Origin of the sequence: Bryocella elongata, from assembly GCF_900108185.1 — a bacterium.
Taxonomy (GTDB): Bacteria; Acidobacteriota; Terriglobia; order Terriglobales; family Acidobacteriaceae; genus Granulicella; species Granulicella elongata.
This window is the reverse complement of record NZ_FNVA01000005.1, coordinates 56771-113807: the sequence shown is the minus strand read 5'-3', so window position 1 is coordinate 113807 and position 57037 is coordinate 56771. Positions and strand designations below refer to the sequence as shown.

The following is a 57037-nucleotide window of genomic DNA, read 5'->3' as shown; positions in this document are numbered from 1 at the left end:
CCAGGGCAAGCGCGTCAAGGTTTGCACCAGCTGCATCAAGGGCGGCAAGGTTACCAAGGCCGCGTAAGCGGCCTTTGGCCCGGATTCCTCCGGGCTGTTCGGTCCTCCGGATCTCTTCCAGAGGATTCCGATAAAGATCAGGCAAACAAAAGACAAAGCAAAAGACGGCCCACCGGCCGTCTTTTCGTGTTGCCGTTTTTGGCTTTCTGACTAGAAGATGATGCGGGCCCGGGCGCCAATCAAGGCCGTTGTGTATTCCTTCCTGGCATAGGTCGGATGAACATCGACCTCGAGGTCGGGGCCGAGTTCGAAGCTCTTCGTCAGCCGCGCACGGTAGAAGGTCTCGAAGAGCGCCTCATGGTGCAGGCCGCCCGCGCCGTAGCTGGGCTCGGTGAGGTCGACTGCCGCGCCGAACATATCGCCGCGGCGACCGAAGGGGCGGATATTCGCGCCCCCCAGGCTGATGACGCGGCGAATCGACGTGCCCTTGTCCGTCGCGAGGCCGAGGCGGCTGAAGGCGACCCAGCCGCTTGCAAACTCCCAGTCCTCAGCGAAGCCCACGCCATGCCCGCTGCCGCGTTTCGCAGTGTCATCACGCCATAGCGAGGCGCGGAAGACGTGATTCTGCTGCGTGGGCGCGCCTTCCTTCCACTCCACCTCAATCGCGTTCATGTACTTGCGATCGGCAAGGGTCTTGATTCCGGTCTGCTGCGAACCTTCGGTATCGACGGTGACTGCGTGCACGAAGAAATGCTCGGTCGCCTGGTACTCCAGCGCGGCTCCGCCGGCGTACGCTCCATCGGAGCTGATGGTGAGGTTGCCGTCGTTTTCGCCGTTGAGAAACTGCGTGCGCTCGTCGTTGTTGTACATGCTCAGGCTGACGAACTCGTTCGGATGGATCTTGCCGATGTAGAACGCCATCTTCTTCTGCCAGAAGTCCTGACGGTAGTAGAGGACGTTGAGCGAGATGGGCTGCTGCGCTCCGCCGCCAGGCAGGCAGTTGAGGTACAGAGCCGAACCAATCCTGTCGCTGAGGTTGAACTGTTCGCTGACGCCGAGGTTGGTACCGGAGCGTACCAGCAGGCTGAACGAACCCGCCGAGCCACCGTGGTCCCACGCCTTCCAGCCACCGTTGAGATCGAAGCGGCCCGTGCCCCAGTCGTGGCGCACACCTGCGGGCGTGGCGGTGGCGTACTGGTTCAGCAGCGTGTAGGTGGCGCTGAAGCTGAGCTTCTCGGCTTCATGCAAACGTGTGAGCTGGGCATCGAGCGGGGCGAGCACCGGCGATAGAGGATCGTGGTGGAAGAGAGGATCTGGCGGCACCCTGGCGAGCACGGCAGCGTCCCAGTCGAGCGCCTGTCCGGACTGCACGCGATGTTGTGCGGGCTCAGGAGCGTCGGGGATCTGAGGCTGTTGCGCTGCTGCCGAGGCTTGCGCTAAAGCGGAGGCTGTAAGCAGGACGGCCTTCACCGCAAAGGCGGCGAAGGCACGTACTGTTCCAGTGCGGATATTCTCCGCGGCAGGCTGATGAGACGTACAAGAGTCCACGAGCGTGTCCTTGCAACGGATGAGAACGTGCGGCTGCGAGCCCGGCGAATGGCCCAGCAAAGATCGGTCCCAAACCCTGCGGGCTTACTTCTTTTCGAAGCCCAGCGAAGCGGAGTTGATGCAGTAGCGCTCGCCGGTGGTCTCGCGGGGGCCGTCGGGGAAGACGTGGCCGAGGTGCGAGCCGCAGGTGGCGCAGGTGACCTCTACGCGGCGCATGCCGTGGCTGGTGTCTTCATGCAGCACCACTGCGGTGGGCGAGATGGGCTCCCAGAAGCTGGGCCAACCGGAGCCGGAGTCGTACTTGGTATCCGACTTGAAGAGCGGGGCATTGCAGGCGGCGCAATGGTAGATGCCGTCGTCGTGATTGCTGTAGAGCTTGCCGGTAAAGGCACGCTCGGTACCCTTCTCGCGAAGAACGTTGTATTGCTCAGGCGTGAGCTCCGCGCGCCATTCGGCCTCGGTCTTGAGGACCTTGGCGGGCGTCTGCGGGATGTTGCCGGAAGTCTCAGACATAATGGATCTCCTTACAGCTACAGATGCGGGAGACGAGAGTCGAGATGCGACTTCCGGCTACAGGCAAGCTACTTCTGCGCGATGCACTCGATCTCGACGAGGGCGTCCTTGGGAAGCCGAGCCACCTCCACCGTGGAGCGTGCAGGAGGAACGACGCCCTCCGGCGCAAAGGCCTTCGCATAGATCGCGTTCATCGCCGCGAAGTCGCCCATATCCTTCAGGAAGACGGTGGTCTTGATGACGTGCGAGAGGTCCAGGCCAGCGGCGGCGAGAACAGCGCTCAGGTTGGCGACGACGCGCTCGGTCTGCGCCTCGATGCCGCCTTCCACGATGGCTCCTGTGGCTGGGTCCAGCGCCACCTGGCCGGAGGTAAAGATCATTTCGCCCACGCGTACGGCCTGCGAGTAGGGGCCTATGGCGGCGGGCGCGCCGGAGGAGGAGATCACAGTCTTGCTCATGACGACATTCTAGTCGGGGCGGACGCCTATCGGCTGTCACGGTGCAATTTGGTCGCTGTCCTCTATCGCAGGTGGTAAGGTGTTGTGAACTCCGGGATCACGACCGATTGAGAGGCAAGATATGGGGCTTTTGGATTCCCTCGAAGGAATGGCTGCGCAGGCGATGACTGGCAGCGGAAACGACACGATGAAGGTGGCGGGCGGCCTGATGGAAGCGCTCAACAATCACCCGGGCGGCCTGGGTGCGGTGGTAGATAACTTTCGCAACAACGGCCTGGGCGATCACGTGGATGCCATGCAGAACGGCCAGACTCCGGCGCTGAGCCCCGACCAGGTGCAGGCCGGGCTGAGTGGCACGGGACTGCTGGAAGCCGCTGCCGCCAAGGCGGGCGTATCGCCCGAGGTCGCGCAGCAGGTGATGTCGACCGTGCTCCCGCTCGTAATGTCGCACTTCGTGCAGAACGGTACCGCTCCGGAGCAGGGCATGCTCGGGGGACTACTTTCCAAGCTCCTGTAACCGGGCCGGCCTGGTTGGCCGTCGGAGTTCCCGTAGCGATATAAATCCAAATCACAACGGCAGGAGCGCGTGACTCGCGGCTCACGCTGCAAGAAGCAAGACTAGCGATGACCGCTCCTGCCATTACTGTTGTAGTCCCCGTGTTCGATGGCGAAAACTATCTCGCCGCGACACTTCGAAGTGCGCTCGATCAGACTTACCCGATAGCCGAACTCATCGTAATCGACGATGGCTCCAGCGACTCTACCGCTGCGATCGCGGAGAGCTTCGGAGCAGCGGTGCACCTCCACCGCACCGCGAATCAAGGCGTGTCGGCGGCGCGGAACCTCGGTATTTCGCTCGCGAAGACCGAGTGGGTTGCGCTGCTGGATCACGACGACATCTGGGAGCCAAACCACCTGGAATGCCTGGCTGCGGCCATCCAGCGCCGGCCTGATGCCGATGCGGTCTATGGGCGGGTCAGACGCTACGTGATGGAGCGCAGAATGGACTCGGCGCAGGGACAGTTCGTCCTGGCGGATGCACTTCCCTTCCCGGACGAAACCAAGGTTGCCCGGCTGTTGATGGAGCGTTGCCCGATCCTGACGAGCGCCATGGCTCTGCGGCGTTCCCGCATCCTCGCGCTGGGAGGGTTCGACAGCTACTTCTCCAACGCGCAGGACTGGGATATGTGGGTTCGGCTTGCGAAGGCGAAGGCTGTGTTCGTGGGCTCGCCGGAGATCACCACGCTGTACCGGGTCCATTGCGAGTCACGCACCCATAATGCTCTGCGGGCGCTGGGCTATTACCTCGACGTGCTCGAGCGGGACATTCTCCCGGCCTTACCGGCGTGGAAGCGCCTGCCGCATCAACTCCGCGTCTCCAGCCGCCTGGAGTCAGAAGCTGCCATCATGATGCGCGAGCTGAAGCAGCCGGGCGCGCTGCGCATGATGCTTCGCTCGGTTGCACGGTGGCCGATTGAGGAGTCTCGCCGCTACATGATTCTGGCCAGCATGCTGCTGCGGGTACGGTCGCGCCGCAACCAGTTTCGGTCCAACCGTCGTACCGCCTGATGCCGTATTAAAAAAGATCAGCCGCGAGAACCTGATGCGTGAGCATCGCGGTTCCCGCGGCCGAAACGTTCTTCCAGTGCTTACGAGCGACGGCGGCGACGACCGCCACCGTTGCCGGAGCGGCTGGAGCTGCCGTGAGCGCGTCCGCCCGGACGGCCCGAATGAGCACGGCCGTGCGTTGCATCGGAGCCACGCGGGTGCTGCTCACTGTGCGTGTGGGGAACGGACTCGCCCGAACGCCACGAGCGCGACTCGAGCTTCAGCAGGTCATCCATACCCGCCTTGCCCGCTGCAGTGCCGAGGTCGATGGGGCTGTTACGCTCTTCCTTCGCGAGGTTCTTGTCGGCTTCGATCCACTGGAACTTGATCTTCAGCTCGCGCTCCAGCTTCAGCGTGTCCTTCTTCTCAAGCGGAGTGACGAAGGTCGACGCAACACCCTTCTTGCCGGCGCGGCCCGTGCGGCCGATGCGGTGCACGAAGTCGTCGGAGGCATTCGGCAGGTCGTAGTTCACGACGTGCGCGATGTCCTGGATGTCGATGCCACGCGCGGCCACATCGGTCGCGACGAGCACCCGGCTGCGGCCGGTCGAGAAGGACTTCAGCGCTGCCGAGCGCTGCGACTGCGAGCGATCGCCATGAATGATCGCCACCTGGTGGCCGAGCTTTTCCAGCTTGCGGCCGATACGATCTGCGCCGTGCTTGGTGCGCGAGAAGACGAGGTACGTCCCCTCTTCCTCACCCAGCATCTTGTCGAGCTGCGAGAGCTTCTGGTCCTGCATGACCGTGTACACGCGGAGTTCGACGCGATCGGAGGGCTTTGAGGTCTGACCGATCTCGATGCGGACCGGCTTGCTGACGTAGTCCTTGACGATCTGCTTGATGTTCTCGTCCAGCGTGGCCGAGTAGCACATCGTCTGGCGGTCCTTGGGGAGCGCGCCCACGATGCGACGGATCGCGGGAAGGAAGCCCATATCGAGCATGCGATCCACTTCGTCGAGGACGAGCATGTCGACGTCACCGAGCTTGACGGCGCGGCGGCGAAGGTAGTCTTCCAGACGGCCGGGGGTCGCGACGATAACGCGCGGGCCGCGAGCGATCTGCTCCAGCTGCGTGTTCTCGCTGAGACCGCCGCAGACGAGCACAGCGTCGTTCTTCAGGTTCGGGCAAAGCTTGTGGTACTGGTCCAGCACCTGCATGGCGAGCTCGCGCGTCGGCAGCAGGATGAGCGCGAGGATGGGGGTCTTGTTGGCGCGGTTGGAAGGGTCAGAGATGTCCTCGAGCCGCTCAATCATCGGGATGAGGAAGCTGAGGGTCTTGCCGGTGCCGGTGGAGGCCGTGGCGAGGATGTCTTCGCCTTCGAGGGCGGGAGGAATGGCTCCTGCCTGGACAGGGGTCGGCGTCTTGTAGCCGGCAGCGGTCAGGCGCTGTTTCAGGGAGTCGGAGATCTTGAAATCCGTGAACTGGAGCCCGGGGTTTTCCGTCGCAGTGACGGTACGGGTGGGCTCAAGAGGGGCAGGGTTCAGGATTGAATCGAGGGTAAGCGTGGACAAGGATTTCCTTTAGAAGAAGTAAACGAACAAGAAGGAATGCAGCCGGTCGCATCGTCGGCACTGAGTGCCTGACGGGGCTTGGATTCGGTGTTCAGCATTGCCTGTGGGTCGTTAGCCCGGGTCATGAAAAGCAAACGCTGCTGCACGGCGAGGCCATCTTCCGGTGAAGGGCCATCTAGCCAGAGCAACCCGCCTCGCAAACTACATGAGCCGGGAAGTTGACAGTCGCGGTCTCTGGCCAGACTCGAATCCACTCGGGAGTCATCTGCCCGCGACGTCCAGCGTCTACACTTGACGCTGGACCTAGTATACCACGCACTTCCGTGTGAGGTCATCAACCTTCCGGGTTAAGCTATTTCCATGCCGGAATGGACCAAGCAGCTTCGGGAGACGAGGCACTTTCACGCCCACGAGACGGCGCGCTTTGATGCACTCAGCGGCCTGCAGCTGGCCAGCTTCAAGCAGCGGTTCTGGGCGATCGCCATCGACTTCGCCGTCATCTACGTCGCCAAGCGCTTCCTCGGCATCCACGGCAAGCACCACGGGGCAGAAGGTCCGATCAACTTCTGGTCGCTCTGCGTGGAGTTCGTCCACGAGATCGAAGAGCTTATCGAGGCGACGCTCTACTTTGCCATCGCGCTGAAGGTGGGCAACGGGCAGACGATCGGCAAGAAGTTCATGAAGATCCGCGTTCTCTCGCTGACTCATCACGAGGTCGGCTGGTGGCAGTCCACCGAGCGCGCCCTGGGCTACGGAGCCTCGTTCCTCGAAGGCGGTTTCGGCTTCGTCCAGTACTTCATCAACCGCAACCGCCAGACCGTCCATGACCGCATCGCCGAGACCATCGTGGTAGACGAGAGCGTTGCGGCCAAACGGCTGGTGAACGAGGACTGCGAAGTGGTGCCGGAGAGTTAGCGAGCCTCTCGTTCCTCACCGATAGCCCTGCCAGACATACTCCAGCGCCTCGGCTAGCGTCTGCTCCTTGGTCGCATGATCGGTGTGCCCCGCGTTGCGCGCAAAGACGAACTGGTAGTGATACCCCTTCGCCTTGAGAACCTTCGCCATGCGCTCGTTCGCATCGACCCAGTCGTGGAAGCCATCGCGCATGGCGTTGGGGTTCAGCAGATCTCTGTCGCCCACCTCCATCCAGATACGAATCGGCCTGGCGGGCGAAGACGGAATGAGCTTCTCATGGAACTCCCACGCGCCGTGCGGCAGTGCGGGGTTCCATGGCCATTGCTGGTTCACGAACGTTCCCGAGTAGCTGAGCACGCGGTGGTACCACTCAGGGTGATACCACGCCATGATGAGCGAGACCGCCGCGCCGGAGCTTCCGCCCATGGCAGCGCGGCCGTCGGGGTTGTGCGTGAGCTTGACGAGGCATTGCGTCTCCACGCGCGGCAGGACCTCGTGCTCCACCCACTCGGCGTATTTGCCGCTCATGGTGTCGTACTCGAGCCCACGCTCCGAGCCCTGCGCATCGCCACCGCCGTTCTGGATGGAGATGGCAATCATCGCCGGCACCTTGTGCTCCGCGATGAGGTTGTCGAGCACGGTGAAGAGCAGCTTGTCCGGTCCATCGGCGCCTACGAGGATCGGCGCCTCGGTACCTGACACATACTGCTGCGGCACGTATACCGTCACCGTTCGCGTCCAGGGAGCAGGATGGCTCGTCGCGACGATCATGCGCGACGGCTCGCTCGGATCCGGCTTGCCGAAGGTATACGGCTCGCGAGCGATGCCGGGATAGTAGCGGCTATCGGCAGACGTCATCGTGAAGGTGGTGATGGTACCGTGCGGTACCGCCGGAGAGACCTTCGCCTCCGCTGCAGGCTCATGCGTGGGGCCGATGATGAAGTCGCCGTCCAATGTTGGCGAAGGCAGAGTGCCATCAGGAAGCTCTGTCGCGGTGACGAAGCCCGGCCCATGAGGATCACGCACAGGAAACGACGGCCGGGGCGGATGATCCGCGGTGCCGGGCTGCGGTGCGGTCCCCTGCACAGGATTGGGTGAGGCAGAGGGCGCCTGTGCGAACAGTAATGCTGCCGGAGACACTGCTGCTGCAAGAAGGATGAGCCGGGAGCGTGCGCGAACCATGCGTAGAGTCCTCGCGAACAATTTACATCGCGCGCGGGAGAGCTCGCTCTACATATAGTCCACGCCATAGCGAACAGGAATCTGCGTGAACGCAATCCGCGTCGGCGCCGACTCCCGTGCGGGCAGCATTCCGGCGAAGTGCAGCGTGGTGTGGCCGTACTTGAGATTGAGCTTGTCCATCGTCGCGGAGAGCTCGGTGCGATGCCCCGGCTCTGCGAAGAGGCGTTGCGGGACATCCTCATCGTTCAAGAGGTTGCGCAGGGTCACGCCGACGAAGAACGGCTTCTGATGCTCTGCTCCGTTGGGCCGCTGCGCCCACAAACCGCGCAGGACCTCGAGCAGCGTCAGGGTGTCGTTGGAGTGACGGAAGCGAGCCTCCATGCCCCAGCCGGTCTGCGTGATGCCGGAGCTGTGCTTCTTCACCCGGGCACGCGCCGGTGATACCGCCGGGCCCTCGTCTTCACTGTAGCCGCCGCGCGACGACACCGCCTGCGCCTGCTCGCGCGTGAGCGAGTACTTGATCGTCAACGCCATCGACGCCGCGTGAAAGTGCTCCATGCGCAGCCGCATTGCTGCCTTGTGCAGCAACTTGTGCGCGACGGCCCAGGCTCCATCCTGCGAGCGATGCTCCGGCCCCAGCACATGCGAATGTCCCAGCGACTTCTGCAGGTCGCTGGCGACAGGCGCGCCATCGTCTCCGGTGTCATGCCCGCGCAGCCAGTGATACAGCCGGTCGCCCCAGACGGAGTCCCAAAGCGTATGCATGCCGTTGCGATCGAGCGCGAGGAGCTCCGGCATCGTGCGGATGCCCTTTGCGTTGAGCCGCTCTTCCGTGCGCGCGCCCACGCCGGGCAGGTCGCGCAGCTCGAGGTGCGCGATGGCTCGCGGCAGCTGCGAAGGCAGCAGGCCGATGAGGCCATCGGGCTTCTGCATGTCGCTTGCGATCTTGGCGAGGTAGCGATTCGGCGCCATACCGATGGAGCAGTTCAGCGTCTCGCCGACGTCCTCCTTGATCGCCTGCTTGATCGCAAGCGCGATCTTCCTTGCTGCGGGAGGCTGCCGCTCGCGGCCCATCAGTTCGCACACCATCTCGTCGATCGAAGGCGTGTGCGCGACCGGGCACACGCGCTCCACCGCCGCGGAGATCTTGTGCGAATACTCCGCATAGACGCTGTGATTGCCATTGACGAGGATGATCTCCGGGATCTTCGTGCGCGCCTCGCCCACCTTGGTGCCGGTCTTCACCCCAACGGCCTTGCACTCATAGCTGGCGGCGATGAGCGTGGCGGTGTCCGCAATGGGGCCACCGACAACAGCCGTCGGCCTGCCGCGGTACTCGGGGTGCAGCTGCTGCTCGACCGAAGCGAAGAAGCTGTTCAGGTCGATGTGCAGGTGCGTGAAGAGATCGGTAGTTGGGAGGGCGTCGGCCATGGCGGGTAGCCTTCGTGCGCTGCGACGATTGTACTTCGCCTGATCTTCGCTTTGCAGCGCGACCACACAAAAGCGAAGGCCCACGCGCTGAGCGTGGGCCTGTCGCCGCAAGAGCGATTTTGTCTACTTGGTGATCTTGAGCTGAAAGTGAAAATCGTTGCGGTTGTCGAACGAGCTGATGGTCTTCGACTTGGATTTGATGCCGCTGAACTGTGCCCAGATCTCGTAATCGGCAGTCTGGGAAAGCTCGCCGAAACGAAAGTGCCCAGCATCGTCGGTCAGGTAGCTCTTCACCGCGAGCGTCTTCGAATCCTTGAGGTACACCACAGCGCCGGAGACCGGCTTGTCATTTCCGTCGATAACGCTGCCATCGACGACGCGTTGCGCTGGCTCAGCGGCTGCGGGCACAAACGGGCTGGCCGCGGCCTGCGCCATGGCCGGAATCAGCAACAGAACGAGAGCAAACAGAAAAGCCCGGCCCTTCAGGGTCCAGGTGAGGTGCTGCATAGGGGTACTACTCGTCTTCGTCATCTTCCTCCTCAGTATAGTCGTCATCGTCGTAGCCCTCGTCATCTACGGGTGCGAGTTGCAGGGGATCGACCGAAACAATCTCGAGGTCGGTGCCACACTCATCACATGTGACGACTTCACCCTCTTCAACGTCATCGACATCGACAACCAACGGATTGTCGCACTCGGGACAGACAACTGACATAACCCACTCCTGTTCGTGAGGTTGCGCGGCGCCCTTGTACCATGGAGCCAGACGTTCGGGCAGCTCGCTCTTAGTTCTAGCCGGGCTCGGACTTCGCGTCAATATGACGCAGCGCGAGATGAGAGCGGTTACTTGACCGCAAGAAAATTGCGCGGAAAGATTCGAAGCCGATGGCCTTCCGATCCAATGGTCCGGTGATGCTGGCTCTGCCGGCGTTTCGTGGCGTGACACGACAGCTCGTGCTGGCGGCAGTTATCGTCTACTTCGCACTCGCTGTACTCGGGCTCGCCGCGCCGGCGTTTGCGGGTACCGTCGTCGAGCTCTTCTCGCTGAGTCCGGCGCACGTCATCCCTATGCTGTGGCAGCCGGTTACGTACTCGTTCCTCAACTTCGGCCTGATCGGCACCATCTTTGCTCTGCTTTCCATCTGGTTCTTCGGCTCGGTGCTGGAAGATGACCTTGGCGGCCGCTGGCTGGCCGAGTACTTCTTCGTCTCGACGATCGCGGGCGGCGCGCTGGCGTGCGTAATCGCGGTGCTGCTCGGGGCCCAGGGCGCGTGGATCTCGCGAGCGAGCGCGACCGCCGGTATGTGGCCTGCGGTCATGGCGATCCTGCTTGCCTATGCGCGCTTCTATCCTGACCAGCCGCTGCAGCTGATGTTCGTCCTCAGCGTCAAAGCGCGGCATCTCGCAGCGATCTACCTGCTGGTCTATCTCGCGATGTCCCTGATCAGTGGCGACCGCTTCAGCGCCGTGACCGTGCTGTGCGTTGCACTGGCCGGCTTCCTCTACATCCGCTTCACTCCCAAGCGCGGCGTACGCTTCCTCGCCAGCGAGACGATCTTCGGCTGGCGGAATGCCTGGTATCGCGCCAAGCGTCGCCGCGCTGCAAAGAAGTTCCAGGTGTACATGCGTAACCAGGGCCGCGACGTGAACATCGACTCCAGCGGACGCTACGTGGACCTCGACGACGAGAAGCGAAATCCTCGAGATCCGAACGACAAGCGGTGGATGAACTAGGGGAAGGCAGCGAGGAGTGAGTAAAGGGACTGAGGCCCGGCGCGCGGCGTCGGGCCTCTTGCCTTTCTCTACTCTCTACTCACGATCCTCTACTCACTGTTTCATCCCGCCCTTCACCAGCGGAGCGTACTCATCGCGCAGCTTCGTCTGCCGCGAGACCATTGGCACCGCGATGCCATCGATGAAGACCTGCTCCACATTGGTGCGCACATCCAGCGGGTCGCCGTTGGCGATGACGACGTTCGCTGTCTTGCCTACATCGAGCGAGCCGAGCTTGTCGCCAAGCCCGAAGATCGTCGCTGGAGTCAGCGTGATGCTCTTCAGCGCTTCGTCATAGGGCAAGCCATAGGCCACGGCATAGCCCGCTGCGTAGGGCAGGTTGCGGCTGTCCGCCATGCCTTCGCCACCGGTCGAGATGGCGACCGTGACACCGCGCTTCGCCAACTCCGCCGGCAGCGAGAACACAGCGTCGTAGCGCTCGTTCGCCATCGGCGCATCGTAGATGGGACCAACGATGACCGGCACGTGATAGCTCGCGATCTTGTCCAGCACATCCTGCGTATGCGTCAGGTGATTGAGCGCGACCTTGAGATGAAACTCCTTCGCAATGCCCATCGCGACCTCGACCTCGTAGCCCTCTTCGCACGAGAGCACGACGAGCTTTTCGCCGTGCAGGTACGGCAGCAGCGCCTCCAACTTCAGGTCTCGCTTGGGCGCCGGGCCCTTCTTATCGCCCTTCAGCGAAGCCTCATACGCTTGTGCATCGAGGAACGTCTGGCGCAGCTGGGAGGCCACGCCCATGCGGGTGCCGGGGAACTTTCCACCACCGCCTGGACCTCCGCGGCGGCGCACATCGCCCATGAAGTTCATCGAGAGCGCCGCGTCTTTCGAGATGAACATCTCGTCGCGGTCGCGGCCATAGAGCTGGATCACGCTGTCCTGCCCCGGCAAGGAATCAGCAGGCTCGGGCGAGATCAGCGCATTGGTCACACCGTTGATGCGCTGCACCGGAATGCGCTCCGTCTCTGCATGGAACGCATCGTAGACATGCATCTGCGGCTCGATCTCATCGGCAGTCTCGACGAGGTCGCGTGCATTCGCATCCGAGCCCACCTCGAACAAACCAAGGTGCGACTCCGAATCGAACAGCCCCGGATACACCGTCTTCCCTTTGGCATCGATGATCGTCGCGCCCGTGGGGATCTTCACCGTCGCGGGAGTACCAACAGCTGCGATCTTGCCGTATTGCAGGATGACCGTGCCGTTCTCGATGGTGCCGTGCGAGACCGTAAGCAGCTTGCCGCCGATGATCGCAATGGTTTGCTCGTCGGCTGTGCTGGTGAGGTTCGGACCTACAGGAGCCTGCGCAACGGCAAGGCCGCAAGTCGCCATCACGGCGAGGCCAAGAAGTGCAGTCGCTGAATTTCGCATCGTCATTACCGTGCTCCCTCTCCGTCTCCGATTTCATCGTCTGCGCCGCTGAAGCCAGCGTCGCTCATCACGCCGTGGAAGTGCGGCGTGCCAAAGCCTGCGATGGAGCTATCAAAGAACAGGTCGCCATCGATATACACCTTCTCCGTGCGTGCATACGTAGAGAGCGGATCGGTGTTCCAGATGACGAGATCGCCATCCTTGCCGACATCGATCGAGCCGACTTTGTCGTCCACGCCGATGATCCAAGCGGCGTTGAGGGTGATCATGCGCAGCGCTTCCTCTTCGGTCGCCCCGCCGTAATGCACCATCTTGCCTGCCTCCTGATTGAGCCGGCGAACATAATCATTCGAATCCGACTTGAGCGCCACACGCACACCTTCGCGCATGCTCATCACGGCGTTCCATGGGATCGCATCCCAGGCCTCATCCTTGAAGCCCCACCAGTCGGCGAAGGTCGCAATGCCCGTGCCCGTCGGAGCGATCTTGTCGCCCACCTTGTACATCTCCAGCGCGTGATGGAAGGCGCGGATCTTGTAGCCGTACTCCTTCGCGAGAGCTTCCTCCGTGAGGAACTCGTCCGCGCGATAGCAGTGGATCTGCACGTAGATCTTGCCGCGCAGCACATCGGCCAGAGCTTCAAGCTTCAGGTCGACCTTTGGCGCCACCGCGGTTTTGTCGCCCTTGGCGACCTTGTCGTTGTAGGCATCCCAGGTGGCCATGTAGTGCTTCGCGTCTTCGAAGGCCTCACGCATCACCTCGAAGTTGCCCATGCGCGTGGAAGGCACGATGCCGCGGCTGCCGTAGACGCGCTTCGGGTTCTCGCCGCTCGCGAACTTGATGGAGCGCGGAGCGTTGGGGAACAACATGCTGTCGCGGTCGAGGCCAAACTTGTTCTTGATGACCACCGCCTGGCCGCCGATCATGTTCGCCGAGCCATGCAGCAGCAGCTCCGTCGTCACGCCACCGGCCAGCGCCTGGTACAGCGCCTTGTCCGTGTTGGTGAAGGCGTCGATCATCATCATCGACGGGGTCACCGGGCTGGTGGCTTCGTTGACGTCATTGCCGAGCGCGGAGTGCGAGTGCGGATCGATGATGCCGGGCGTTACATACTTCCCCGTCACATCGACAACCATCGCACCAGCAGGAGCACTCACAGTCGTACCCACACCGGCGATCTTGCCGTTGTGCACCCATACGCTGGCGTGCTCCAGCGTGCCGTGCGTCACGGTCATCACGGTAGCGTTCTTCAGGACGAGGTCCGCAGGCGTAGTCGCGGTCTGGGCTGAAAGCGCCATCACAGAAAAGCCGCCAGCCAGGCCAGAGCAGGCCAGGGCGGTGAGAGATCGAAGCAGCCCCATCGCGGGCCTCCGAGCAGATAAATTGTGAAACATGCGGCGAGCATAGCACGCTCCGCACGGCCGCACATCGCACGATTGCATCCTTCCAGTCCTCCAAGGACTCCAACAGAACTGAAGGAGAACTTCGACTCATGGAACTGCGTTCGCTTGGCAAGACTGACTTGCAGATTGTGCCACTCGTGTTGGGCGGCAATGTGTTTGGATGGACCATCGATGAAGCGCAGTCCTTTGCGGTGCTGGATGCCTTCGTGGATCGCGGCTTCAACTGCATCGACACCGCGGACGTGTACTCGGCGTGGAAGCCCGGCAACAAGGGTGGCGAGAGCGAAGCGATCCTCGGCAAATGGCTGAAGCAGACCGGCAAGCGCGACAAAATCGTGCTGCTGACCAAGGTTGGGATGAAGATGCCCGACGTCGGCGAAGGCCTTTCGAAGCAGTACATCCTCAGCGAGGTCGAGGCCTCGCTGAAGCGCCTGCAGACCGACGCCATCGACCTCTACCAGTCGCACAAGGATGACCCCAACACTCCGCTGGACGAGACGCTGGAGGCGTATCAGCAGCTGATCGCACAGGGCAAGGTACGCTTCATCGGAGCGTCGAACTACAGCGGCGAGCGGCTGCGTGAGGCCGAGAAGATCTCCGCCGAAAAGAAGCTGCCCGCCTACGCCACGCTGCAGCCGGAGTACAACCTCATCGACCGCGAAGCGTACGAGAAGGACCTCGCACCGGTGCTTGCGGAGCTCGGTATGGGCTCCATTGTCTACTTCTCGCTGGCCTCGGGCTTCCTCACCGGCAAGTATCAGACCCTCGAAGACACCAGGGGCAAGGGCCGCGGCTCGCGCGTGGAGAAGTACTTCAACGACCGCGGGATGAAGATCCTCGCCGCCCTCAAACAGGTGAGCGCGGAGACCGGAGCGCAGCAGGCGTCCATCGCATTGGCCTGGCTGCTGGCGCAGCCCACGGTAATTGCACCGATCGCCAGCGCGACATCGCCGGAGCAGCTTGAGGCACTGTTTGCAGCGGTCAAGCTGAAGCTCAGCGAGGCACAGTTGAAGACGCTGACAGACGTCAGCGCGTACTAGAGTTCAGGCGATAGCCTGAATCGCACTAGCAGTGAATGGCAAGAAACCAAGTCCTTCGCTCGGCTCGGGATGGTAATATCCGCGCCGAGCGAAGGACCTTTTTCATACTCACTTGAGCTCAGCGATCTGCTGCTTCGCGGCTGCGATGGCTGACTCGCGAACGTCAGGGCGGCCGACGCCTTCAGCGCGGATGACCTCAACCTCGGTGATGCCGAGGAAGCCGAAGACGAACTTGACGTACTTCTCCTGGAAGTCGGCGATCTCGTACGGCGAGCCCGGGCCGTACTGCCCGCCGCGGGTGCTGACGAGGATTACGCGGCGTCCACCGGCAAGACCCTTCGGGCCTTCCGCGCTGTAGGAGAACGTCTTGCCGGGGACCGCGAGGTAGTCGATCCAGCTCTTCAGCTGGCTGGAGATGCCGAAGTTGTACATCGGCACGCCGATGACCACGACCTCCGCGGCAAAGAGCTCGTCGAGCAGGGTCTGGCCGAGAGCGACCTCGAGCTTCTGCTCGGCCGTAGCGTCAGGCCCCAGAGCGCTGGGTGTGCGGGCGGCAGCGGTGTTGTGCGGCAGCGGCTCGTTGACGAGATCGCGGTACGTGACCTCGGCGCCGGGGTTCAGCTCAAGCAGGCGAGCCACGGTGGCCGCCGTAAGCGGACGGCTGATGGAGTTCGCGCCGGTCACGCTGGAATCAAGATGGAGAATCTTCATCGAATGTCCTTCGTCGTTGTGGCAGCCGGATGGCCGCGCCCCTTGGTTCTGGAATTCCGTGTTTCGTGCCTCGCACGTCGATCCTTGGTTACTATAAGTAAGTACCCTGCGCTTGCGAAGTAGGCACTTTCGCGTAAGCAGGCACTCCAGCGTAACCAGCTCTCCAGGAGGAACCATCATGGCAGCAAAGCATCAGGACGAGATCCGGAAGCCCACCGCGGAGATCACTGCCGGCTGCGCCATGGGTGGCCTCTTAGAGATGCTCACGCGCCCCTGGACGCTGCATATCCTTTGGCTGCTTTCGCACAATGGCGCGATGCGTTTTGGCGCTCTGCGCCGCGCGGCTGAGGGCATCAGCGCGCGCATCCTGACGCTGCGCCTGCGGACGCTGGAGGAGAAGGGCTTCGTGTCCCGCACGGTGAAGCCGACAAACCCGCCCGAGGTCACCTACGCTCCCACCAAGCGCATGGCCGAGATGGACGGCTTCATGGCCCAGCTCCACGCCCTCAGCGACAAGTGGAAGCGCGAGGACATCGGCAAGTACCTCCACGCCGCAGACCCCATCCCAGCCACGCAACCCCACTCCGAAGAACACGACGCCGCAGCCTAGCAACAAGCCAGACATTCGGCGCACTCTGCCCAAGCCGGAGCTGGAACTCGCATCGCCCGTCATCAATCCACTCACTAGAATGGCCGTTCGTCGCCAGCCAACGTTTACCGTCCATCGCTAGGGTCGCCGTTGCTACCCCGCGAGGCGGACCCCATGGGAAGCAAGAAACCGAGAATTCCACCGAGAAATAGCACCACGCTGCGCGTGGCTGCCAGCAGCTCGAGAAGTTGGTGCTGCTCGCGGCCGACATACACACGGCCTCCATGCAGTTGCAAGGGATAGATGTAACCCCTGACGGCATCCATGTGCTCTGGGTAGCTACGAGCGAACTGGCCGACCAAGTAGTATTCCGCGACCATTAAGGCGACGAACACAAGTCCTGCGCATGGCACGAGGAAGGCCAGGATCCGTCGCACGGCGGTGGGCATCAAGAATCTCCGTTTGGTCCATTATGTTATTCAGGCGTCCCGGGTCGGGACCTTCGGCCCCGGGCTCATGCGGCCTTGATGCTCACGTCCATTCGAAGACATCGACGCAAGCAAGCCCGGGTCCCTTGAGGGACCCGGGGCACCCGGATTTGAGGTGAGTCGAAGGCGGGTCTGGTGCTGAGTCGTTCGCGGCGCTGCTAGCTCCGCGTGTTGACCTTCAGGTGGAGGTCGCGGAGCTGGATGGCTGTCGCTTCGCTCGGTGCATCCACCATCAGGTCGATGGCCTTCGCTGTCTTGGGGAAGGCGATGACTTCGCGCAGCGAGTTTGCTCCGGCAAGGATCATCACGATGCGGTCCAGACCCAGAGCGATGCCGCCGTGCGGGGGCGTGCCGTACTCCAGCGCGTCGAGGAAGAAGCCGAAGCGCGACTTCGCTTCCTCATCGGACATCCCCAGCGAGCGGAAGATCTCCGCCTGCACGTCCTTGCGGTGGATACGGATCGAGCCCGAGCCCAGCTCGGTACCGTTGAGTACCACGTCGTAAGCCAGCGCGCGGACGGAGCCCTTGTCGTTCACCAGAGCGCCCGACTTGATGTCTTCCTCATGCGGCGCGGTGAAGGGATGATGCGCCGCGTCCCAGGTCTTCGACTCCTCGTTCCACTCGTACATGGGGAAGTCGGTCACCCAGAGGAACTTGAAGTCCTTCGCGGTGCCGGTCTGCTCGAAGAGCTTGTGCTTGTCGGCGTACTTCTTCGCCAGTTCCAGCCGCAGCGCGCCAACACGCTTCCAGATCCACTGACGATCGAAGTTCCACATCGCCGGGGTGTCGAGCTTGGGGGTGACAACGACGGCAAGATCGTTCGCGCTGAGCGTCGCTCCGTTGAAGGCCGTCAGCGCGGCGGAGATCTTCGCAGCGCAGGCATCGGCGAGCGGGACGAACGCCTCGTTGGTGCGGAGGCGCGCGGTGTCGAGCACGTCGAGGCCGCAATCGCCGAAGATCGTGCGGATCTCCGAGAGCAGCTTCTTGCGCTCGGTGCCGGAAAGCTCGCCAACCTTCGGAATGACGAAGCCGAGCACGGGCAGGCCCTGCTCGATCTTCAACGTCGTGCGGAGCTCCGGCGTGAGCTCTTCGCTCAGGTCCGCCATCGCGGGCAGGCGCATGTCCGGCTTGTCGATGCCGTACTTCGCGATGGCCTCGTCGTAGGTCATCTGGATGAAGGGCTCGCTGGGCAGCTCGATGCCCGCCGCCGAAAACGCCGCGTGCAGAAAGCCTTCCGCCGTTGCGAAGACCGTCTTCATCTGCGGGAAGCTGATCTCGAGATCGATCTGCGTGAACTCGGGCTGGCGGTCAGCGCGAAGGTCTTCATCGCGGAAGCAGCGGGCGACCTGGAAGTAGCGGTCGAAGCCGGAGACCATGAGGATCTGCTTGAAGATCTGCGGCGACTGCGGCAGCGCATAGAAGTTGCCGGGATGGACACGAGAGGGCACGAGGTAATCGCGTGCACCTTCGGGGGTCGAGCGCGTCATGAACGGCGTTTCGATCTCGAGGAAGCCTTCGCCGACGAGGTAGTTGCGAATCGCCATGGCCACGCGCGAGCGGATGGCGAAGTTCTTCTGCATCTGCTCGCGGCGCAGGTCGAGGTAGCGGTACTTGAGCCGCACCTCTTCGTTCGCAATCGCGTCCTCGGCCGGCGAGAACGGCGGGGTCTTCGCGTCGTTCAGCAGCAGCGTCTGGCCAGCGACTACTTCAATGTCACCCGTCAGCATGTCGGGGTTCTTCTCGTCGAACCCGCGCGGCGTGACTTGGCCTGTAACCGCGACGACATACTCCGGACGTGCCGCTTCGGCTTTGGCATGAGACTCTGCGTCTAGGCCCTTGTCAAAGACCACCTGAGTGATGCCGCTGCGGTCGCGGAGGTCAAGAAAGATGAGGTCGCCGTGGTCGCGGCGGCGATTGACCCAGCCCATGAGGGTTACGGTCTTGCCTTCGTCGCTGATGCGGAGGTCGCCGCAACGATGCGTGCGCTCCAGAGTGCCTAGAAAATCGAGTTTCACAGTGCCTTCTATTGTACGAAAGCCCGGCCGGCACGGAGCCCCAGGTGCCGCTATATCCCGTCGGGAGGCAGAATCGGCGTTTCCTCGCGGGTTTGCGGGAGGAAACGCTGCGGTTTGAAGACCAGCCACAGGACGTCCACCAGCAGCGCGAGCGCGCCGCCCAGGGCCGTGTTGAACAGCCGGAGATGCGCTGCGGAGCTCTGCGAGAAGCCGCCGAAGCGGAAGAGGAAGACGATGTACAGCGTCAGGAAGCAGGAGAACGCCGCGTAGTTGACGGCCTGCAGCGCGTAAGACGCCCACGCCGCCACGATGATCAGCACGAAGACCAGAGGCTGCGGGAACGGCGTGAACTGGGCAAGAAAGAGCGCGAACCCCGCAGCGACCATGGTGCCCAGCAGCCGCGCGAGGCCGCGGCTCATCGTCCCGGTCCACTGCGGTCGCAGCACCAGCACGGCGGTCATCGGCGCCCAATAGCCGCTGCGCACGCCGTAGTGCTTGTAGACCCAGGTGCTGAGCAGCAGCGTGAAGGCGAGCCGCAGGATATAGCCCAGTGTCGCGCCGCGCAGCTGCACGTCATGCAGCAGCTCATGCCAAAGGACCAGGATGCGCCCGCGGATCTGCCCCAACGTCGGGCCGGGCTGCCGTCGGATCGCCGCTGGAGCGAAGATGCGGAAGATCGCTGTCACGGCCATCTGGATCGTGCCGCCCAGCAGGATCATGCTGGAACGGCCCAGCGCGAAGTGCAGCCCGTTGGGGAAGTAGGTCGCGATGATCACGTAGACCGCGCACTGCTGGGCCATCCATCCAGCCGTGGGGCCAAGGTTGGAGGCGATGCCGTAGTTCACGGCTGCGATGCCCACGACCAGCAGCGTCGTCCAGACCCACGGTGCGGCCAGCGAGCCGATCAGGGTCCCCGACGCAATTCCCAGCGTGAGGAGGAACATGCTCAACAGGTCAGAGGCCAGGGCCTCATGGAACGCGGCGAAGCCTACCGTATAGGCCGCACCGGCTGCGATCGCTCCGGCAGCTTCATGCCCGGTCGCCGCGCCGATGCCCAATGCCACGCCTACAGGAATGACGATGCGCAACCCATGCACCGGCGTGCGCTGGTGCCACGGGAAGGCCATGGTGTCCTGAGCGATGATGTCGAGGCCAAGCACGGAGACCTCTCGAGGATAGAGCCTCGCGCCCTGGGTCGCCCTGACTTGCCGTAAAAACCGGCAGTGTACATTTGAGTATGCTTTCCCGCGTTGCCGACTCTCTCTACTGGATGTCGCGTTATCTAGAGCGCGCAGAGCACACGACGCGCCTGCTCGAAGTCAACCTGAACCTGATGCTGGACGAGAGCTCCACCAGCTCCGACCACCGCTGGCTGCGCGTCTTGCAGGCGCTGGGCAAGCCCAAGCGGGTCAAGTGGGAAGGTAACCCTTATGCCTTCGCCAATGCGCTCACCTTTGACACGGTAAACAAGACCTCGGTGCTCTCCTGCATCATGTCCGCGCGCGAGAACGCACGCCACGTGCGCGAGCAGATCTCCACCGAGCAGTGGCAGCGCCTGAATTCGCTCTACCTTGACGCAACGCGCCCGGAGATCCGCCAGCTCGGCCAACCTGCCGCCTTGCATGATGCCACCGAAGCCCAGTCCGCCTTCCTGCAGATGGTGCTTGATTCCGTCCACCAGTTTCAGGGCGTCACCGACTCCACCATGAGCCACGGCGAAGGCTGGCAGTTTATCCAGGTGGGTCGCTTCCTGGAGCGCGCCAGCGCCACGGCCATGCTGCTCGAGGCGTATCACGAAGACCTCTGGTCGCAGCCCGATCGCGTGGCCGAAGGCAACGAGTATCTGGAGTGGATGGGCCTGCTGCGCAGCGCCACCGCGTTCGAGGCCTACTGCAAGGTCTACACCGCCGACCTTACTCCCGAGCGTATCCTCGAGTTCCTGCTGCTCGACGAAGAGTTCCCCCATTCGCTTCGTTTCTCCATCCAGAGCGTCGAACAGGCGCTTCAGGCTATCCAGAAGGTAAGCGGGAAGCAGCGCGCCGAAGAGCTCCATCGCATCGCCGGCCGCCTCAGCGCGTCTCTCGCCTTCGCGTCCGTCGACGAGATCCTGAACGGAGACATCGTGGGCTATCTGCGCGGCATTCAACGCCAGTGCAGCGCCATCCATGACACCATCTATCACCTGTACGTGGACTACTCCGTGCAGGCTGCCCTGGCGGGATAACCCGCGGGACAACGGAAAGGTACGTTGCAGCATGGAAGTGCAGCAGGAGCCGGAACTCATCTATCGGCACGAGCAGGGGGAACCGATGTACTACTCCATCCGTCATCTCACCAAGTTCGCGTACAAGTCGCAGGTCAGCGAAAGCATCATGGAGACGCGCATGCATCCGCGCTCGGATGCGAACCAGCGCTGTCTCACGTTTCATCTCTCGGTCTCGCCGCGCTGTCGCGTCTTCAGCTATCGCGACCACCTTGCCAACCACGTACACCACTTCGATATCCCCGGCCAGCATGGCCAGCTCGTCATCGTCGCCGAGTCCCTCGTTGAGGTCGAACCCGCCCTCGAGCTTCCTGAAGCATTGGACGAGACGGCCTGGGAGGACATGGACCGCGAGGTCCACGAGAGCGATTTCTGGGAGATGCTGCTGCCCAGCGCCTTCGCCGAAGCGACGCCCGCGCTCGAGGCGCTGGCCACGGAGTTCGACCTGCGTCGCAAGGACGATCCGCTGACCGTCCTGCGCACCTTGAACAAGCAGCTCTACGAGTACTTCGACTACAAGCCCAAGTCCACCAAGGCAGATTCACCCATCGAGCTTGCGCTCTCCACCAAGGCCGGCGTCTGCCAGGACTTCGCGCACATCATGATCGCGCTGGTGCGCACGCGGCTGCAGATCCCTTGCCGCTACGTCTCGGGCTATCTCTTCCATGGCGAAGGAGCGCACGACCGTTCGGTCGCCTCCGCAACCCATGCGTGGGTCGAGTGCTTCCTGCCTGAGCTTGGCTGGGTGGGCTTCGATCCCACCAACAACCTCCTCGTCACCGATCGCCACATCCGCACCGCCATCGGCCGCGACTACGCCGACGTTCCGCCTACGCACGGCATGTTCCGCGGCCGGACCAAGAGCGAACTCACCGTAGCCGTGCGCGTCGAGCCGAGCCTGGGCGTTCCGGAGCTCGACCGCGAGCTTCCCGTGCCTGAAGACTGGTCGATCCTGGTCGAGAAGGCCCAGGCGCTGCCCGAACAAGCTGCACCCGCGAAGCGCAGCAACCAGCAGGCCCAACAACAACAGCAGCAGGCACGCTAGCCATGGCGCGCAGACCGGAAGCGAAGGCGAAGCTGCGTTCCCCGCAGCCCGCGGCAATCCGCGACGCAAGGTTCGGCTTCGGCACGATGATGCTGTGCTGCGCTGCGTTGGCCGTGCTGCTCATCGCGGCCTATGGCAACAGCCTTTCCAACGGCTTCGTGTGGGACGACCACCAGCAGATCGTCCTCAACGAGAACCTGCGCACGGCATCGCCACTCTCGCGCATCTTCACCACCGACACACGCTTCGACTCGCACTCGCAGTCGCTCCAGGGCGTCGATTACAGGCCCTTGCAGATGCTCACGTATCGCATCGTGCTGGGAGCCTTTGGGCCGCAGGCGGAACCGTTTCACCTGGTGAGCCTGCTCTTCGCCATCGCTTGTGCGATCGCTGCCTTTTTCGTCGCACGACGTCTGCTTGGACGCTGGCAGGCGGCCTTCGCGGTCGCAGCTCTCTTCGCTCTGTATCCGCTCCACACCGAGGCCATCGACTGGATTGCCGCACTGCCTGAGTTGGGCTGCACCCTCTTCCTGCTGATCGCCTTCGCGCTCTATCTGCAAGCGAGAGGCACGACCGCGCGGCGTCGTCTGGTTGTGGTCCTCGGGAGCCTCAGCTTCTTCCTCGCCCTGCTGTGGAAGGAGACCGCGGTCATCTTCCCGCTGCTGCTCGTCGCGGCCGAGGTTCTACTGCCATCCGAGTCCTCCACAGACCCGCGCCAGCGCAGCCTGCGCGGCATCCTCTTCTCGGTAACGCCTTCCCTCGCCGCGCTGCTGCTCTACTTCGGAATCCGGTTCGCCGCACTCGGTGGGCTTGAGTCGGGCCGTCGCGACTGGCTGCTCAATCCCCTCACCTTCGCGCTCAATGACCTCTGGCTGCTGGTGCAGTACGTCGGCAAGCTCATCCTGCCGTTGAACCTCAACGCCTACGTTCTGTTGCAGCCCATCCGCTCGATCACCGATCCGCGCGCGCTCGGCGGACTGGCATTCTTCGGTGTGTTGATCGCCGCCATGGTGTGGCTCATCCAACGCGCAGCCTCAGCACAGACCGGCATCACCGCCACCACCAGCAAGCTTCTCCCTGCGATCTTCGGGCTCGTATGGACGTTGGTCACGCTGCTGCCGGCGATGAACCTCAGCGCTCTGGGACGCAACGCCTTTACGGAGCGCTATCTCTTCCTTCCGTCCTTCGGCTTCTGCATCGCGCTTGTCGTCATCGCGAACGCTTTGCTGGAGCGGGTTCCGGAATCACCTCGCCGTTACGCTGCTCCCGTGCTGCTTGCCGTCACGCTGATCGGCTTCTGCGTGGTCATCGTCACACGCAATCCCGATTGGAAGGATGATGCGACGCTCTTCGGCGCCACGCTCGCAAAGTCGCCCGACGCGCCGTTTGTGCGCGTGATGGTCGCCAGCGCGCAGGGCAACGAACCGAGCAAAGCCAGCGACGCCGAGGTGAACTTCCGCGCTGCCATCCAGCTTGCCAACGAGGAGGTTCCCACAGATCGTCCCGACCTGGTCACAGCTTCGCGCGGTCTTGCGTGGATCGAGGCCAATCGTGGCGACCTGCAACAGTCGCTCGCTCTGCTCGACAGCGCCTCCGCTATCGATCCTGCCAATGCCGACACTGACGGCGAGCGCGGCCTGATTCTTCTTCGAGCAGGCCAGCCTGCCCTCGCACAGCCATTGCTGGAACGAGCCATCGCCGCGGAGCCCAACAACGAGAATGTCCTCTCCGCTTTGGGTCTGCTGGCGCGCGACTCGGGCCATGATCCCGCGCGCGCAGTCTCGCTCTTTGAGCGCGCCCTGTCTGCACATCCGGGCGAGGACGACTTCGCTGCGGGCGAGCACAACAACCTCGCCGCGGCCTACGCCGACCTTGGCAACTGGCCCGCGGCCATCGCGCAGGAGCGTGAGGCGATTCGTATTCAGCCCACCGATCCCGAGTTTCACGTGAATCTCGCCGGCGCGCTCGCCGCCTCCGGCCATCCCGACGAAGCCCGTGCCGAGGCGACAGCGGCGCTGCAGGTATCGCCCAACGATCCTGCCGCAAAGTCACTGCTCAATGAGATCGACCAACGCTTCGGCCCCGCAAAGTAAGCGTCGCGGCCGTCAGCCTTAGGGCGCAGCTTGTCCCATATGGGCGGGAATCCAGGCGCTCATCAAGCAGTACAGCAAGGCCGCGCAGGGCAATCCGGACTCCACCTTCTACTCGCTCGCGAAGATGGAGTTCGACGCGCAGGGCAGCACCAGCTGCAACTCCAATAACGGCGCCACCTCAGGCTCGACCTGCATCTTCCATGACGTAACGCTCGGAGACAACGACACGGTGTGCAGCACGCTCTCGGGCGTCGCCCACAACTGCTACAAGCCCTCCGAGACCTACGGCGTGCTGTCGCTCTCCAATACCACCTACAGTCCGAGCTATAACGCGACCGCGGGCTATGACTTCGCCACTGGCCTGGGAACACCCAACGTGTATAACCTCGTGCACGCATTCGCGGTATCGAAGTAACAACAGAGTTTCCAACGCAGGGAAAGCACGAAGGCCGCCGTAGAGGCGGCCTTCGTGTGTTTGGAGATCCGATACGCGAAGTCGACGCCTACTCCGCGCCCAGGCTGAGCTTCTTGAACACGCTCTCCGGAATCAGCTTGATCACGCCCATGATGATCTTCCAGATGCCGGGCACATAAAGCACGTCCCCGCCTTTGTCGATGGCACCCACGATCGTCGCAGCGACCTTGTTCACGTCAGCGAACTTCTCGCTGCCCTTCATGCTCTCGGTCATCGCGGTCTTCACCGGACCGGGCAGGATCGTGAGCACACGCACGCCTTCGCGATCGATACGATTCCGCAGCCCGCTGAGAAACGCCGTCAGACCTGCCTTCGCCGAGCCATAGACATAGTTCGACTTGCGGCCGCGCTCACCGGCTACCGACGAGATGACCGCAAGCGTGCCCGTGTGGCGCTGCGCGCAGTAGTTCGCCAGCCACGTCAGCAGGCTCGCCGGAGCGATGAAGTTGTTGTGCAGCACGGCGTCCGCAGCGTCAAAGCTGCGCTCCGACTGTGCCTGCTCGCCCATCGTACCCATGGCGACGAAGGCAACATCCAGGCCGCCCAGCGAGTTGATGGCATGCGCCAGCAACTGCGGATGTGCAGCCGTGTCGTCGAGATCGGCCACGGCGCTATCCACGAACGCAGCACCACGGACGCGGGCATCATCCACCACCACACCCACTTTGCTGGCGGTACGGCCGACCAGGTAGAGCATGTCGCCACGTTCGGCCCAGCTGCGAATACAGGCCTCGGCGATGCCGGACGTCGCGCCCAACACGAGGATGCGCTTTGGCGTGTGAGCCGTGCTCGCCTTGCCCGCGCTCATCGGCCAACCGTCCTGACGCTGCGTCCGGTAAAGCTTGCGCCCACGACGCGCTCCCAGAAGCTCGACGTAATCGCCGGGTCCTTGAATCGCGCAAACTTCTCCCACTGCGGATAGAAGGCCTGGAACTGGTCTGGCGTCATGCAGGCATCCTTGGCCGAGTAGAGTCTGCCGCCGTACTCCTTGGTCATATCGCCAAGCCGCTGCATCAGTGGCATCGTGATGCCGGGCTTGATGGGGAAGTCCAGAGCGAACATAAAGCCTGGCATCGGGAAGCTCATCATGCCCAGCGAAGGAACATCCCCGAAGGTCTTGAGCACCGCGAGAAAGCTTGCGAGTCCGGACTTCGTGATCTCCTGCAGCATCGCGATCGTGCCTTCCTTGCTTGTCTCCCACGGCAACGCAAACTGGAACTGCACGAGCCCGCGCTTGCCGTACATGCGATTCCAGTGCAGCACCTTATCCAGCGGATAGAAGAAGGGCTCGTAGTCCTGCTGCGTCTTCACGTGGCTCTTGATCTGCTTGTGAAAGAAGAGTGTGTTGAAGGCGGTGATCGATAGCTTATTCAAAGCGAACGCCGGCGCATCGATGGGGAAGACGAGCTTCGGCTCGGGGCTTGACTTCAACTCGCCGGGCTCCTTCGCGTGTTCGCCCAGCATGTAGACGCCGCGCGCGAAGTTCCTGCCGGTCGAGACGCAGTCGAGCCACGCCACCGTGTACTCCACGTTCGCGTATTGCTTCTTGATCGCGATGAACTCATCGATGCCGTGGAACTGGATTCCCTCGTAATCAATCAGCCGCGAAGCAATCGGCTTGAGCCGCAGCTGCGCCCACGAGATGAGCCCCGTAAGCCCCATGCCTCCGATCGTCGCTGCGTAAAAGTCCGGGTTTTCCGTCGGCGTGCACAACAGCCGCGTGCCGTCGGAGCGCACCAGCTCGAACGCCGGTACATGATTGCCGAACGAGCCGGCGCCTTCGTGGTTCTTGCCATGCACATCGTTCGCAATCGCGCCGCCCAGCGTTACGTACTTCGTCCCCGGCGTCACCGGAAGGAAGAAGCCGCGCGGCACCGAGAAGTCCAGGATCTCGGCCAGCGAGATGCCGGACTCCGCCGTGAGGACACCGGTCTCGGCATCGAAGGCAAGGAGCCGGTTCATCGCTGTCGTCTTGACCAGCGTGCCATCCTTGAGCAGACCCACGTCGCCGTAGCTGCGGCCAAGACCCACCGGCAACACGCCATGGTGCACCCCGTCGATCACGCGCGGATAGTCGCCCTGCCAGTGCAATGACACGACGTTGGCGTTGTAGTTCGGGTATCGCCCCCACGACTCCAAGGGCGCCTTGCCAGTGAACGCCGGCTCGGTTTCCGAGGTGAAAGCCGGAGGAAACTGAAGATCATCAGTCGCAGGCATGCTCCAAGGATAGACCATGGCACCACCCCGGTCTGTGATCGTGCGTTGACGTGCCAGAACGTTTTCTCAACTGCGAGGCAGCCTCGGTGAGCTGCGCGGCGCTTTGGGGATTAGCCTGTTCCCTTACGAGGTTTGTTCCAATGCTTGAGAACTTTCGTCTCCGGGTCTTCCGCGAGGTCGCCGCGCGCAGCAGTTTCCGGCAAGCCGCCGAGGCGCTCTATGTCACGCAGCCCGCGGTGACGCAGCAGATCAAAGCGCTCGAAGAAGAGCTTGGTGGCGCACTGTTCGATCGCACCGGAGGCCGGGTGCAACTGACCCCCATGGGCGATGCCCTGCTGCGTAGCGCCGAGGCCTCCCACGAGGTGCTGGCGCTCGCCGAGCAGAGCATCGCCGCATTGCAGGGCCAGGTCCGGGGAGGACTGCGCATCGCCGCCTCCACCACCATCGCGCAGTATGTGCTCCCCGGCGTGCTGGGGCGCTTTGCACGCAAGCACCCGAAGGTCGAGTTGGAGATGGAGAGCGCCAACACCGCCCGGGTTGCTGAAGCCGTTCTCGGCGGCGATGCTGCGATCGGACTCGTCGAAGGGCCGGTGCATCGGACCGAGCTGCAGGTCGGCGAATGGGTGCAGGACGAACTCGTGCTCATCGCAGCTGCCTCGCATAGCTGGGCCGGCGGGACCATCGCGCTCGCCGATCTCCGGCGTGCGCCTCTACTACTACGCGAGCGGGGTTCAGGCACCCGCGAGGTCGTCGAGCAGGCGTTGCAGGCTGCGGGCCTCAAGCCCGGTGACCTGAATGTCCGCATGGCACTGAGCTCCACCGAGGCCATCCTCGCCTGCGTGGAACAAGGCGTGGGGGTGGCCTTTGCTTCGCGCTTCGCCCTGCAACGCCAGCTCGCCTTGAAGACCCTGAAGACCGTGCAGGTCACCGGCCTCACCATCGCGCGCAGCTTTCATCTCGTGCGACGCCGCCGACCCGCACTGCGTGGTGCGGCGGCCGAGTTCGCGGACGAACTCACCTTGTTCGCCGACGAGGTGGCTCGCGAGCAGAAGCGTCGCAAGTAGAGGCATCCGCGGATCTACGGGCCGCCCTGCGTCGCTCCGCGAGCCTCACCGGGATCCACTCAGCCTCGATCCGCAGCCGATAAGTCCAGCTTATCGGGCATGACAATTGCTGCTTCGACACCGCGCCCGTGCGGTTCCACACTCATTCTTGTCTGGAGGCAAGTATGAGTCCGATGGTGATTCTGATCTGCGCAGTAATTGTTGCGGCGAGCGGCCTGCTCTCGCCTGCATTTGCTCTGTTGCTGGGCCTGGTGCTGGCACTCGTAACCGAACATCCCTTTCGCACCGAAGCGCACAAGCTGACCAAGTTCCTTCTGCAGGCAGCCGTGGTGCTCCTGGGCTTTGGCATGAATCTCGGAGCGGTCGCACGCGCTGGACGCATGGGCTTCGGTTATACCGCAATCAGCATCGTCTTCGCGCTGTCGCTGGGATTGCTCCTCGGCAAGCTGATGCGCGTAAAGCCCAGAGCGTCGCTGCTGATCGCCGCGGGCACGGCCATCTGCGGCGGCAGCGCCATCGCCGCCATTGGCCCGGTCTGCGAAGCCGGTGAGGATGAGATGGCCGTCGCGCTTGGGACAGTCTTCAGCCTCAACGCCGTTGCACTGTTGCTCTTCCCCTTCGTCGGCCATCTCGTCGGGCTCAGCCAGGCTCAGTTCGGACTTTGGTCAGCATTGGCGATCCACGACACCAGCTCTGTCGTGGGCGCGACTGCGAAGTACGGCCCACAGGCGCTGGAGATTGGCACCACCGTAAAGCTGGTCCGCTCGCTCTGGATTGTGCCGCTGGCGCTGGTTGTTGCCTTCTGGACCAGCCGCAACGGACGGCTTGCAACGGCAAGTGGCGAGCACACTGCGAAGACCAACGCAAAGATTGCGTGGCCCTGGTTCATCGCGCTGTTCCTCGCGGCGGCCGCTGTACGCAGTTTCTATCCCGAAGCCACGGGGGTATGGACGAAGCTCTCTGGGCTTGGACGCAACGCGATGGAGGTGGTGCTGCTGCTGATCGGCGCAAGCCTTTCGCCTGCGATGCTGAAGCGTGTGGGTTGGAAGCCCATGCTGCAAGGCGTGCTGCTGTGGATCGTCGTCGCGACATTGTCACTCGTCGCGATCCACCTGCACTGGATCAACGCCTGAGTCGCGGGGCTTGGGAGACAGCCCTGCGCTCAATGCCCTTCGGGTGCCTTACCTGCAATCGCGAACTTCTTGATGAAGAAGACCAAAGGTAGTGCGAGCGCCGCCGTCCACGCGATGATGCGGAAGCAGTCCATGAAAGCCAGCATGCGCGTCTGTGCGGAGAACTGCTCGTAGAGATTCAGCGCTGCGGCCCTGGCTGCATCCGCATGCGAATACCCCGCAGCCTGCAGCTGCTGCGTGAGGTTGTTGGTCGCCTGCTGCAGCGCATGGTTGCTGGGAGAGAGTGCTGCGCTGAGCCTCTCCTGATGGAAGTTCTGGCGACGCTCGCTCATCGTCGTCACAAAGGCCACGCCCACGCTTCCACCCCAGTTGCGGAAGAAGTTGGTGAGGCTCGATGCGCGGTTGTTCTGTTCAGGCGTCAGCTGCGAGTACGCAATCACGTTGAGCGGCACGAAGAAGAAGCCGTAACCGAGCCCCTGGAAGGCGCGTGCCAATGCGTAGTGAGTGTAGTCGCTCTGCAACGTCATGCCGCTGTAGTACAGCATCGACGCGCAGATGGTCGTGAGGCTGAACGCCAGCAGCACCTGAGGCTTTACGATCTTGCGCTGCACCAGCTGCGCCGCTATCGGCGCCAGGACCGTGATGACCAAGGCACCCGGCCCGAGCACCAGACCCGCATCGATGGCGCGATAGCCATAGAGCGATTGCAGCACCTGCGGGATCATCGTCGTCGTCGCGAACAGCGTGAAGCCAAAGAGGAACAGCAGCGCCACCGCGATGGCGAAGTTGCGGCTCTTCAACAGCCGCAGATCGATGATTGGGTCTTTGGTGCGCAGCTCCCACCAGATCGCAACGATCCAGCAGATGGAGCTGATCACCACCAACTTCACAATCAGGGACGAGCCGAACCAGTCATCGATCTGCCCGCGATCCAACACGATCTCAAGGGCCGCCGAGCCAAGACCGACGAGCGCGATGCCGGGGACGTCGATCTTGGGCTGCTTCTTCTCAGCTTTCAGCCGCATGCGTTCCGCAGTGAATGCCGGTGGGTCCTGGATGAGGCGATTGGTCAGGTAAAGCGAGAGCAGCCCGATGGGAATGTTGAGAAAGAAGATCCAGCGCCAGTTGTAGTTGTCCGTGATGTAGCCGCCGATCACCGGCCCGATGGCGGGCGCCGTGACGATCGCCACGGTGTAAAGCGCGAAGGCAGCAGCGCGCTTTGCAGGAGGGAACGTATCGACGAGGATGGCTTGCTCCACCGGGGCGAGGCCACCCCCGCCAATGCCCTGCAGCACACGCGCCACCAGCATGAACTCCAGCGACGGCGCGATGCCGCACATCAGCGAGGTGATGGTGAACAACGCCACGCAGGCCATGTAGTAGTTCTTGCGGCCGAAGGTGCGGCTCAGCCACGCACTCATCGGCAACACTACGGCGTTGGCGACGAGGTACGTGGTCAGCACCCACGTCACTTCATCGAAGCTGCGTCCGAGACCGCCAGCGATGTACGGCAGCGAGACATTCGCAATGGAGGTGTCGAGCAGCTCCATGAAAGTCGCCAGCGTAACCGTAAGTGCGATGATCCAAGGATTCACCACGCGGAATACAGGAGCTGCGGGCCTCGCAGCGACCGGAGCCTCAATCTCGAGTGTGGCCGTAGCCATCTCTCTCACCTCTTCGAGGGAATGAGACCGTGCGGTCTCTTTTAGAGAGATTCACGCCAGCGAGGAACGATGCAGATTTGTCTCAGGGCGAGATCACGGAGCGGCTATCCCCGTCGTACTTTGCCCGATGCACGTACTTCGCTGAGCAGCCAGGAGTCGAGCAATGCATGCGTAGAGTGCAGCACCGCCTGGTTCCGTTCGATCCGTGCCAGCATCACCGCACCCTCCAACGCGCCGATGATCCGCGTCGCAACCTCCTGCGGATCAAACGTTTCGCGGACGCTGCCTGCGGCTTGCCCCTGCTCCACGATGCCCACGATCATCGCGCGCCAGCGCTTCACCGCACCGCGAACGCGCTCGCGCAGCACAGGGTTGCCGTCGTCCGCGTCGGTGGAGGTATTCAGCACCGGGCAACCGCCCGGGAAGCCAGTCTTCTCCGTGAAGTTCGCTACATGCCGACGCAGCTTGTCGACCGCATCGTCGATCTCGTCCATGCCGCGCGTGCGGACAGCGAAGGCTTGCCCCCACGCGTAGTCGAAGGCCTCGGCAGCGATCTCTTCCTTGCTGTTGAAGTGGCGGTAGATGCCGCCCTTCTCGAGGCCCGTGGCTTCCATGATCTCGCGCAGCGCACAGCCAGCGTAGCCACGCCGATTGAACAGCGCCGCCGCCTCTTCGATGATGTGCTGCCGCGTGACCTCGCCCTTACGCAAGACCGGCCTCCCTGAAGCCCATTCCATCTGAGCATAAAGGAGACCGGCCGGTCGCAAAAGGTTGTGGCTTTGGAAGTTTGCTTAGTAGATGTCGAACTCGTCCTCGTCACCGATCGGCATTCCCGGAGGAGCTTCAATCGGCTTCACCGGAACAAACTTGTCCGGACTCCGCTTGAAGTCCTCGATCCGCGCGATCATCGCCTTGCGGTGGATCGCCTCGGCCGAATCCGTCGGCATCGGCTCCGTCGTCCACTGCTTCAGCAGGTCTTCGATGTGATACAGCGCGATCGCCCGCACCTGCGAGCTCGCCGCCGGATCAACCGCGAGGCCAAGCATCGTCTCGAGGCCGCGGAACTCGACTGCACGCTCCACCTCGGACGACATCGTGTGCCCGCCATCGATGCGACGCGCCGTCTCCTTCGACACCGCTTCCATCAGCACCCGCAGCGAGGTCTTCGACGGCGGGTTGCGCATGTGGTACTGCACGATGCGCGAGTCGCGCTCCGGGTTGAAGAGCTCCTGCAACGTGAGGTCGGCAGCTGATTCAGCCACAGCGATCGGGTCGAAGGTCATCCCCGTCTCCGCAGCAAACGACTCGCGCGTCTTCTGCGTGCCCACAGGACGCGGCGGAAGGATCGCGAGCAACGACTCGGGGATCGTCAGCACCTCGGGAGAGAGCGTCTTCAGCGCAGCATCGATCGCCGCCTGCTGACGCGCATCCGACACCACCGTCGGCATCATCTGCCCATCGCCGCGAGTGTTCGCGCGGTAGTCCAGGCCGCCGATCTCCTTGATCGTCGCCTCCAGCTGATAGCGGTGGAAGAGATACAGCACCACCAGCTTGTCTTCGAGATCCGCCAGCGGTTCGCCGTTCTTGATCGCGTTGATGCCGAAGTTCTTCATCGCCACTTCGCGAACCTGCAGCGTGCGCAGCAGCTCTTCGCTGGGCTCCGTGCCGTTGTCCCAAAGGTGCGCGATCGGCGAAGGCGAACCCAGCGGACGTGCATCCTGATCCGTGAGGAAGACCATACCGGTCTTCTCCGACTTCTCAAGGATGGCCTCAAGCGCTGCGGGATCTTCCACCGGCTTGCCGCCCTTGTCGAACTCGCGATAGCCGTAGTCGATCGCGGTCTTGTCCCAGATGCCGATGTTCACCGGGTACGCGTGCGAGGTGTCGATCTTGCCTGCCTTGTCCACCGTGATCCATGGATGCGGATACTCCATCACGCTGGTCGTCACGTCCTCCGCATGCGGGAACGTGCTGGCCGCGTAGTTGTGCGCCAGGCCGATGGTGTGGCCCGTCTCATGCGCTGCCAGCTGGCGGATGCGCTGCAGCACCAGCTTCAGCATCGGATCGTTCGCCGGGTCCAGCGCCTTGCCATCCTTGTACGGCGACAACATCGCTTCCGCGATCATGTAGTCTTGCCGCGAACGCAGGCTGCCCAGCGTCACATTGCCCTTGATGATCTCGCCCGTGCGTGGGTCCGTGATCGACGCACCATAGCTCCAGCCACGCGTGTAACGATGCACCCACTGGATCATGTTGTAGCGGATGTCCATGGGGTCGGCGCCATTGGGCAGCACGTCTACCTTGAACGTCCCCGGGGCCCAGCCCGCGGCCTGGAACGCCTGGTCCCACCAGCGCGCACCTTCCAGCAGCGCACTGCGGAGCGGTTCCTGCGCTGCGTTGTCCACGTAGTACTGGATCGGCTGCACTGCCTCGCACGAGGTCTTGCAGTTGGGGTCCTTCTTGATCAGGCGGAAGCGAGCGATGAGCTGCTGTTCCATGTCATCGCCCTGCGGCACCGTGTAGTCGCGATAGCTGTGGTCGCTGAAGCCCGAACGCGGAGAGAACTTGCGCGGCGTAAAGCCGGGAGGCGGCAGCTCGATGAGCATCTGGCGCTCGTGCACCGTCATCGCGCTGGGGTTCGGCGTCACGTCCCGGACGTAGCGTCCCGTCATGCCGCCTTCGCTGGCAACGGTGATCACCGACTCCACCGCAATGTTCTTTGGGAACGACTTGATCTCGTCCGGCACCAGCGCGGAGCGCGCCGGGTCAAAGCGATACTGCCCCTGCTTCATCTGGTTCAGCACCTGCGCCGCGCCGCGCGCATCGCGCACGAAGAAGTCAGTGGCATCGAGCAGCAGCGTACCGTCCGGACCTTCAGCCTGCACAGTAAAGCCGGCCATCACGCTCTCAGCAAAGCTGTCGGTAACGCCCTTCACGACATTGGGATCGTCCGAAGAGCTGCGGAAGCGGATGTTGGGCTGCATCAGCAGCACCTTCGGCCCGCTGCGCACAAACTTCACCAGGCTGCTCGAAGGCCCTTCGCCCACGCCGCCCAGCTGCCCACGATCCATCCCCAGGTCGTTCGATCCGGTGCCATGCACCAGCGTCGTCGCATAGATGTACTCCGGCGACTCCGTGTGCGCGGAGTTCCCCGTCATCGGGACCTCCATGTACACCTTGCCCGCGCGGGCGTCATAGTCCAGGGCAATCATGCCCGGCTTGTGCTGCATGTTCGCCGTACGCGCGGCGATCGTAGCCAGCGGCTTGCTGGAGTCTTCAGAACTTCCACCACCGCCGCCAGGGCGCTGGGCAAAGATCGGCTGCGCAACAACACAGGCAAGTGCGAGGAGCGGGCACAACATTCGATTGGGGGACATGCAAGTGTTGTAGCACGATGAATCACGTCTGGCGACGATCTTCGCGCACTCTGATATCCCAGCCCACCCGAATCGACGCGTCAGCCCATCACCCGCTTGAACCACCGCCCGATCGCCGTCCGCGGTCCCGGATCCGCGGCCATGGGAGCATCCGGGAATCGCCTCCGGAGCAGCGCAATGATCTCCTCCGCCTGCTCCTGCCCGATCCCCTTCAGAATCTGCGCGTCCTTGGTGAGCTGCCGAAGTCGCAGCGACGACGATTCATTCTCACCGCCTCCGTCATACTCCAGCCGGTAGATCTGGTTCCAGCGATAGAATGTGCGCTCCGCGAAGATCCCATCCGGGTCTGCCGCAATGACCAGCTGCTTTTCCGATAGCGCATCCCAGAGAAACATCACAGCAAACAACAGGCAGAATCCCGCCCCCAGCCAGCTCCCGTACCCCGCACACAGGGCAGCACCGCTGACGCAACCACCGGCTAGCAGCAGGTCGACTCCGCGACACTCCCGCCGCAGCACGACCGTCATCTGCCGGCCATCGTCCGTGACCGTCTTCGCATACGCTGGCCCAAACCATCGCATAGCCGGAATTGTCGCAGATCATTGCGTTCCCGCAAACGAAAACGCGTGGCCCGAAGGCCACGCGTTTTCTCACTGTCTACTGTCTATTCTCTACTGTCTCGCCCGCTTACTTCGCGGCGAGTCCAGCCTTCGCCTGCTCGGCGAGCGCGGCGAAGCCGGCTGCGTCGTTGGCGGCGATGTCGGCCAGGATCTTGCGGTCCAGACCGTTGCCGGCCTTCTTCAGGCCGTTGATGAAGGTCGAGTAGCTCATGCCGTTGATGCGGGCAGCGGCGCCGATGCGGACGATCCACAGCGAACGGAACTGGCGCTTCTTCTGCTTGCGGCCGATGTAGGCAAACTTCAGGCCGCGCTCGACGGCTTCCTGGGCTGCCTGGTAGAGCTTGCTCTTGGTGAGGAAGTAGCCAGACGCGCGCTTGAGGATCTTGCGGCGGCGGTCGGCGCGCTTTGTACTGCGTTTTACACGAGGCATCGTGTGCTCCTTTTGCGTCGTTCGTGATTCGTACCTTTCGGTACGGCCCGGATGGAGGTAAGGGTGGCCTCTTCTCTCAGGCGTTCAATTTCGAATCTCGGTGGGATCTGGCTATCGCCACTCCCAGGGGCCTGGAACGATTGACGGCCCTTCGGCTCCCGCCTTTCGGCTTCAGCTCGGCTCGATTCGAAAAACTCTGTCAGGCGGCGGCCTTACGCTCTAGGCGTAAGGAAGCATCCGGGCGACCTTCGGGGTGTCGGCAACCGACACAAGCACGATTCTGCCGAGCTTGCTCTTGGTCTTCGAATCCTTCGAGGTCAGGATGTGGCGCATCTTGGACTGCCCGCGCTTGAACTTGCCGCTGGCGGTCTTCTTGAAGCGCTTTGCCGCGCCCGAGTGGGTCTTCAACTTTGGCATGGTGTTTCCTGCTTTGCCGCTCCCCTTTGCAGGCAGCCCCTGACAGAAACCTGTCCGGCCCAGCCCACGGGGAATCAGCGATTGGACAACAGCTGTCAGTATAGCAAAGTCTCCAGGTTTTGGAGACAAATCCGCTCCCCAATCCGCCATCACCTCGCTCCGCGCCCCTCCTCGCGATACGATGGGGGCACTTCAGAGCCATCTCTGAGCCTTTTCTGAACCCCCTTTCTGGATCTTCAAGGAGCTGCCGTGTTCCGTCCCGCTTCGCTGGCCCTCGCCGCCGGAATCGCCGCTGGCCTCGCGCTTGCCGCCGCCACCTCGGCCCTCGCTCAGCAGCCTGAGCCCAAGCCGCTCACCGCCATGCCCTACTCGCCCTCGCTGGACGTCACCAGCATGGACCGCACGGTCGATCCCTGCACGGACTTCTACAAGTACTCGTGCGGCGGCTGGATGAAGAACAACCCCATCCCCGCAGACCAGGCCTCCTGGAGCGTCTACGGCAAGCTCACCAACGAGAACCAGCAGTTCCTGTGGGGCATCCTCGAGCAGGATGCAAAGCTCGCGCAGCGCAATACGGTGCAGCAAAAGATTGGCGACTACTACGCCGCCTGCATGGATACCTCCGCTATCGACGCCGCAGGCATCAAGCCCATCGAAGCCGCACTGAAGCGCATCGACAAGCTCAGCACGCGCGAGGCGATCCTCACCGCGCTGCCGTACCTCGAGCACGAGCTGATGGGCACCTTCTTCTTCAACTCCGGCGTGGAGCAGGACGCGGAGAACAGCGATGTGATGATGGTCGGCATCGGCGCCGGAGGGCTCGGGCTACCCGACCGCGACTACTACCTGAAGACCGACGACAAGAGCGTCGCTCTACGGACCAAGTACGTCGCGCTGCTGGTCAAGCTGCTTGTCGACTCCGGCGAGAGCGAAGCCCAGGCCAAGGCTGACGCCGACGCAACGATGCGCATCGAGACCGCGCTGGCCAAGTCGCAGCTCACCCGCGTCGAGCGCCGCGATCCGCACAAGATCTTCCATCGCACCTCCATGGCTGACCTCCAGAAGATGGCTCCCGCGATCGACTGGCCGGTCTACTTCCGCGTCCAGGGCCCGAAGTCGGTCACGACTCTCAACGTCTCGCAGCCTGCCTTCGTGAAGGAGATCAACGCCGAGCTGAAGGACGAGCCCGTGGACGCCCTGCGCGGCTACCTGCGTGCCCACGTCATGCTCGGCGCGGCTCCCTCGCTGGCGCAGCCCATTGCGCAGGCGCACTTCGACTTCTTCTCCACCACCCTGCGCGGCACACCCTCCATGCCTCCGCGCTGGAAGACCTGCGTGCGCGCCGTCGATCGCAACCTCGGCGAGGCGCTGGGCCAGGAGTTCGTTGCCCGCACCTTCACCCCGCAGATGAAGGCCGACACCGACCGCATGACCCAGCAGATCGAAGCTGCGATGAAGCAGGAGATCGAGGGCCTGGACTGGATGACGCCCGAGACCAAGAAGCAGGCGCTCGAGAAGCTCCATGAGGTGCGTAACAAGATCGGCTACCCCACCACCTGGCGCGACTACACCGCGCTCGACGTCGAGAAGACGGGCTACTTCGGCAATGCGCTGCGCGCCAGCCGCTTTGAGGAAGCTCGTGAGTGGAACAAGCTCGGCAAGCCCGTCGACCGCAACGAATGGGGCATGACGCCGCCCACCGTCAACGCCTACTACGATCCTTCGATGAACGACATCAACTTCCCTGCGGGTGTCCTGCAGCCACCACTGTATGACCCGAAGGAAGATGCCGCGCCCAACTACGGCAACACCGGTTCGACCATCGGCCACGAGCTGACGCACGCCTTCGACGACGAAGGCCGCCAGTTCGATGGCAAGGGCAACCTGCGCGACTGGTGGACTCCAGCCGACGCCAAGGGCTTCGAGGACCGCATCAACTGCATCCGCGACCAGTACGCCGGCTATGTCGTCGTCGATGACATCCACATCCAGTCGAAGCTGACCAGCGGCGAGGACGTCGCTGACCTGGGCGGCACGCTGCTGGGCTACATGGCGTGGAAGGTGCAGACCGCCACGGAGAACCTCGAGGACAAGGACGGCCTGACGCCAGACCAGCGCTACTTCGTCGGCATGGCCCAGTGGGCCTGCGAGAACGAGCGCCCCGAAAATCAGCGAGCCAACGCCCTCACTGACCCCCATTCGCCCGGCTGGGCCCGCGTGAACGGCGTCGTCGTCAACATGCCGGAGTTCCAGAAGGCCTTCGGCTGCAAGGTCGGCCAGCCGATGGTTCACGTGCCCGCCTGCAAGGTCTGGTAACCAGTCACACGCCGAGGAACGTCCACACGGAAGGAACTCGTGTGGTGAACTAAGAACGTGGCTTCAGAACGAGATCACGTCAGGCAAACAGGAAATGGCGAGCCAGAGGTGAGTGGAGATCCAGCCAGGGCTGGCTGGATCTCCGCCCCCATCGGCAACCTCGCGCCCCGCTTCAGGGGTGCGGTGATCGCGCTCGCGACCCTCGCGGGCTCGGGGTATGCGGCGTGGAAGGAACTCCACTACCGCAGCCCGTTCTACATGGCCGACATCTGGTCGTACCTTTCAATCGCCCGTGGGAATGCCGCAGGGCTGGTGCAGCCGTTTGCCTCACGCCAGCTTGGGCCCCTCATTGTGCGCGGCCTCGATGCCCTGCTTCACATCGACGCGCACCGTGGCTTCGAGATCGAAGCCACCGCCTCCCTGCTCGTCCTGGTCGGCGTTCTCTTCGCCCTGGCCGGAAGATCCCGGGCCCCTTGGTGGGTTCTGGTGGCGATTGCAGTCGCTCCCATGATGCCCGACACCATGCTGGGCATGGTGCTGCCCGACCTCTTCTATGCGGCGCTGCTCGCCATCTTTCTGATTCTGCTGGAGCGCGAGCTCTGGGTAGCCGCCGCCCTCTGGATGCTCCCCCTCATGGTCGCCCGCGAGAGTACCTCGCTGACGCTGGCCTGCCTGCTGCTGGCGGCTTGGCGTCCGCTGCGGTTGCGTGGGTGCCTGCTGGCCATCGCCTCGGCCGCTGGCGGGGCGGGGATCGTGCATTACCTCTCTCGCTCCAGCCCGGGAAATCCGCAGCACCTGCCCGAATCGGTGTACATCCTGCTCAAGGTGCCATGGAACACCGCGCAGAACCTCTTCGGCGTCGAGCTGTGGAACAACATCAACTACGGTTGCGGCACCCCGGTTTGGCAGCACGCGTTTCACCTGGGCTCGATCCATTCAGTTGGCTTCTGCGGCTTCAATCCAGCGCTGCCCCGGATCACCCTGATGGCCGGACTCACCGAGTTCGGACTCCTTCCCCTGCTGGCGGCATTCGTCCTGTGGAGGCGTCGCAGCCGTCCGGCGGCGCCAGAGGCCAGGACCGAGGGCTACGCTACGATGCTCCGTTTCGCGACCATTTACGGTACGGCCTACTTCCTTCTTGGTCCCCTGCTGGGTACGGGAGTTCCCCGACTGATGGGGTACGCGTGGCCGCTGTTTTTCGTCGTCCTTCCGTCCTGGATCGGGGAGTCCGGCCAGTCCTCCTGGGTGCGCTCCCGAAGGGCAATCTGGGCCGTTCCGCTGTTTCTGGCGATCCACTGGGCCATCTCCTGGGTCTATTGGCAGGAGGTCTACCTTCCGGAGATTTTGCTCGGATGGGCTGTCGCGGCGGTGCTGCTGACCTTCTGGTCGAGGGCCGAAACGCCAGCCCCCGGGGATGACGCTGCGAGTCGCTCCAAAGCGCTCCCGGCCGATGCCCCGGCAGGAGCGTAAACCATAGATTTTTCGCGGGTGCGCGCGAGTTTTGCAGGCCCCGGATTTGTGTTGCGGCGTGGTAAAATTAGCACAGGGAAAACCCTTTGCAGGCGGCCCCTTCCCTGGCTCAAACACCGCATCGTCGCGGACGTCTCCCGAGCCACGACACCCCGCCGTCTGCCGGAGTTCGATTGTCCACCCAACCCACTTTGCCGGATCCCCAGGATCCGTTGGCCCCGAAGGCCCCCAAGGCCGCGCCCGCTGAGGGCAGCTACACCGGCGAAAACATCACCGTCCTCGAAGGCCTGGCCGCCGTCCGTCTGCGTCCCGCCATGTACATCGGTTCGACCGGTGAGCAGGGACTGCATCACCTCGTCTATGAGGTCGTCGACAACTCGGTCGATGAAGCCCTCGCCGGGCACGCCACCAAGATCGAAGTCACCATCCACGTCGACAACTCCATCACCGTCGTCGATGACGGCCGTGGCATCCCCGTGGACAACAAGACCATGCCCAACGGCGAGGTCCTGCCCGCGGTGCAGGTGGTGCTCACCGTGCTCCACGCCGGCGGCAAGTTCGATGCTTCCAACTACAAGGTCTCCGGTGGTCTGCACGGCGTCGGCGTCAGCTGCGTCAACGCCCTCTCCGAGGCCTTCGACGTCGAGATCTGGCGCGATGGCTTTGCCTGGGAGATGGACTTCTCCAAGGGTGACCCCATCAGCCCGCTGCGCCAGATGGGCCCCAGCAAGCGCAAGGGCACCAAGGTCCACTTCCTGCCCGACAAGTCCATCTTCACCGTTCACGAGTACAACTACGACACGCTCGCCAACCGCCTGCGCCAGCTCGCCTTCCTCAACAAGGGCATCGAGATCATCCTCTCGGACGAGCGCACCGTCGATGGCAAGGGCGAGATCAAGTCGCAGACCTTCAAGTACATCGGTGGCATCGCCGAGTTCATCAAGCACCTGAACAAGGGCAAGCAGGTTCTGCACGAGAAGCCGATCTACATGGAGGCCGAAGTCGGCCAGCTCGTCATGGAGATCGCGCTGCAGTACAACGACTCCTACTCCGAGACCGTCTTCAGCTTCGCCAACAACATCAACACGGTCGACGGTGGCACCCACCTCTCAGGCTTCCGCACCGCGCTCACGCGCACCATCAACGTGGCCGGCCAGCAGCTTGGGCTCTTCAAGGATGTCAAGGAGAACCTCTCCGGCGATGACGTCCGCGAAGGTCTCGTCGCCGTTGTCTCCGTCAAGCTGCCCCAGCCGCAGTTCGAAGGCCAGACCAAGGGCAAGCTCAACTCCGACATCGCCGGCCAGGTGCAGGCGTTCGTGAACGAGCGCCTCGGCGCCTTCCTGGAGCAAAACCCCCAGGTCGCCAAGAAGATCATCAACAAGGCCATCGACGCCGCCCGCGCCCGCGAGGCAGCCCGCAAGGCCCGCGATCTCACCCGCCGCAAGGGTGCGCTCGATGGCGGCGGACTTCCCGGCAAGCTCGCCGACTGCTCCGAGCGCCGTCCCGAGATGTGCGAGCTCTACCTCGTCGAGGGTGAGTCGGCCGGCGGTACCGCCAAGCAGGGCCGCGACCGCAAGTTCCAGGCCATCCTTCCTCTCAAGGGTAAGATCCTCAATGTCGAGAAGGCCCGCTACGACAAGATGCTGGGCCACGAGGAAATCCGCGCCATGATCACAGCCCTCGGCTGCGGCATCGGCAAGGACGACTTCGACATCGCCAAGCTGCGCTACGGCAAGCTCATCCTGATGACCGACGCCGACGTCGACGGTTCGCACATCCGCACCCTGCTGCTGACGTTCTTCTTCCGTCACATGCGCGAGCTCATCGACCGCGGCCACGTCTACATCGCGCAGCCGCCGTTGTACTCCATCAAGAAGGGCCGCTTCCAGCAGTTCATCAAGGACGATCGCGAGCTGGAGAAGATCATGCTGCGCCGCGCCAGCGAAGGCCTCAGCATCCGCTACGGCGATGCGGGCGCCAGGCTCGAGGGCAGCGAGCTGCGGCACTTCATGTCCGCACTCAGTGACTACAAGACCTACTTCCTCAAGCTCTCCAAGCGCCTCCGCAACGACGACGTCACCCGCTTCTTCATCGAGGCCTTCGCCCACAAGGGCAAGGACGCAGAGCGTCGCGCCGAGTTCGAGACGCCTGACAAGCTGAAGGCCCTGCGCGACCGCCTCAAGACCATCGAGCGCCGCGACCAGTTCAAGGCCATCAGCGAAGTCACCAAGGACGAGGAGCACAATCTCTACTGGCTCAGCTTCACCGATGCCCAGGGCGCCGAGCGCAAGATCGACTGGACGCTGGCGACTACCCCCGAAGGCCGCCAGCTGCTGCTCAAGCACGCGGACATGGGCGGCCTGCTCCAGGGACCGTTCCTCATCGAGTACCAGGGCAAGGACGCGAAGGCCAGGACCGAAGCGGCTCCCACGCAGGAGGAGCTTGACGAGGCCGCCGCCGTAGAGGCGGAAGAGCTCGCAGCTGCCGCACCCGATGCCGCCGCTCCCGACGCTACGGCTGAGGCCAGGCCTGCGCCCCGCAAGGGTCGCGAGGCCCAGGACCCCGTTGAGAAGACCAACCCGATCGACCTCTTCGATTACGTCATCGAGCAGGGCAAGAAGGGCTACGACGTGCAGCGCTACAAGGGCCTCGGCGAAATGACCGCGACCCAGCTGTGGGACACCACCATGGACCCGACCCGCCGCACCCTCCTGCAGGTCAAGCTCGAGGACATCGCCGCGACGGAAGAGATCTTCACCACCCTCATGGGCGAAGATGTCGAAGCCCGCCGCAAGTTCATCGAAGAAAACGCCCTGGACGTCAAGAACCTCGACATCTAGACGACGTCGATCCACGCGATACAAAGCCCGGCCATCTGGCCGGGCTTTGTGTATTTGCAGCCCAGAAATCGGGTGCCCCACATCTCGATTTTGAGATGTGGGTTCGCAGGATGACTGTTACACCGCCACCCTTGAGACAAACTGGGTGCCCCGGGTCCCTCAAGGGACCCGGGCTAGAGCATTTTCCCTGTAGGTGTAGCCCAGCGCATTGATCGTCATGGGCGTTTTCCCCAAAGAAAACGCCACTGCACGCCCTTATCGGGGGACCCATCAACAGGGAAAATGCTCTATGCCGCCTCAAGAGCTCACGGAGTCCTTCAACCCCCTCCCGTCGTATCCTCAATCACAGTTCCCCACTTCTATCCCTCCTTCAGGAGCCCCCGTGACGCTGCGTCCTACGCTTGCCGTTCTGCTCGCCTCTTCTCTTACCCTCGTAGCGCAGGCGCCCGCGAAGCCCGCGAAGGTCATCGTCGTCCACGCGGCGCATATGTTCGATGGCATCAGCGGCAAGCTCACCGGCCCGGTCTCCGTCACCATCACCAACGGCGAGATCACCTCCGTCGCCGAAGGCACAACCTCCGCTCCCGGAGCCACCGTCATCGACCTCGGCGCCGACACCCTGCTGCCCGGCCTCATCGACGTGCACAAGCACATGGGCGGCGGCCCGCGCCTGGCGATGAACGTCTTCCAGTCCCGCCTCACCGTGTCGCCGTTCGAGAACGCCATCGGCGCAGGTGTGATGGCGCGCAAGCTGCTCGAAGAAGGCTTCACGACCGTGCGCAACATGGGCTCCGGCGGCGGGCTGGACCTCGCGCTGAAGCATGACATCGACCGCGGCTGGATTCCGGGCCCGCACATCATCGTGTCTCTTGAACCCCTCAGCGTAAGCGGCGGTCACAGCGATCCGAAGAACGGCATCGACCCCACCTGGACCAACTCCACCTGGGGTGGCAGCGTAGCCGATGGCCCTGAAGAGTTCGCCAAGATCGTGCGCGAGCATCGCCGCGAAGGCGCTGAGGTCATCAAGATCATGCCCTCCGGCGGCGTGCTCTCCATCGGCGACGACCCCAAGGTCCAAACCATGACCAACGAGGAGATCAAGGCCACCATCGACACGGCGCATAACCTCGGGCTCAAGGTTGCAGCACACGCGCACGGCAAGGCCGCGATCGACAACGCGGTGCGCCTCGGCGTCGATTCCATCGAGCACGGTACCTGGGCCGACGCCGAAAGCTTCAAGCTGATGAAGGAGCACGGCACCTACCTCGTGCCCACGCTGCTGGTGGCCGACCAGGTCCACGAGACCGCGCTGCATCATCCCGAGATGCTCAACCCTTCCGCCGCGCAGAAGGCCATCGAAGTCACCCCGCTGATGGCCGGCATGTTGCACGACGCCTACAAGGCGGGCGTAAAGGTCGCGTTCGGCACCGATACCTCCGCCGGCGCCAACGCCCATGAGTTCGCGCTGCTGGTGAAGGCTGGCATGACACCGACCGATGCGCTGCTCGCCGCCACCCGCAACGCCGCCGACCTGCTGAGCATGACCGGCAAAGCCGGTTGCATCAAGGCCGGCTGCTACGGCGACCTGGTCGCCGTCTCGGGCGATCCGCTCGCCGACATCACGACGATGGAGCACATGCAGTTCGTGATGAAGGGCGGCATCGTCTACAAGCAGGACGGCAAGTCCGTAGCCCAGCCCGTCGTAGGCGCCGGCGACGCCGCCGCGGACTTCGACTACTAGCGCTCCAGCCGTGCCTCAGAGCGGCGCTCATTCGATGCTTCCACCTGCAGAAATGGGTGTGCGGTTCGATCTTCCCGGGAAGATCGAACCGCTCCCGTCTTACACCGGATTCCGGGCCAGCCACTCCATCGGAGCGACTCCCATCCGCTTCGAAAAAACCCGGCTCAACGCGGTCGAACCCGCATATCCCACCGCGGGCGCCACCATCTTCAGCGGCTCGCCCTTGCGCAGCAGGGCCTGCGCTGCGCCGATCCTCCAGTCGGTCAGGTAATCAAACGGCGTCGCTCCCACCACCTCATGGAAACGCGCCGCAAACTGCGGACGCGACATCCCCGCCAGCCGCGCCAGCTCCACCAGCGTCCACGCGTGCTCGGGGCGCTCGTGCATCGCGGTGATGGCCTTGCTGAGCCGAGGGTCAGCCAACCCACTCAGCACCCCCGCCTGCACCTGCTGATGATCCAGCGCGGAACGCAGCAGCAGCACCAGGAAGTACTCGGCCAACCGGTCCACGGCGGCCTGCCGTCCCGACCGCTCCCCGAAGGCCTCCGCGAACAGCAACTCCACCGTCGGCGCAAGCTCACGCATCGAGGCAAGCGGAACAAGAAGCAGCTCCGGAAGCGACGATACGAGGGGATTCAGGAGGCCCGCGCCGAACTCGATCTGCGCGCAGACCAGCTCCGGCCCATCCTCTTCGCTCGCCTGGAACTGGTGTCGCATCGGCCGCGGATAGAACAGCACGCTCGGCTCACAGATCACCTGCATCGGCTTGCCTGGCCTCACGATCCGCAGCGTGCCGCTTCGCAGAACGTGCAGGTGCCCCGCCCGTTCGCTCTCATGATCACTGGAGATCCCGCAGAGCTGCCCGGAGTAGAAGACCCGGGCCGAGAGGGCGAAGCGGGCGAAAAAGGGCGAGAGCTGATCCATTGAGACGGACGGGTATCGTAAAGCTACTATCGAGCTCAATGAGTCTCGCACGGAGGCGCATGATCTTCCTGTTGGCCCCTGTGGGGCAGACAGAAACGGAGATCCACGATGCCTCGCATTTCCCCCGTCACCGCTCCTGAACCAGATTCCCCGATCGCCGCCTTGCTGGCGCAGATCAAAGCCAGGTCGGGCAAAGTGATCAAAGCCTATGCCACCATGGCCCAGTCGCCCGTCGCGCTCGAGGGATACCTTGCCTTCTCGGCAGCGCTGCAAAAGGGGCGTCTGACCGCCCGCCAGCGCGAAATCCTGGCCCTGCTCATCTCGCAGAGCAACGAGTGCCAATACTGCCTTTCGGTGCACAGCACCACCGCCAGGATGGCAGGACTCACTCCGGGACAGATTCGTCAGGCCCGGACCGCCAGCAGCGACGATCCGCTGGAGAACGCCATCGCAACGTTCGCACTCAAGGCCATGCAGCAGCGTGGACAGGTCTCCGACGCGGACATGGCAGCAGCTCGCGAAGCCGGTGTGGACGACGGACTCATGATCGAGATCATCGCCAACATTGCGCTGATGACCATGACCAACTACGCCAATCGCCTGGCCGATCCGGTAATCGATTTCCCGGTGGTCCAGGTCCAGCTGTAAGTCGAAGTTACACCGAAAGGAACGTCGTCATGTCTACCCCATCTGCTACCACCGCAACGGTTGCCAACCAATCCGCCGTCACACGTATCTTCCAGCAGGCAGCGCGGCTCGACCGCTTCGGTATGGGCCTGCTGCGCCTTGCATTGGTCGTCGTGCTGCTCTGGATCGGTGGCTTGAAGTTCGCCGACTATGAAGCGGATAGCATCGTCCCGCTCGTCGCCAACAGCCCTGTCATGAGCTTCATCTATCGCTCTCCCGCGCCCGAGTATCGCCACTACATGAACAAGGAAGGCGAAGTAATCCCCGCGCATCATCAGTGGAACGAAGCCAACCGCACCTACCCCGTCTCCTATGGCCTGGGCGTCGTGATCATCCTGATCGGCCTCCTCATCGCGTCCTACCCGTTTGCACCGCAGCTCTCCGCCATCGGCAGCTTCCTTCTTATCGGAATGGCGCTCACAACGTTATCGTTTCTCGTGACAACGCCGGAGGTGTGGGTTCCCGCCATAGGCTCCTCGACGCACGGCTTCCCCTATCTCGCTGGCGGCGGACGGCTGATCATCAAGGACTCCATCATGCTGGGCGCAGCCGTCGTGACACTCGCAGACTCCGCCCGAAGCTGGCTGCGCCGCCAACAGTAACGTATTCGGCTCCAAAGACGTCTCCCCGTACGTACCAGGCGCAGCATCTCTCCCAGGTGTAATGTCCCGCACCCGCCTGCGTCTTCCTACACGACGAACGGCCTGAAGCCGAGTCACGAAGGAGATCCACGCCATGACCACCCGTTGCAACAACTGCGCCTGCGGCCCCACCTGCACCTGCCCCGACTGCAACTGCCCCGGCACTGTGCCGAATCTGCCATGCTGCTAACAGAGACTGCGGTCCGCCGGGGCAAAGCTCTCGCGGACCGCAAGCCCCTCATTCCCTCTGCGATGGCCACGAACGCGAAACTCGAAGACCTGCTCACCCGCCGGTCGCGCTTCCTCGCCTTCGTCGCCCGCCGCGTCGACGACCGCGCCCTCGCCGAAGACATCCTGCAGGCCGCCTACATGCGCGCCCTCGAGCGCTCCACCACCCTGCGCGATGACGAGTCCGCCGTCGCCTGGTTCTTCGCCGTCCTCCGCAACGCCATCATCGACCACTTCCGCCGCCGCAGCACAGAGAGCTCCGCCCTCGAACGCTGGACGCAGGAGCTGGCACACGGTGCAGCAACCAGCATCCAGACCCACGACCTCGTCTGCCACTGCATCGCCTACGTGCTGCCCTCGCTGCGCCCCGCCTACGCCGAGATCCTGCGCGAGGTCGATCTGGCCGAAGAGCCGCTGAGCACCTACGCCACGCGCCACCAACTCACCCCCGGCAACGCGGCCGTACGCGCCCACCGCGCCCGCGCCGCCCTCAAGCGCGAGCTCGCAAGAACCTGCGGAGCGTGCGCCCAGCACAAGTGCCTCAACTGCGACTGCAAGCGCGCGTAAGCCGCGGCATCACCGATGCAGGAACACATGCATCGGCGTCAGTTCGTAGTGATTCAGCCCGGCCTTGATCGTCGGATCGCCCTCGATCATGGCCCGCGCTTCGGCCTCGCTCGCCGTTTGCAGGATCCAAATTCCGTAGGCGCCCTTCGGATCCATCACCCGGCCCAGCAGCAACACCTTGCCGGTCTTGAACTGATCGGCCCAGTACGCTGCATGCTGCTGCATGAGCGCCATCTCGGCGGGCGTCATGTCCTGCGCAAACGTCGCACGCGGCGCGATGAGCCGCCCGAAGAACTGTACCGTTGCAGACGCCGTTGCGGGAGCAGGGGTCGAAGCAGCCGGGCTCTGTGCGCGCGCATCCTGCGCGACAGCCGCCACCATTGTGGCAGCAACCAGCAGAAGACCAAGGATGGAACGAGCTTGTGTACGGAACATGGGACACAATCTAGCTCATACCCATTTCCGTGCAAACGTAAAAGCTGCATGCCTCCCGCGCCCCATGGGATGATTGCCCCTATGGACTCCTTCAACGAAGCCAGGCAGGTCTCCCGCCCCGGCGTCTCCCGGCGCAGCATCCTGCAGGCCGCCAGCGCCGCCGGCCTCGGCAGCACGCTCTTCCCCGGCGCCCTGCTCGGCCTGCTGTCCAGCTCCAGCACCGCCGAGGCCCAGCAGCTCTCGCCCTCCGACCTCCGCGGCTGGCCCATGATCACACCCGAGATGATCGACGCCGCGGGCGTCATCGCAGCGATCAAAATCTCCGACGAGCAGAAGCAGACGATGCTCAACGACCTCGTCGGCAAGCGCAACTCCTGGCTGCGCATCCGTTCGCTCAAGCTGCCCAACAGCGTCGCGCCCGTCACGGTGACCCTCCCCATACCGCCGCGCGCTCCGCAAAAGGACCCCGCCACCGGCATCCACGGCCTCGGCCACGTCGACCTGTCCAGCTACACCGGCGTCCTCGAAACCAACGGCATCGCCAGCGAGCAACTCGCCTTCGCCACCGTCACCGAACTGGGCGCTCTGCTGCGCGCAAAGAGGGTCACCCCCACCGGCCTCACGAAGATGTACCTCGCGCGCCTGCGCCGCTACGATCCGCAGCTGCACTTTGTCATCACCTACACCGAAGAGCGTGCCCTCAAGCAGGCCGCCGCAGCCGACGCCCGCTTCGCCGCGCACATGCCCCTCGGCCCACTCGACGGCATCCCCTGGGGATCCAAGGACCTGCTCGCCGTCGCCGGCTACCCCACCACCTGGGGAGCTGGGGGGTATGAAGCCCAGCACTTCGACACCGACGCCGTGGTCGTCCAGCGCCTCGCCGCCGCCGGAGCCGTCCTGCTCGCCAAGCTCTCCCTCGGCGCGCTCGCGCAGGGCGATCTCTGGGGAGGCGTCGACACCTTCCAGCGCACCCGCAACCCGTGGAACCCGCAGCAGGGCAGCAGCGGCTCCTCCGCCGGCAGCGCCAGCTCGGTAAGCGCAGGCTGCGTCGGCTTCGCCATCGGCACCGAAACCCTCGGCTCCATCTCCTCCCCCTCCACCCGCTGCGGCGTCGTCGGGCTGCGCCCCAGCTACGGCCTGGTGCCCCGCACCGGAGCCATGGCCCTCAGCTGGTCCATGGACAAGATCGGTCCCATCGCCCGCAGCGTCGAAGACGCCGCCCTCGTGCTCAACGTCATCCAGGGACCCGACGGCCACGACCTCTCCGTCCAGCCCGCAGGCTTCTCCGCCGACTTCTCCCTCGATCTCAGGAAGCTCCGCATCGGCTACCTCAAGTCCGCCTTCGACGAGCCCGTCTTCAAGCCTTCCTCCGAGGACGACCTCGCCAGGCTCACGCCCGAAGAACGTACCAAGAGGACTGAGTCCGAGAAGACCTACTTCGCCCGCCGCGCCTACGACGCCAAATTCGACCGCGCCACGCTCGACAAGCTCCGCGCGATGGGCCTCACGCTCACCCCGTGCGAGCTGCCCAGCTTCCCCTTCGGCGCGCTGGGCACGATCCTCTCCGCCGAAGGCGCCGCCGCCTTCGACGAGCTCACCACCTCCGGCCGCGACGCTCTGCTCGCCGGCCAGAGCCCCGGCGACTGGCCCAACAGCTTCCGCGAGGCCCGCTTCATCCCCGCCGTCGACTACATCCAGGCCCAGCGCGCGCGCTCCCTCGCCATGCAGCAGATGCACGACCTCTTCGCCCAGTTCGACGTCATCGTCGCTCCCTCCGGCGGCATGCAGCTCACCGCCACCAACCACACCGGCCAGCCCGCCATCATCGTCCCCAACGGCCTCCGCGGCGACGACGCACCCGCCTTCGTCCCACCCGACGCCAACGACCCCGTCCCCTCCTGGGGAGGCCCCGGAACGCCCGTCTCCATCACCTTCCTCGCGCCTCTCTATGCGGAAGGCCCAGCCCTCGCACTCGCCAACGCCTACGCAAAGGCCACCGGCTTCACCAACCTCCACCCGAAGCTCAAGTAGAGCAGTCCGAGCAAGATGAGCGATGAGATCGTCTATCTGTATCGCGGCGTCCACGTCCGTCATCCGGCTCTGGATGATGCCCGACGGGGAATTGTGCGGCCGGCTAAGCCAGACGGAACGATCTCTGCTCGCGAACACAACTTCGGCGGTATGTCTAAAGTGAGCCCTTACACATCGTGGACGAGGCGACTGGAGATTGCCCAGTTACACGCTCGGCAATATGGCCCAGGAGGTCTTGTTCTCCGTGTTAGAACGGGCAGCCCAATGCCTGAAGCAACCTGGGAGTGGGTTTACTCTGACGATGAATACGGAGAAGATGAAGTCTTGTTGCGCGGGTTTAGACTTGATGTGGAGGTGATAGAAGCATGAGCCTTCTCCGAGAGAACTCAAGTCCGGCAGACCACACCGAGTCGCGAGGTGTTCCTTCGTCTGTGACCCTCCGGCATCGGCTTCTCGCGCAGCGCGTTGCTGATCGCCTCCTCGGCGATCGCCCCTTATCTGCGCTACCGAAGATTCTTGCTCTCGCCTCCAGTGAGGACGTTGAGATTTCTGAAGCGCCCGTAAATTCTGCTCAAGAAGTGCTTTCTACGTGGTATGCGCGCCTAGTGAACGCAACTCTCAATGAGAAGAGAGTCGTTGGACTCAAGTCCCTGGTTCAAGCACTCCGCAGCCTACCGGCTGACGAGACAATCGAACAGATCAACGTATTCGCTAAACGTCGGACCGGCATCGTCTTCTTCAGCCTGAAATCAGGAGAGCTCATTGGTGCGATCTTTAGTACGCGCACGGATGCGGATGACCGGCGTTCCCAGAGGAATTTCCTTGCGGCAAACGCCGAGTCTACAGCTCCGGATCAGCAGGTGGTCAATCTCCGCTTCATGCACACCAAGTAACAGACCTTTTCCGCGCTAGCCTCATCGCGTCGCCCGCTCGTGTTTCGAATGAGCCGTCGCGGGTCTCCAGAAGACCATCCGATTTTCCCCCTGAAGCCATCTCCCATCGCCTGGCATCGCAACCATCCTCCCTCCCGCGCGTCCTATCTCCGTCCGCCTTGCACGCAGTCCCTTCAGGAGTCCCCGTTGAAGCTCTCACCCTCCGCACTCGCCGCGCTCCTGATCGCCACACCTGCCATGGCCTGCACCTCGGACTGCCCGATGATGAAGTCGCTGCACCCGGGAACCCCCTGCGAGCCCATCTCCGCCGCAGCCGCTCCCTCCATGGCCACGGCTCCCGCCACCCCGCCCATGGTCATGCAGGCCCGCAATCTCATCGAGGCCCAGCTACAACACGGCTCCAGCGGCACCAGCATCGAGCCCGCCTCCACACCCGTCTCCATGCTCATGACCTCGGGCCACGGCTGGCAGCTCATGCTCCACGGCACCGCCTTCGTCGCCAACAACCAGCAGCAGGCCGCCAAAGTTCCAGGCCAGGCCGAGCGTGGCCGCGACGCCTTCTTCTCCACCAACTGGGTCATGCCCATGGCCGAGCATCGCGTCGGCCCCGGCACGCTCACCCTGCGCACCATGCTCTCGCTCGAGCCCGGCACCGTCCACAACCGCGAGTACCCCGAGCTGTTTCAGCAGGGCGAGACCGCCTACGGCACACCCATCCTCGACGGCCAGCACCCCCACGATCTCTGGATGGAACTCGCCGCCATCTACGACGTCCCGCTCGGCAAGCGCGCCCTCTTCGAGCTCTACTCCGCGCCCGTCGGCGACCCCGCCATCGGCCCAACCGCCTACCCGCACCGCGCCTCCGCCGGCGAAGATCCCCTCGCCGCGCTCGGCCATCATCAGGAAGACTCCACCCACATCGCCTTCAACGTCATCACCGGCGGCCTCACCTACCGCTGGGCCCGCGTCGAGCTCTCCGGCTTCCACGGGGGAGAACCCGCCGAAGACCGCTGGCACTTCCAGCCCTCCACCAACGGCCACAACGTCGACTCCGTCTCCACCCGCCTCACCGTCTCACCCACCGCCGACTGGACCGGCCAGTACTCCTTCGCCCACATCCAGCACCCCGAAGCCCTCTATCCCACCGAAGACCAGCAGCGCCAGACCGCCAGCATCATGTACCACCACACCTGGAAGCACGCAGCGAGTGACAACGCTATGGGAAGCATGGACATGAGCGGCGACATGGCTGGCATGGACATGGCAGCCATGGATATGAAGCACAGCGCCGCCATGCCCGGCATGTCCGCCGAGCCCAGCACCGACCTCTCCGCCACGTTCGTCTGGGGACGCACCAAAGCCGAGCCCCTCGCACCCACCAGCGCGTCCGAGGTCGCCAACAGCTACCTCGCCGAGGCCCGCTTCAAATTCCTCACGAAGAACTACGTCTGGACGCGCCTCGAGAACGCCGCCCGCACCAGCGAGTTGGAGCTGACGCCCGGAGCTCCGCTGCCCATCGGCTTCGACGAGCAAGGCGTCGGCCACGTCGCCGCCTACAGCTTCGGCTACGACCGCGACTTCGCCGCCGGCCCCCACCTCGTCATCGCACCCGGCACGCAGATCAGCTTCTACCGCACACCCGACGCGCTGAGGTCCATCTACGGAAACACACCCACCGGCGAAGCCTTCTTCCTCCGCCTGCGGTTGCGTTAAAGCGAAGATGCAAGATTCCGCCCCTACTCCTCCGCCGGCAGCGGCTCTCCCTTGCGGCGATCGAACAGCTTCCGCACGATGTAAAACACCAGCGCCAGCAGGATGGCCACGGCCACGCCGATCACCACGCTCATGTGCGTGTGCATCACGTGCTTCAGGCTATGCATCAGCGTCGGGCCGAACCAGATCGTCAGCAGCGAGCACACCAGGAACTGGATCAGCTTGCCCGTGAAGATCGCCAGCACGAACGGCAGCGGCTTCATCTCGAACACACCCGCCGCAAACTCGAACAGCTTCAGCGGCGTCGGCGGAGGCAGCATCGCCGGCACCATGATCGCCAGGAACTCCTGCCGCTCGAAGCGATCGCGAATCTTCTCATACCGCTCACGATTGATCCGCTTCAGCAGGAAGAACTCGCCGCCCGCGCGCCCGATATAAAACGGCACCAGCGACCCGATCGCCGAGGCCAGCGCCGCCACCAGGCTGTAGATCAGGAACCGGCTGTGGTTGCTCGCCACATACCCGATCACCACCCCGTCCATCGAAACCGGGATCGGGATCAGCGCAGAGTCAATCAGAGCCAGACCACCAACGCCCCACACACCCAACGGTTTCATGACCGCCAGGATGCCGAGCGAGAACTTGTGCAGGAACGCTATGGGAGTAATCTTCACCGACCTTCTATTCTAGTCGGCTAAAGAGCAAACGCGTTTCCATGGCATGACATCGCGTCCTCCCTGCGCAACAATTCTCACCCCTGATGAGCGTGGTCCGTGTGCCCGGCCAACAGGTCCAGCGCATGCGGCAGCAACGGCAGAATCACTCCCAGCGCATGCTTCGCACCTGCCGGGCTGCCGGGAAGATTCACGACCAGCGTCGCTCCCAGACATACCGCTACGCCACGGCCCAGCGACGCCATCGGCGTCTCCCGCACGCCCTCGCGCCGAATCAGCTCCGCCAGCCCCGGCACCAGTCGGGTGGCCACTGCCAGCGTCGCCTCGGGAGTGACATCGCGCGACGCCAGCCCGGTTCCGCCGGTCGTCAGCACTAGCTCTGCATGGCTGGCCGCCGCCTTCAGCCCCTCTTCGAGCACATGACGATCGTCCGGCAGCACCATGCGCTCGATGACCTGCGCGCCAGACTCCCGCAGCATCGTTTCGATCGCCGGCCCGGAGACATCCTCCTGCGTCCCTGCGAAGCACCGATCGCTGGCGGTAATGACGATGGCCTTGCGGCCCGAGAGAGGGCCGGACGCGAGGTCAAGCGACGAGGGCTGGGACGTATCTGCGTGCGAATCCATAGTTTGCACCATGCTCTGGAAAGGATACCGCCAGCGGCTCACCGTCGCAGCCTCTGCGTCCACCCGGGATGCGACAATGGAGGGAAGGCGCGGGCAACCTGCTGCGACCCCATGGACATAGCTGCTTCGCTATCGAAGGATTGCGCAACCTTCGGTACGGTTCATCCGTCCGAGCTTAAGACCCGATGCCGCCTATCACCCCCACCGATCCAAACCGAATTCAGAGCGATACAACGCCGCAGGGCGGTCCCGATGGGGCCACGGAGTCTGGCGGTCAGAACGACGCGAACGAGCACGGTGAGGTCCGCCCGTCCTCTTCGAAGCAGCCGGTCACCTTCATCCCCCATGCGCCGGATGGCTCCGTGCCCTCCAGGCCGGTCATCGTCCGCAGCGCCCGCTATGGGGATCTCGAGGCCCAGGAGCTGCTGCACCTCCTCGACACCATCGAGGACGAGCGCGCCCGCGGCCGGTTTCGCGAATCGATCTACATCTCGCTCTTCATCTGGGTCGTCATCCTCTGGGTGCTCTTCTATGGGCCCAAGTATCTTTGGCACGCGCCGCAGCTCGTCTCACCCGCCGCTGCGCTGCACGACAAGGAACTGACCATTCTCAACGCTCCCCGGCTGCCGCACCCTGCGCCGAAGCTCCCTGAGAAAGCGCTCGACAACAAGACACTGGAGAAGCTGCGGGCGATGAATCCCAAGCCCGCTCCGGAAGCTCCACGGCCGGCGGCCGAAACGCCCCCTCCGCCGACAACGACACCGATTCCGCCGACAACTCCGCCGTCACTTCCCACTCCGGTCACGGCGACCCCCGTGACCCCGCGGACGACCTCGCCCATCGTGGCGGACGCTCCGCAGCCGCAGCCCAGCACCCACCCCAGCTTCAACACGCCCTCCACCAGCGACGCGATGCGCAACCTGGCCGGAGACGTAGCGCGCAATCCCAACGCCATTGGTGGCGGCGGTGGACGTCGCGGCGGCAGCGGTGGCCCGCTCAACATGGGCGGCGTCGAGGTGCTCTCGCCCAACCCGAACAATGTGGACCTCGGCCCCTACCTTCGCAAGATCATGGCGGACGTCTACCGCAACTGGTACCCGCTGATCCCCGAAGAGGCCCAGCCGCCGATCTCCAAGCAGGGTGAGGCCCTCATCCGCTTCACCATCAATCCGGATGGCAGCATCACCGCGATGCACCTCGATGGCTCAACCCACGACGACGCCATCAACCGCTCCTGCTGGGGTTCCATCACCAGCGAAGGCCAGTTCCCGGAGCTGCCCAAGAACTGGAAGGGTCCGCTTGAGCTCCGCTTCCACTACCTGGTGAACAAGCAGCCGTAAGCTCGCCGGTCACAGGCCGGGTGCATGGCCGTAAGCTATTCGGGATGGATCTCGATCCCAGCTCACCGGCGCAGGCCAGCCTCTTTGAGGAAGGTTCTGGCGTTGCGGACTTCACCGCAGCGTGGACCGAGAACTCTGACCGCGACGCCGCCACACGAGAAGCCGAGGATCGGGCGGCTCACGCCCTCGAGCGCCGCCGCATGATCCGCGGCCTGCTGCTGGTTGGTGTCATCGTCCTGCTAGCCAGCCTGGCACGTGCAGGCATCGGCCGAGCTTTCTACTCCGGCTGGTGGAGGCAGTGGTGAAGAGCGGATGGTAAGTGGTAAGTGAATAGTGGCAAGTGAGTAGTGAAAGACAACAACAATTCACAAGGAGCAGCGAAGACAAAGCTGGCATCTGGTAGCTGGCCGCTCAATATCAAGAACCCGAAACCCGAACCTCGGAACTGAATCACAACTTTCATCTTTACCGTTGCCGTTGCCGTTGCCTTTGCCTTTGCTTTTGCTTTTGCTTTGCTTTTCACTACTCACTACTCACTACTCACTAGCCACTACTCACTCACCACTTACCACTTCTCACTTCTCACTTCTCACTTGTCACTCACCGCCAGCATCCCCGCCCCACTGATCGTCCTCGCCGGCCCCACCGCCAGCGGCAAGACGTCGCTCGCCATTCATCTGGCCGAGCAGCTCAACGGGGAGATCCTCAGCTGCGACTCTGTCTCCGTCTATCGCGGCCTTGACATCGGCTCGGCGAAGCCATCGCTTGAGGAGCGGACCCGCATCCCGCACTACGGTCTCGACTGGTACGCTCCCAACGAAGAGGCCACCGCCGGCGACTACGCCCGGCGAGGCCGCATCGCTCTCGCCGACATCACATCACGAGGCAAGCTCCCCATCGTCGCCGGAGGCACCGGCCTTTATCTGCGTGCGCTGATCGAAGGCCTGGCCCCGGCACCGCAGCGCGACGAAGCTCTGCGCGACCGTCTCCGCGCGCGGGAGGAAAAGCGCCCCGGCTCGCTGCATCGCCTGCTGACGCGCTTCGACGCGCGCGCCGCCGCCGCGATCCACGCCAACGACATTCCCAAGGTGATTCGCGCGCTCGAGATGACGCTGCTCGCGCAGGCACCCCAGACCACGCAATGGGCGGCAGGCAAAGAGGCGCTGGAGGGTTACAGCGTGCTCCGGCTCGGCCTCGATCCCCCGCGCGCCTTGCTCTACGAGCGCATCAACGCGCGCGCTGCCGCCATGTTTGAGCGTGGTCTCGTCGAAGAGACCGCTGCCATTCGCGCAGAGTACGGCGAAGCCCTGCGCTCGATGGGCGCCCTTGGCTATGCGCAGGCCAGCGCGCTACTGCGCGGAGAGATCACGCGAGAAGAAGCCATCCGCGCCGCGCAGCAGGGCCACCGCAACTACGCCAAACGGCAGCTCACATGGTTCCGCCGCGAGCCAGACATGCGCTGGCTGCAAGGCTTCGGCGACGCGGCGAACATCCAGCACGAGGCCCTCGAAACGACGCTCGACTTTCTGTCAGCTGCGAATGGGCCCTACATACAATCTCTGCAGGAAGACGACAAAGCATAGACTGGCTACGCTCGTGGGTTCTTTGCTGCCGTCGCGCTTTAACCTCGGCCCTTCTGCTGCTGGCTCGCACACGCACGGGCCTCCGAACTCCGCAAGAAGGTCTCCCATGCTTGCCTTCCCCACAATGTTGTCTCGACTTAGGCAGCAGCACGGAGAGCTCGTGCCGCCGCCCGCGCAAGGCCCCTTCGCTCTCGTGATGTGGGAGAACGCCTGCTATCTGCTGCCCGACACCCGCCGCCAGGAGGTATTCGACGCGCTGCGACAGAAGGTAGGCATGAGCGCCGCAGCGATCGACAGCGCGTCCGACGCCACCCTGCTGCCCCTCGCGCAGCGAGGCGGCATGCGGCCGGAAACCCGCGTCTTCCGCTGGCGCGAGATTGCGCGTATCACGCTTCAACAGTTCGGCGGGGACCTGGACACCATCCTCACGCGCCCCTACTCCGAAGCGAAAAAGGCCCTCAAGCAGTTTCCCAACATCGGCGATCCGGGAGCGGAGAAGATCCTCCTCTTTTGCGGCATGGCCTCAGGTCTGCCACTCGAATCGAACGGTTTGCGGGTGCTCGTCCGCCTCGGCTGGGGAAGATCGCAAAAGAGCTACGCCGCCATGTATCGCGACGTGCAGCAGAACATCGCAACGGTGCGGCCACGAAACGCCACCGCGCTGCAGGAGGCCTTTCTGTTGCTGAGGGAACACGGCCGCGCAACCTGCAAGGACAAAGCTCCCCACTGCGACCGATGCTCGCTGGCCAAAGGCTGCGAGTACGCTGCGCACAGGGTCGCCGCCTTCCTCTCATCCGCGGGCTAGCCAGGCGACTGTTGCGAATCAAGCCGCCGGTAGCACACGTACGATCCCGCCCAAAGCACGCCTGTCCCGACAGACCAGCCCCACGCCGCGACACCATCTCCCACCGCAAGGTGCGCGATCAGCGCCGAGATGAGCGTGATCGCGAAAC

54 protein-coding genes (2 of these 54 cut by a window edge) are annotated in these 57037 nt (G+C 63.6%); 27 read left to right on the top strand and 27 right to left on the bottom strand.

What is annotated here, in order from left to right; translation table 11 throughout:
- Positions 1-67: the 3' end of a 50S ribosomal protein L28 gene (rpmB, locus tag C4S68_RS14620; RefSeq protein ID WP_103933833.1), read on the top strand. Its footprint begins 125 nt before the window's first position; 67 of the gene's 192 nt are visible here — the last part of the coding sequence; its start codon lies off the left edge, out of view; its stop codon occupies positions 65-67.
- 143 nt (positions 68-210) lie between these two features.
- Here the strand turns inward: rpmB and C4S68_RS14615 are convergent, their stop codons facing one another.
- The 3 genes from C4S68_RS14615 to C4S68_RS14605 form a co-directional block, all read right to left on the bottom strand.
- Entirely contained in the window at positions 211-1548 is a 1338-nt protein-coding gene (locus tag C4S68_RS14615; RefSeq protein ID WP_235011612.1) for a carbohydrate porin, read from the bottom strand.
- Between the two features lie 84 nt (positions 1549-1632).
- On the bottom strand, positions 1633-2061 hold the full coding sequence (gene msrB / locus C4S68_RS14610) for a peptide-methionine (R)-S-oxide reductase MsrB (protein ID WP_103933832.1): 429 nt from the start codon (positions 2059-2061) through the stop codon (positions 1633-1635).
- A 68-nt stretch (positions 2062-2129) separates the two neighbouring features.
- Positions 2130-2519, bottom strand: a complete 390-nt coding sequence (locus C4S68_RS14605) for a RidA family protein (protein WP_103933831.1) — start codon at positions 2517-2519, stop codon at positions 2130-2132.
- Between the two features lie 121 nt (positions 2520-2640).
- Here C4S68_RS14605 and C4S68_RS14600 point away from each other — a divergent pair, with 121 nt between their 5' ends.
- Complete coding sequence (locus C4S68_RS14600) at positions 2641-3036, top strand: YidB family protein (protein WP_103933830.1); 396 nt, start codon at positions 2641-2643, stop codon at positions 3034-3036.
- A gap of 107 nt (positions 3037-3143) precedes the next feature.
- Positions 3144-4088 carry a glycosyltransferase family 2 protein gene (locus C4S68_RS14595; protein WP_103933829.1) on the top strand — a complete coding sequence of 315 codons (945 nt, stop codon included), beginning with the start codon at positions 3144-3146 and terminating at the stop codon, positions 4086-4088.
- An 80-nt stretch (positions 4089-4168) separates the two neighbouring features.
- Here the strand turns inward: C4S68_RS14595 and C4S68_RS14590 are convergent, their stop codons facing one another.
- The gene (locus tag C4S68_RS14590; protein ID WP_103933828.1) at positions 4169-5638 is read right to left on the bottom strand and encodes a DEAD/DEAH box helicase; all 1470 of its coding nucleotides are present in this window, start codon (positions 5636-5638) and stop codon (positions 4169-4171) included.
- A gap of 360 nt (positions 5639-5998) precedes the next feature.
- Between C4S68_RS14590 and C4S68_RS14585 the strand changes: the two genes are divergently transcribed.
- Positions 5999-6553: an RDD family protein gene (locus C4S68_RS14585; protein ID WP_103933827.1), complete on the top strand. Its 555-nt coding sequence runs from the start codon at positions 5999-6001 to the stop codon at positions 6551-6553.
- Between the two features lie 15 nt (positions 6554-6568).
- Here C4S68_RS14585 and C4S68_RS14580 read toward each other — a convergent pair whose 3' ends face one another.
- The 4 genes from C4S68_RS14580 to C4S68_RS14565 all read right to left on the bottom strand — a co-directional run bounded on the left by C4S68_RS14580 (position 6569) and on the right by C4S68_RS14565 (position 9881).
- Positions 6569-7735 carry an alpha/beta hydrolase gene (locus tag C4S68_RS14580; RefSeq protein WP_103933826.1) on the bottom strand — a complete coding sequence of 389 codons (1167 nt, stop codon included), beginning with the start codon at positions 7733-7735 and terminating at the stop codon, positions 6569-6571.
- 48 nt (positions 7736-7783) lie between these two features.
- Complete coding sequence (locus C4S68_RS14575; RefSeq protein WP_103933825.1) at positions 7784-9166, bottom strand: DNA polymerase Y family protein; 1383 nt, start codon at positions 9164-9166, stop codon at positions 7784-7786.
- A 123-nt stretch (positions 9167-9289) separates the two neighbouring features.
- Complete coding sequence (locus tag C4S68_RS14570) at positions 9290-9697, bottom strand: carboxypeptidase-like regulatory domain-containing protein (protein ID WP_160115167.1); 408 nt, start codon at positions 9695-9697, stop codon at positions 9290-9292.
- Complete coding sequence (locus tag C4S68_RS14565; protein ID WP_103933823.1) at positions 9681-9881, bottom strand: hypothetical protein; 201 nt, start codon at positions 9879-9881, stop codon at positions 9681-9683. Before C4S68_RS14565 ends, C4S68_RS14570 begins: the two co-directional genes overlap by 17 nt.
- Positions 9882-10051: 170 nt before the next feature.
- On the opposite strand from C4S68_RS14565, the gene C4S68_RS14560 reads away from it, so the two are divergent.
- Complete coding sequence (locus C4S68_RS14560) at positions 10052-10900, top strand: rhomboid family intramembrane serine protease (protein ID WP_103933822.1); 849 nt, start codon at positions 10052-10054, stop codon at positions 10898-10900.
- A gap of 93 nt (positions 10901-10993) precedes the next feature.
- On the opposite strand, the gene C4S68_RS14555 is transcribed toward C4S68_RS14560, so the two are convergent.
- Together C4S68_RS14555 and C4S68_RS14550 are read right to left on the bottom strand one after the other, a co-directional pair.
- Positions 10994-12337 carry an amidohydrolase family protein gene (locus C4S68_RS14555; protein WP_103933821.1) on the bottom strand — a complete coding sequence of 448 codons (1344 nt, stop codon included), beginning with the start codon at positions 12335-12337 and terminating at the stop codon, positions 10994-10996.
- Positions 12337-13692 (bottom strand): amidohydrolase, encoded by a 1356-nt coding sequence (locus tag C4S68_RS14550; RefSeq protein WP_235011611.1) that lies wholly within the window; start codon positions 13690-13692, stop codon positions 12337-12339. The genes C4S68_RS14555 and C4S68_RS14550 overlap by 1 nt, the downstream gene beginning before the upstream one ends.
- A 131-nt stretch (positions 13693-13823) precedes the next feature.
- On the opposite strand from C4S68_RS14550, the gene C4S68_RS14545 reads away from it, so the two are divergent.
- Positions 13824-14774, top strand: coding sequence for an aldo/keto reductase (locus tag C4S68_RS14545; RefSeq protein WP_103933820.1), 951 nt, complete (start codon positions 13824-13826; stop codon positions 14772-14774).
- Positions 14775-14882: 108 nt separating this feature from the next.
- Here the strand turns inward: C4S68_RS14545 and C4S68_RS14540 are convergent, their stop codons facing one another.
- Positions 14883-15485: an FMN-dependent NADH-azoreductase gene (locus C4S68_RS14540; protein WP_103933819.1), complete on the bottom strand. Its 603-nt coding sequence runs from the start codon at positions 15483-15485 to the stop codon at positions 14883-14885.
- A gap of 178 nt (positions 15486-15663) precedes the next feature.
- Between C4S68_RS14540 and C4S68_RS14535 the strand changes: the two genes are divergently transcribed.
- A complete protein-coding gene (locus tag C4S68_RS14535) occupies positions 15664-16095 on the top strand; it encodes a winged helix-turn-helix transcriptional regulator (protein ID WP_103933818.1) in 432 nt (143 codons plus the stop codon).
- Between the two features lie 104 nt (positions 16096-16199).
- On the opposite strand, the gene C4S68_RS14530 is transcribed toward C4S68_RS14535, so the two are convergent.
- From C4S68_RS14530 to C4S68_RS14520, 3 genes are all read right to left on the bottom strand, one after another.
- Positions 16200-16523 (bottom strand): hypothetical protein, encoded by a 324-nt coding sequence (locus C4S68_RS14530; protein ID WP_103933817.1) that lies wholly within the window; start codon positions 16521-16523, stop codon positions 16200-16202.
- Positions 16524-16720: 197 nt separating this feature from the next.
- On the bottom strand, positions 16721-18577 hold the full coding sequence (gene aspS / locus C4S68_RS14525; protein ID WP_103933816.1) for an aspartate--tRNA ligase: 1857 nt from the start codon (positions 18575-18577) through the stop codon (positions 16721-16723).
- 50 nt (positions 18578-18627) lie between these two features.
- Complete coding sequence (locus C4S68_RS14520; RefSeq protein WP_103933815.1) at positions 18628-19737, bottom strand: FUSC family protein; 1110 nt, start codon at positions 19735-19737, stop codon at positions 18628-18630.
- Between the two features lie 77 nt (positions 19738-19814).
- Between C4S68_RS14520 and C4S68_RS14515 the strand changes: the two genes are divergently transcribed.
- The 4 genes from C4S68_RS14515 to C4S68_RS14500 all read left to right on the top strand — a co-directional run bounded on the left by C4S68_RS14515 (position 19815) and on the right by C4S68_RS14500 (position 24393).
- Positions 19815-20801 (top strand): alpha-E domain-containing protein, encoded by a 987-nt coding sequence (locus C4S68_RS14515; RefSeq protein WP_103933814.1) that lies wholly within the window; start codon positions 19815-19817, stop codon positions 20799-20801.
- A gap of 85 nt (positions 20802-20886) precedes the next feature.
- The gene (locus C4S68_RS14510; protein ID WP_103934121.1) at positions 20887-21885 is read left to right on the top strand and encodes a transglutaminase family protein; all 999 of its coding nucleotides are present in this window, start codon (positions 20887-20889) and stop codon (positions 21883-21885) included.
- 2 nt (positions 21886-21887) lie between these two features.
- Positions 21888-23978, top strand: a complete 2091-nt coding sequence (locus C4S68_RS14505; protein ID WP_103933813.1) for a tetratricopeptide repeat protein — start codon at positions 21888-21890, stop codon at positions 23976-23978.
- 124 nt (positions 23979-24102) lie between these two features.
- The gene (locus C4S68_RS14500) at positions 24103-24393 is read left to right on the top strand and encodes a hypothetical protein (RefSeq protein ID WP_103933812.1); all 291 of its coding nucleotides are present in this window, start codon (positions 24103-24105) and stop codon (positions 24391-24393) included.
- Between the two features lie 88 nt (positions 24394-24481).
- On the opposite strand, the gene C4S68_RS14495 is transcribed toward C4S68_RS14500, so the two are convergent.
- Both C4S68_RS14495 and C4S68_RS14490 read right to left on the bottom strand, forming a co-directional pair.
- Entirely contained in the window at positions 24482-25261 is a 780-nt protein-coding gene (locus C4S68_RS14495; RefSeq protein ID WP_103933811.1) for an SDR family oxidoreductase, read from the bottom strand.
- The gene (locus C4S68_RS14490) at positions 25258-26670 is read right to left on the bottom strand and encodes an FAD-binding oxidoreductase (RefSeq protein WP_103934120.1); all 1413 of its coding nucleotides are present in this window, start codon (positions 26668-26670) and stop codon (positions 25258-25260) included. Before C4S68_RS14490 ends, C4S68_RS14495 begins: the two co-directional genes overlap by 4 nt.
- A 140-nt stretch (positions 26671-26810) precedes the next feature.
- Here C4S68_RS14490 and C4S68_RS14485 point away from each other — a divergent pair, with 140 nt between their 5' ends.
- Both C4S68_RS14485 and C4S68_RS14480 read left to right on the top strand, forming a co-directional pair.
- Positions 26811-27734: a LysR substrate-binding domain-containing protein gene (locus C4S68_RS14485; RefSeq protein WP_103933810.1), complete on the top strand. Its 924-nt coding sequence runs from the start codon at positions 26811-26813 to the stop codon at positions 27732-27734.
- 164 nt (positions 27735-27898) lie between these two features.
- Entirely contained in the window at positions 27899-28867 is a 969-nt protein-coding gene (locus C4S68_RS14480; RefSeq protein ID WP_103933809.1) for a YeiH family protein, read from the top strand.
- Positions 28868-28896: 29 nt separating this feature from the next.
- Here C4S68_RS14480 and C4S68_RS14475 read toward each other — a convergent pair whose 3' ends face one another.
- From C4S68_RS14475 to rpmI, 6 genes are all read right to left on the bottom strand, one after another.
- Complete coding sequence (locus C4S68_RS14475; RefSeq protein WP_103933808.1) at positions 28897-30531, bottom strand: DHA2 family efflux MFS transporter permease subunit; 1635 nt, start codon at positions 30529-30531, stop codon at positions 28897-28899.
- A 104-nt stretch (positions 30532-30635) separates the two neighbouring features.
- Complete coding sequence (locus C4S68_RS14470; RefSeq protein ID WP_235011610.1) at positions 30636-31241, bottom strand: TetR/AcrR family transcriptional regulator; 606 nt, start codon at positions 31239-31241, stop codon at positions 30636-30638.
- An 81-nt stretch (positions 31242-31322) separates the two neighbouring features.
- Positions 31323-33908: a zinc-dependent metalloprotease gene (locus C4S68_RS14465; protein WP_235011609.1), complete on the bottom strand. Its 2586-nt coding sequence runs from the start codon at positions 33906-33908 to the stop codon at positions 31323-31325.
- 80 nt (positions 33909-33988) lie between these two features.
- Positions 33989-34489 (bottom strand): hypothetical protein, encoded by a 501-nt coding sequence (locus tag C4S68_RS14460; RefSeq protein ID WP_103933805.1) that lies wholly within the window; start codon positions 34487-34489, stop codon positions 33989-33991.
- A gap of 106 nt (positions 34490-34595) precedes the next feature.
- The gene (gene rplT, locus C4S68_RS14455) at positions 34596-34958 is read right to left on the bottom strand and encodes a 50S ribosomal protein L20 (RefSeq protein ID WP_103933804.1); all 363 of its coding nucleotides are present in this window, start codon (positions 34956-34958) and stop codon (positions 34596-34598) included.
- A gap of 219 nt (positions 34959-35177) precedes the next feature.
- On the bottom strand, positions 35178-35375 hold the full coding sequence (gene rpmI, locus C4S68_RS14450) for a 50S ribosomal protein L35 (RefSeq protein WP_103933803.1): 198 nt from the start codon (positions 35373-35375) through the stop codon (positions 35178-35180).
- A gap of 249 nt (positions 35376-35624) precedes the next feature.
- On the opposite strand from rpmI, the gene C4S68_RS14445 reads away from it, so the two are divergent.
- The 4 genes from C4S68_RS14445 (at position 35625) to C4S68_RS14430 (ending at position 43742) form a co-directional block, all read left to right on the top strand.
- On the top strand, positions 35625-37691 hold the full coding sequence (locus tag C4S68_RS14445; protein WP_235011608.1) for a M13 family metallopeptidase: 2067 nt from the start codon (positions 35625-35627) through the stop codon (positions 37689-37691).
- 108 nt (positions 37692-37799) lie between these two features.
- Positions 37800-39161 carry a hypothetical protein gene (locus C4S68_RS14440; protein ID WP_103933802.1) on the top strand — a complete coding sequence of 454 codons (1362 nt, stop codon included), beginning with the start codon at positions 37800-37802 and terminating at the stop codon, positions 39159-39161.
- Between the two features lie 173 nt (positions 39162-39334).
- Positions 39335-42001 carry a DNA topoisomerase (ATP-hydrolyzing) subunit B gene (gene gyrB / locus C4S68_RS14435; protein ID WP_103933801.1) on the top strand — a complete coding sequence of 889 codons (2667 nt, stop codon included), beginning with the start codon at positions 39335-39337 and terminating at the stop codon, positions 41999-42001.
- Positions 42002-42383: 382 nt separating this feature from the next.
- Positions 42384-43742: a metal-dependent hydrolase family protein gene (locus tag C4S68_RS14430; RefSeq protein ID WP_200821563.1), complete on the top strand. Its 1359-nt coding sequence runs from the start codon at positions 42384-42386 to the stop codon at positions 43740-43742.
- A gap of 99 nt (positions 43743-43841) precedes the next feature.
- On the opposite strand, the gene C4S68_RS14425 is transcribed toward C4S68_RS14430, so the two are convergent.
- Positions 43842-44666, bottom strand: coding sequence for an AraC family transcriptional regulator (locus C4S68_RS14425; RefSeq protein WP_103933799.1), 825 nt, complete (start codon positions 44664-44666; stop codon positions 43842-43844).
- Positions 44667-44774: 108 nt separating this feature from the next.
- On the opposite strand from C4S68_RS14425, the gene C4S68_RS14420 reads away from it, so the two are divergent.
- The 3 genes from C4S68_RS14420 (at position 44775) to C4S68_RS14410 (ending at position 46789) form a co-directional block, all read left to right on the top strand.
- Complete coding sequence (locus C4S68_RS14420; RefSeq protein WP_103933798.1) at positions 44775-45314, top strand: carboxymuconolactone decarboxylase family protein; 540 nt, start codon at positions 44775-44777, stop codon at positions 45312-45314.
- 29 nt (positions 45315-45343) lie between these two features.
- Complete coding sequence (locus C4S68_RS14415; RefSeq protein ID WP_103933797.1) at positions 45344-45955, top strand: DUF417 family protein; 612 nt, start codon at positions 45344-45346, stop codon at positions 45953-45955.
- 219 nt (positions 45956-46174) lie between these two features.
- A complete protein-coding gene (locus tag C4S68_RS14410) occupies positions 46175-46789 on the top strand; it encodes an RNA polymerase sigma factor (protein WP_235011607.1) in 615 nt (204 codons plus the stop codon).
- 9 nt (positions 46790-46798) lie between these two features.
- On the opposite strand, the gene C4S68_RS14405 is transcribed toward C4S68_RS14410, so the two are convergent.
- Positions 46799-47224, bottom strand: a complete 426-nt coding sequence (locus C4S68_RS14405; RefSeq protein WP_235011606.1) for a YciI family protein — start codon at positions 47222-47224, stop codon at positions 46799-46801.
- An 81-nt stretch (positions 47225-47305) separates the two neighbouring features.
- On the opposite strand from C4S68_RS14405, the gene C4S68_RS14400 reads away from it, so the two are divergent.
- The 3 genes from C4S68_RS14400 to C4S68_RS14385 all read left to right on the top strand — a co-directional run bounded on the left by C4S68_RS14400 (position 47306) and on the right by C4S68_RS14385 (position 51861).
- The gene (locus tag C4S68_RS14400) at positions 47306-49255 is read left to right on the top strand and encodes an amidase (protein ID WP_103933796.1); all 1950 of its coding nucleotides are present in this window, start codon (positions 47306-47308) and stop codon (positions 49253-49255) included.
- Positions 49256-49620: 365 nt separating this feature from the next.
- Positions 49621-50148, top strand: a complete 528-nt coding sequence (locus C4S68_RS14395) for a hypothetical protein (RefSeq protein WP_103933795.1) — start codon at positions 49621-49623, stop codon at positions 50146-50148.
- 186 nt (positions 50149-50334) lie between these two features.
- On the top strand, positions 50335-51861 hold the full coding sequence (locus C4S68_RS14385) for a hypothetical protein (protein ID WP_146072152.1): 1527 nt from the start codon (positions 50335-50337) through the stop codon (positions 51859-51861).
- Between the two features lie 23 nt (positions 51862-51884).
- On the opposite strand, the gene C4S68_RS14380 is transcribed toward C4S68_RS14385, so the two are convergent.
- Both C4S68_RS14380 and C4S68_RS14375 read right to left on the bottom strand, forming a co-directional pair.
- Positions 51885-52535 (bottom strand): YqaA family protein, encoded by a 651-nt coding sequence (locus tag C4S68_RS14380; protein WP_103933792.1) that lies wholly within the window; start codon positions 52533-52535, stop codon positions 51885-51887.
- Between the two features lie 77 nt (positions 52536-52612).
- Positions 52613-53161 carry a MogA/MoaB family molybdenum cofactor biosynthesis protein gene (locus tag C4S68_RS14375; protein ID WP_103933791.1) on the bottom strand — a complete coding sequence of 183 codons (549 nt, stop codon included), beginning with the start codon at positions 53159-53161 and terminating at the stop codon, positions 52613-52615.
- Positions 53162-53346: 185 nt separating this feature from the next.
- On the opposite strand from C4S68_RS14375, the gene C4S68_RS14370 reads away from it, so the two are divergent.
- The 4 genes from C4S68_RS14370 (at position 53347) to C4S68_RS14355 (ending at position 56889) form a co-directional block, all read left to right on the top strand.
- Complete coding sequence (locus C4S68_RS14370) at positions 53347-54501, top strand: TonB C-terminal domain-containing protein (protein WP_103933790.1); 1155 nt, start codon at positions 53347-53349, stop codon at positions 54499-54501.
- A gap of 44 nt (positions 54502-54545) precedes the next feature.
- Positions 54546-54806, top strand: a complete 261-nt coding sequence (locus tag C4S68_RS14365) for a hypothetical protein (protein ID WP_103933789.1) — start codon at positions 54546-54548, stop codon at positions 54804-54806.
- 288 nt (positions 54807-55094) lie between these two features.
- Entirely contained in the window at positions 55095-56084 is a 990-nt protein-coding gene (gene miaA / locus C4S68_RS14360) for a tRNA (adenosine(37)-N6)-dimethylallyltransferase MiaA (RefSeq protein ID WP_235011605.1), read from the top strand.
- A gap of 160 nt (positions 56085-56244) precedes the next feature.
- A complete protein-coding gene (locus tag C4S68_RS14355) occupies positions 56245-56889 on the top strand; it encodes a hypothetical protein (RefSeq protein WP_103933788.1) in 645 nt (214 codons plus the stop codon).
- On the opposite strand, the gene C4S68_RS14350 is transcribed toward C4S68_RS14355, so the two are convergent.
- Positions 56886-57037, bottom strand: the end of a protein-coding gene (locus tag C4S68_RS14350) for a DoxX family protein (RefSeq protein WP_103933787.1). Its footprint extends 235 nt past the window's final position; only the last 152 of its 387 coding nucleotides appear in the window; the start codon falls outside the window, past its right edge — the gene reads right to left on this strand; the stop codon is at positions 56886-56888. The genes C4S68_RS14355 and C4S68_RS14350 overlap by 4 nt on opposite strands.

Bases quoted from the DNA above. Each gene is read 5' to 3' on its own strand.
- msrB (WP_103933832.1), bottom strand. From the start codon at position 2,061: ATGTCTGAGACTTCCGGCAACATCCCGCAGACGCCCGCCAAGGTCCTC.
- C4S68_RS14605 (WP_103933831.1), bottom strand. From the start codon at position 2,519: ATGAGCAAGACTGTGATCTCCTCCTCCGGCGCGCCCGCCGCCATAGGC.
- C4S68_RS14600 (WP_103933830.1), top strand. From the start codon at position 2,641: ATGGGGCTTTTGGATTCCCTCGAAGGAATGGCTGCGCAGGCGATGACT.
- C4S68_RS14595 (WP_103933829.1), top strand. From the start codon at position 3,144: ATGACCGCTCCTGCCATTACTGTTGTAGTCCCCGTGTTCGATGGCGAA.
- C4S68_RS14585 (WP_103933827.1), top strand. From the start codon at position 5,999: ATGCCGGAATGGACCAAGCAGCTTCGGGAGACGAGGCACTTTCACGCC.
- C4S68_RS14580 (WP_103933826.1), bottom strand. From the start codon at position 7,735: ATGGTTCGCGCACGCTCCCGGCTCATCCTTCTTGCAGCAGCAGTGTCT.
- C4S68_RS14575 (WP_103933825.1), bottom strand. From the start codon at position 9,166: ATGGCCGACGCCCTCCCAACTACCGATCTCTTCACGCACCTGCACATC.
- C4S68_RS14570 (WP_160115167.1), bottom strand. From the start codon at position 9,697: ATGACGAAGACGAGTAGTACCCCTATGCAGCACCTCACCTGGACCCTG.
- C4S68_RS14565 (WP_103933823.1), bottom strand. From the start codon at position 9,881: ATGTCAGTTGTCTGTCCCGAGTGCGACAATCCGTTGGTTGTCGATGTC.
- C4S68_RS14560 (WP_103933822.1), top strand. From the start codon at position 10,052: ATGGCCTTCCGATCCAATGGTCCGGTGATGCTGGCTCTGCCGGCGTTT.
- C4S68_RS14555 (WP_103933821.1), bottom strand. From the start codon at position 12,337: ATGACGATGCGAAATTCAGCGACTGCACTTCTTGGCCTCGCCGTGATG.
- C4S68_RS14550 (WP_235011611.1), bottom strand. From the start codon at position 13,692: ATGGGGCTGCTTCGATCTCTCACCGCCCTGGCCTGCTCTGGCCTGGCT.
- C4S68_RS14545 (WP_103933820.1), top strand. From the start codon at position 13,824: ATGGAACTGCGTTCGCTTGGCAAGACTGACTTGCAGATTGTGCCACTC.
- C4S68_RS14540 (WP_103933819.1), bottom strand. From the start codon at position 15,485: ATGAAGATTCTCCATCTTGATTCCAGCGTGACCGGCGCGAACTCCATC.
- C4S68_RS14535 (WP_103933818.1), top strand. From the start codon at position 15,664: ATGGCAGCAAAGCATCAGGACGAGATCCGGAAGCCCACCGCGGAGATC.
- C4S68_RS14530 (WP_103933817.1), bottom strand. From the start codon at position 16,523: ATGCCCACCGCCGTGCGACGGATCCTGGCCTTCCTCGTGCCATGCGCA.
- C4S68_RS14515 (WP_103933814.1), top strand. From the start codon at position 19,815: ATGCTTTCCCGCGTTGCCGACTCTCTCTACTGGATGTCGCGTTATCTA.
- C4S68_RS14510 (WP_103934121.1), top strand. From the start codon at position 20,887: ATGTACTACTCCATCCGTCATCTCACCAAGTTCGCGTACAAGTCGCAG.
- C4S68_RS14505 (WP_103933813.1), top strand. From the start codon at position 21,888: ATGGCGCGCAGACCGGAAGCGAAGGCGAAGCTGCGTTCCCCGCAGCCC.
- C4S68_RS14500 (WP_103933812.1), top strand. From the start codon at position 24,103: ATGGAGTTCGACGCGCAGGGCAGCACCAGCTGCAACTCCAATAACGGC.
- C4S68_RS14495 (WP_103933811.1), bottom strand. From the start codon at position 25,261: ATGAGCGCGGGCAAGGCGAGCACGGCTCACACGCCAAAGCGCATCCTC.
- C4S68_RS14490 (WP_103934120.1), bottom strand. From the start codon at position 26,670: ATGCCTGCGACTGATGATCTTCAGTTTCCTCCGGCTTTCACCTCGGAA.
- C4S68_RS14485 (WP_103933810.1), top strand. From the start codon at position 26,811: ATGCTTGAGAACTTTCGTCTCCGGGTCTTCCGCGAGGTCGCCGCGCGC.
- C4S68_RS14480 (WP_103933809.1), top strand. From the start codon at position 27,899: ATGAGTCCGATGGTGATTCTGATCTGCGCAGTAATTGTTGCGGCGAGC.
- C4S68_RS14475 (WP_103933808.1), bottom strand. From the start codon at position 30,531: ATGGCTACGGCCACACTCGAGATTGAGGCTCCGGTCGCTGCGAGGCCC.
- C4S68_RS14465 (WP_235011609.1), bottom strand. From the start codon at position 33,908: ATGTCCCCCAATCGAATGTTGTGCCCGCTCCTCGCACTTGCCTGTGTT.
- C4S68_RS14460 (WP_103933805.1), bottom strand. From the start codon at position 34,489: ATGCGATGGTTTGGGCCAGCGTATGCGAAGACGGTCACGGACGATGGC.
- rplT (WP_103933804.1), bottom strand. From the start codon at position 34,958: ATGCCTCGTGTAAAACGCAGTACAAAGCGCGCCGACCGCCGCCGCAAG.
- rpmI (WP_103933803.1), bottom strand. From the start codon at position 35,375: ATGCCAAAGTTGAAGACCCACTCGGGCGCGGCAAAGCGCTTCAAGAAG.
- C4S68_RS14425 (WP_103933799.1), bottom strand. From the start codon at position 44,666: ATGGATCAGCTCTCGCCCTTTTTCGCCCGCTTCGCCCTCTCGGCCCGG.
- C4S68_RS14420 (WP_103933798.1), top strand. From the start codon at position 44,775: ATGCCTCGCATTTCCCCCGTCACCGCTCCTGAACCAGATTCCCCGATC.
- C4S68_RS14415 (WP_103933797.1), top strand. From the start codon at position 45,344: ATGTCTACCCCATCTGCTACCACCGCAACGGTTGCCAACCAATCCGCC.
- C4S68_RS14410 (WP_235011607.1), top strand. From the start codon at position 46,175: ATGCTGCTAACAGAGACTGCGGTCCGCCGGGGCAAAGCTCTCGCGGAC.
- C4S68_RS14405 (WP_235011606.1), bottom strand. From the start codon at position 47,224: ATGTTCCGTACACAAGCTCGTTCCATCCTTGGTCTTCTGCTGGTTGCT.
- C4S68_RS14400 (WP_103933796.1), top strand. From the start codon at position 47,306: ATGGACTCCTTCAACGAAGCCAGGCAGGTCTCCCGCCCCGGCGTCTCC.
- C4S68_RS14395 (WP_103933795.1), top strand. From the start codon at position 49,621: ATGAGCCTTCTCCGAGAGAACTCAAGTCCGGCAGACCACACCGAGTCG.
- C4S68_RS14375 (WP_103933791.1), bottom strand. From the start codon at position 53,161: ATGGATTCGCACGCAGATACGTCCCAGCCCTCGTCGCTTGACCTCGCG.
- C4S68_RS14370 (WP_103933790.1), top strand. From the start codon at position 53,347: ATGCCGCCTATCACCCCCACCGATCCAAACCGAATTCAGAGCGATACA.
- C4S68_RS14365 (WP_103933789.1), top strand. From the start codon at position 54,546: ATGGATCTCGATCCCAGCTCACCGGCGCAGGCCAGCCTCTTTGAGGAA.